This is a genomic window from Staphylococcus sp. GDY8P85P (assembly GCF_017892405.1).
Classification (GTDB): Bacteria; Bacillota; Bacilli; order Staphylococcales; family Staphylococcaceae; genus Staphylococcus; species Staphylococcus borealis.
The window spans coordinates 1-57,671 of the sequence record NZ_JAESLA010000071.1 but is presented as its reverse complement, the minus strand read 5'-3'; the positions used below and the strand labels follow the sequence as shown (position 1 = coordinate 57,671).

General features: G+C 33.1%; 56 protein-coding genes, 1 other RNA gene and 2 other annotated features (1 of these 59 running past the window's edge). Of the genes, 53 read left to right on the top strand and 4 right to left on the bottom strand.

Translation table 11 applies throughout. The annotated features are described in order from the left end of the window. The 14 genes from rpmI to KA828_RS12425 all read left to right on the top strand — a co-directional run. On the top strand, positions 1-50 hold the final stretch of the coding sequence (gene rpmI / locus KA828_RS12490; protein ID WP_002448990.1) for a 50S ribosomal protein L35. Its footprint begins 151 nt before the window's first position; only the last 50 of its 201 coding nucleotides appear in the window; its start codon lies beyond the left edge, outside the window; its stop codon occupies positions 48-50. Between the two features lie 54 nt (positions 51-104). Further along, complete coding sequence (rplT, locus tag KA828_RS12485; RefSeq protein ID WP_210126321.1) at positions 105-461, top strand: 50S ribosomal protein L20; 357 nt, start codon at positions 105-107, stop codon at positions 459-461. Positions 462-611: 150 nt separating this feature from the next. Beyond that, positions 612-1,220, top strand: a complete 609-nt coding sequence (locus tag KA828_RS12480) for an NUDIX domain-containing protein (protein WP_075108316.1) — start codon at positions 612-614, stop codon at positions 1,218-1,220. Positions 1,221-1,232: 12 nt separating this feature from the next. Continuing rightward, on the top strand, positions 1,233-2,156 hold the full coding sequence (locus KA828_RS12475; protein ID WP_075108317.1) for a hypothetical protein: 924 nt from the start codon (positions 1,233-1,235) through the stop codon (positions 2,154-2,156). Positions 2,157-2,315: 159 nt separating this feature from the next. Further along, positions 2,316-3,620, top strand: coding sequence for a trigger factor (tig, locus tag KA828_RS12470; RefSeq protein ID WP_053029595.1), 1,305 nt, complete (start codon positions 2,316-2,318; stop codon positions 3,618-3,620). A gap of 157 nt (positions 3,621-3,777) precedes the next feature. Next, entirely contained in the window at positions 3,778-5,040 is a 1,263-nt protein-coding gene (gene clpX / locus KA828_RS12465) for an ATP-dependent Clp protease ATP-binding subunit ClpX (protein WP_070854903.1), read from the top strand. 205 nt (positions 5,041-5,245) lie between these two features. After that, positions 5,246-5,833, top strand: a complete 588-nt coding sequence (gene yihA, locus KA828_RS12460; protein ID WP_210126320.1) for a ribosome biogenesis GTP-binding protein YihA/YsxC — start codon at positions 5,246-5,248, stop codon at positions 5,831-5,833. Between the two features lie 170 nt (positions 5,834-6,003). Then, entirely contained in the window at positions 6,004-7,350 is a 1,347-nt protein-coding gene (hemA, locus tag KA828_RS12455) for a glutamyl-tRNA reductase (RefSeq protein ID WP_193839245.1), read from the top strand. A gap of 21 nt (positions 7,351-7,371) precedes the next feature. Further along, positions 7,372-8,184, top strand: a complete 813-nt coding sequence (locus tag KA828_RS12450; protein WP_075108319.1) for a cytochrome C assembly family protein — start codon at positions 7,372-7,374, stop codon at positions 8,182-8,184. Positions 8,185-8,215: 31 nt separating this feature from the next. Next, entirely contained in the window at positions 8,216-9,148 is a 933-nt protein-coding gene (gene hemC, locus KA828_RS12445) for a hydroxymethylbilane synthase (protein WP_075108320.1), read from the top strand. Between the two features lie 26 nt (positions 9,149-9,174). Then, positions 9,175-9,855, top strand: coding sequence for a uroporphyrinogen-III synthase (locus tag KA828_RS12440; RefSeq protein WP_075108321.1), 681 nt, complete (start codon positions 9,175-9,177; stop codon positions 9,853-9,855). After that, a complete protein-coding gene (gene hemB, locus KA828_RS12435) occupies positions 9,845-10,819 on the top strand; it encodes a porphobilinogen synthase (RefSeq protein WP_075108322.1) in 975 nt (324 codons plus the stop codon). The genes KA828_RS12440 and hemB overlap by 11 nt, the downstream gene beginning before the upstream one ends. A gap of 24 nt (positions 10,820-10,843) precedes the next feature. Beyond that, the gene (gene hemL / locus KA828_RS12430; protein ID WP_210126319.1) at positions 10,844-12,127 is read left to right on the top strand and encodes a glutamate-1-semialdehyde 2,1-aminomutase; all 1,284 of its coding nucleotides are present in this window, start codon (positions 10,844-10,846) and stop codon (positions 12,125-12,127) included. An 80-nt stretch (positions 12,128-12,207) separates the two neighbouring features. Next, complete coding sequence (locus KA828_RS12425; protein ID WP_210126318.1) at positions 12,208-13,284, top strand: AbrB family transcriptional regulator; 1,077 nt, start codon at positions 12,208-12,210, stop codon at positions 13,282-13,284. Positions 13,285-13,494: 210 nt separating this feature from the next. On the opposite strand, the gene KA828_RS12420 is transcribed toward KA828_RS12425, so the two are convergent. Further along, positions 13,495-14,049 carry a DNA-3-methyladenine glycosylase I gene (locus KA828_RS12420; protein WP_075108325.1) on the bottom strand — a complete coding sequence of 185 codons (555 nt, stop codon included), beginning with the start codon at positions 14,047-14,049 and terminating at the stop codon, positions 13,495-13,497. A gap of 56 nt (positions 14,050-14,105) precedes the next feature. Next, positions 14,106-14,324: a binding site (T-box leader), on the top strand. A gap of 44 nt (positions 14,325-14,368) precedes the next feature. On the opposite strand from KA828_RS12420, the gene KA828_RS12415 reads away from it, so the two are divergent. From KA828_RS12415 to KA828_RS12395, 5 genes are all read left to right on the top strand, one after another. Further along, a complete protein-coding gene (locus KA828_RS12415) occupies positions 14,369-16,999 on the top strand; it encodes a valine--tRNA ligase (RefSeq protein ID WP_210126317.1) in 2,631 nt (876 codons plus the stop codon). 11 nt (positions 17,000-17,010) lie between these two features. Then, positions 17,011-18,273, top strand: coding sequence for a bifunctional folylpolyglutamate synthase/dihydrofolate synthase (locus KA828_RS12410; RefSeq protein WP_053029583.1), 1,263 nt, complete (start codon positions 17,011-17,013; stop codon positions 18,271-18,273). Between the two features lie 193 nt (positions 18,274-18,466). After that, the gene (locus tag KA828_RS13460) at positions 18,467-19,162 is read left to right on the top strand and encodes a prepilin peptidase (protein ID WP_481906433.1); all 696 of its coding nucleotides are present in this window, start codon (positions 18,467-18,469) and stop codon (positions 19,160-19,162) included. Between the two features lie 15 nt (positions 19,163-19,177). Next, positions 19,178-19,855 (top strand): RadC family protein, encoded by a 678-nt coding sequence (gene radC / locus KA828_RS12400; protein ID WP_193839251.1) that lies wholly within the window; start codon positions 19,178-19,180, stop codon positions 19,853-19,855. A 78-nt stretch (positions 19,856-19,933) separates the two neighbouring features. Then, the gene (locus KA828_RS12395) at positions 19,934-20,215 is read left to right on the top strand and encodes a hypothetical protein (RefSeq protein ID WP_210126315.1); all 282 of its coding nucleotides are present in this window, start codon (positions 19,934-19,936) and stop codon (positions 20,213-20,215) included. A 56-nt stretch (positions 20,216-20,271) separates the two neighbouring features. On the opposite strand, the gene KA828_RS12390 is transcribed toward KA828_RS12395, so the two are convergent. Further along, positions 20,272-20,451, bottom strand: coding sequence for a hypothetical protein (locus tag KA828_RS12390; RefSeq protein ID WP_053029580.1), 180 nt, complete (start codon positions 20,449-20,451; stop codon positions 20,272-20,274). 168 nt (positions 20,452-20,619) lie between these two features. Between KA828_RS12390 and KA828_RS12385 the strand changes: the two genes are divergently transcribed. The 24 genes from KA828_RS12385 to KA828_RS12275 all read left to right on the top strand — a co-directional run bounded on the left by KA828_RS12385 (position 20,620) and on the right by KA828_RS12275 (position 44,027). After that, positions 20,620-21,096: a DUF4930 family protein gene (locus tag KA828_RS12385; protein ID WP_075108332.1), complete on the top strand. Its 477-nt coding sequence runs from the start codon at positions 20,620-20,622 to the stop codon at positions 21,094-21,096. An 80-nt stretch (positions 21,097-21,176) separates the two neighbouring features. Further along, positions 21,177-21,302, top strand: a complete 126-nt coding sequence (locus KA828_RS13255) for a hypothetical protein (RefSeq protein WP_107629785.1) — start codon at positions 21,177-21,179, stop codon at positions 21,300-21,302. Positions 21,303-21,499: 197 nt separating this feature from the next. Continuing rightward, positions 21,500-22,336, top strand: a complete 837-nt coding sequence (mreC, locus tag KA828_RS12380) for a rod shape-determining protein MreC (protein WP_210126314.1) — start codon at positions 21,500-21,502, stop codon at positions 22,334-22,336. Continuing rightward, positions 22,336-22,845, top strand: a complete 510-nt coding sequence (gene mreD, locus KA828_RS12375) for a rod shape-determining protein MreD (protein ID WP_210126313.1) — start codon at positions 22,336-22,338, stop codon at positions 22,843-22,845. Before mreC ends, mreD begins: the two co-directional genes overlap by 1 nt. A 46-nt stretch (positions 22,846-22,891) precedes the next feature. Beyond that, positions 22,892-22,967, top strand: a sequence feature (ribosomal protein L21 leader region). 13 nt (positions 22,968-22,980) lie between these two features. After that, complete coding sequence (rplU, locus tag KA828_RS12370; protein ID WP_002448968.1) at positions 22,981-23,289, top strand: 50S ribosomal protein L21; 309 nt, start codon at positions 22,981-22,983, stop codon at positions 23,287-23,289. 3 nt (positions 23,290-23,292) lie between these two features. Continuing rightward, positions 23,293-23,613, top strand: a complete 321-nt coding sequence (locus tag KA828_RS12365; RefSeq protein ID WP_053029576.1) for a ribosomal-processing cysteine protease Prp — start codon at positions 23,293-23,295, stop codon at positions 23,611-23,613. 11 nt (positions 23,614-23,624) lie between these two features. Continuing rightward, the gene (gene rpmA / locus KA828_RS12360; RefSeq protein WP_011275573.1) at positions 23,625-23,909 is read left to right on the top strand and encodes a 50S ribosomal protein L27; all 285 of its coding nucleotides are present in this window, start codon (positions 23,625-23,627) and stop codon (positions 23,907-23,909) included. A gap of 152 nt (positions 23,910-24,061) precedes the next feature. Next, positions 24,062-25,354 (top strand): GTPase ObgE, encoded by a 1,293-nt coding sequence (gene obgE, locus KA828_RS12355; protein ID WP_075108334.1) that lies wholly within the window; start codon positions 24,062-24,064, stop codon positions 25,352-25,354. An 11-nt stretch (positions 25,355-25,365) separates the two neighbouring features. Further along, positions 25,366-25,821, top strand: a complete 456-nt coding sequence (locus tag KA828_RS12350; RefSeq protein WP_070854917.1) for an ACT domain-containing protein — start codon at positions 25,366-25,368, stop codon at positions 25,819-25,821. A gap of 12 nt (positions 25,822-25,833) precedes the next feature. Continuing rightward, positions 25,834-26,439 carry a Holliday junction branch migration protein RuvA gene (ruvA, locus tag KA828_RS12345; protein WP_075108335.1) on the top strand — a complete coding sequence of 202 codons (606 nt, stop codon included), beginning with the start codon at positions 25,834-25,836 and terminating at the stop codon, positions 26,437-26,439. Positions 26,440-26,490: 51 nt separating this feature from the next. Beyond that, complete coding sequence (ruvB, locus tag KA828_RS12340; protein WP_075108336.1) at positions 26,491-27,480, top strand: Holliday junction branch migration DNA helicase RuvB; 990 nt, start codon at positions 26,491-26,493, stop codon at positions 27,478-27,480. A gap of 17 nt (positions 27,481-27,497) precedes the next feature. Further along, positions 27,498-28,523 (top strand): tRNA preQ1(34) S-adenosylmethionine ribosyltransferase-isomerase QueA, encoded by a 1,026-nt coding sequence (gene queA, locus KA828_RS12335; RefSeq protein WP_053029650.1) that lies wholly within the window; start codon positions 27,498-27,500, stop codon positions 28,521-28,523. Between the two features lie 19 nt (positions 28,524-28,542). Continuing rightward, positions 28,543-29,682, top strand: a complete 1,140-nt coding sequence (tgt, locus tag KA828_RS12330; protein WP_070854918.1) for a tRNA guanosine(34) transglycosylase Tgt — start codon at positions 28,543-28,545, stop codon at positions 29,680-29,682. A gap of 16 nt (positions 29,683-29,698) precedes the next feature. Then, a complete protein-coding gene (gene yajC, locus KA828_RS12325) occupies positions 29,699-29,959 on the top strand; it encodes a preprotein translocase subunit YajC (protein ID WP_011275581.1) in 261 nt (86 codons plus the stop codon). A gap of 226 nt (positions 29,960-30,185) precedes the next feature. Beyond that, the gene (secDF, locus tag KA828_RS12320; RefSeq protein WP_193839256.1) at positions 30,186-32,471 is read left to right on the top strand and encodes a protein translocase subunit SecDF; all 2,286 of its coding nucleotides are present in this window, start codon (positions 30,186-30,188) and stop codon (positions 32,469-32,471) included. 139 nt (positions 32,472-32,610) lie between these two features. Next, positions 32,611-34,884, top strand: a complete 2,274-nt coding sequence (gene recJ / locus KA828_RS12315; RefSeq protein WP_210126312.1) for a single-stranded-DNA-specific exonuclease RecJ — start codon at positions 32,611-32,613, stop codon at positions 34,882-34,884. A gap of 21 nt (positions 34,885-34,905) precedes the next feature. Next, positions 34,906-35,424, top strand: a complete 519-nt coding sequence (locus KA828_RS12310) for an adenine phosphoribosyltransferase (RefSeq protein WP_053029568.1) — start codon at positions 34,906-34,908, stop codon at positions 35,422-35,424. 374 nt (positions 35,425-35,798) lie between these two features. After that, the gene (locus KA828_RS12305; protein ID WP_193839258.1) at positions 35,799-37,988 is read left to right on the top strand and encodes a RelA/SpoT family protein; all 2,190 of its coding nucleotides are present in this window, start codon (positions 35,799-35,801) and stop codon (positions 37,986-37,988) included. A 15-nt stretch (positions 37,989-38,003) separates the two neighbouring features. After that, complete coding sequence (dtd, locus tag KA828_RS12300) at positions 38,004-38,456, top strand: D-aminoacyl-tRNA deacylase (RefSeq protein ID WP_210126311.1); 453 nt, start codon at positions 38,004-38,006, stop codon at positions 38,454-38,456. Then, positions 38,453-39,328, top strand: a complete 876-nt coding sequence (locus KA828_RS12295; protein WP_075108342.1) for an N-acetylmuramoyl-L-alanine amidase family protein — start codon at positions 38,453-38,455, stop codon at positions 39,326-39,328. Before dtd ends, KA828_RS12295 begins: the two co-directional genes overlap by 4 nt. A 359-nt stretch (positions 39,329-39,687) precedes the next feature. Then, positions 39,688-40,956 carry a histidine--tRNA ligase gene (hisS, locus tag KA828_RS12290; RefSeq protein WP_210126310.1) on the top strand — a complete coding sequence of 423 codons (1,269 nt, stop codon included), beginning with the start codon at positions 39,688-39,690 and terminating at the stop codon, positions 40,954-40,956. Between the two features lie 23 nt (positions 40,957-40,979). Beyond that, on the top strand, positions 40,980-42,746 hold the full coding sequence (gene aspS / locus KA828_RS12285; protein ID WP_210126309.1) for an aspartate--tRNA ligase: 1,767 nt from the start codon (positions 40,980-40,982) through the stop codon (positions 42,744-42,746). A 221-nt stretch (positions 42,747-42,967) separates the two neighbouring features. Then, positions 42,968-43,158, top strand: a non-coding RNA gene (gene ssrS, locus KA828_RS12280) — 6S RNA. A gap of 92 nt (positions 43,159-43,250) precedes the next feature. Continuing rightward, the gene (locus tag KA828_RS12275; RefSeq protein ID WP_053029562.1) at positions 43,251-44,027 is read left to right on the top strand and encodes a tRNA threonylcarbamoyladenosine dehydratase; all 777 of its coding nucleotides are present in this window, start codon (positions 43,251-43,253) and stop codon (positions 44,025-44,027) included. Positions 44,028-44,099: 72 nt separating this feature from the next. Here KA828_RS12275 and KA828_RS12270 read toward each other — a convergent pair whose 3' ends face one another. Beyond that, positions 44,100-45,368, bottom strand: a complete 1,269-nt coding sequence (locus KA828_RS12270) for a replication-associated recombination protein A (protein WP_210126308.1) — start codon at positions 45,366-45,368, stop codon at positions 44,100-44,102. 85 nt (positions 45,369-45,453) lie between these two features. Between KA828_RS12270 and cymR the strand changes: the two genes are divergently transcribed. After that, positions 45,454-45,876, top strand: a complete 423-nt coding sequence (gene cymR, locus KA828_RS12265) for a cysteine metabolism transcriptional regulator CymR (protein WP_033080142.1) — start codon at positions 45,454-45,456, stop codon at positions 45,874-45,876. A gap of 138 nt (positions 45,877-46,014) precedes the next feature. After that, complete coding sequence (locus KA828_RS13315) at positions 46,015-46,149, top strand: SAS049 family protein (protein WP_254613586.1); 135 nt, start codon at positions 46,015-46,017, stop codon at positions 46,147-46,149. A gap of 300 nt (positions 46,150-46,449) precedes the next feature. Here KA828_RS13315 and KA828_RS12260 read toward each other — a convergent pair whose 3' ends face one another. Further along, positions 46,450-47,463, bottom strand: a complete 1,014-nt coding sequence (locus KA828_RS12260) for an LLM class flavin-dependent oxidoreductase (protein ID WP_210126307.1) — start codon at positions 47,461-47,463, stop codon at positions 46,450-46,452. A 539-nt stretch (positions 47,464-48,002) separates the two neighbouring features. Here KA828_RS12260 and KA828_RS12255 point away from each other — a divergent pair. The 8 genes from KA828_RS12255 (at position 48,003) to KA828_RS12220 (ending at position 57,502) form a co-directional block, all read left to right on the top strand. Then, positions 48,003-49,142, top strand: a complete 1,140-nt coding sequence (locus KA828_RS12255; protein WP_053029559.1) for a cysteine desulfurase family protein — start codon at positions 48,003-48,005, stop codon at positions 49,140-49,142. Positions 49,143-49,144: 2 nt separating this feature from the next. Beyond that, positions 49,145-50,257 carry a tRNA 2-thiouridine(34) synthase MnmA gene (mnmA, locus tag KA828_RS12250; RefSeq protein ID WP_053029558.1) on the top strand — a complete coding sequence of 371 codons (1,113 nt, stop codon included), beginning with the start codon at positions 49,145-49,147 and terminating at the stop codon, positions 50,255-50,257. A 117-nt stretch (positions 50,258-50,374) separates the two neighbouring features. Continuing rightward, positions 50,375-51,046, top strand: a complete 672-nt coding sequence (locus KA828_RS12245; RefSeq protein WP_210126332.1) for a tetratricopeptide repeat protein — start codon at positions 50,375-50,377, stop codon at positions 51,044-51,046. Position 51,047: 1 nt separating this feature from the next. Then, entirely contained in the window at positions 51,048-53,480 is a 2,433-nt protein-coding gene (recD2, locus tag KA828_RS12240) for an SF1B family DNA helicase RecD2 (RefSeq protein ID WP_210126306.1), read from the top strand. A gap of 298 nt (positions 53,481-53,778) precedes the next feature. Beyond that, positions 53,779-56,409: an alanine--tRNA ligase gene (gene alaS / locus KA828_RS12235; protein ID WP_075108352.1), complete on the top strand. Its 2,631-nt coding sequence runs from the start codon at positions 53,779-53,781 to the stop codon at positions 56,407-56,409. Between the two features lie 66 nt (positions 56,410-56,475). Continuing rightward, positions 56,476-56,736, top strand: coding sequence for an IreB family regulatory phosphoprotein (locus tag KA828_RS12230; protein WP_011275600.1), 261 nt, complete (start codon positions 56,476-56,478; stop codon positions 56,734-56,736). Between the two features lie 3 nt (positions 56,737-56,739). After that, positions 56,740-57,168, top strand: coding sequence for a Holliday junction resolvase RuvX (gene ruvX / locus KA828_RS12225; RefSeq protein ID WP_075108353.1), 429 nt, complete (start codon positions 56,740-56,742; stop codon positions 57,166-57,168). 13 nt (positions 57,169-57,181) lie between these two features. Beyond that, the gene (locus tag KA828_RS12220; RefSeq protein ID WP_053029554.1) at positions 57,182-57,502 is read left to right on the top strand and encodes a DUF1292 domain-containing protein; all 321 of its coding nucleotides are present in this window, start codon (positions 57,182-57,184) and stop codon (positions 57,500-57,502) included. Positions 57,503-57,671 lie beyond the last annotated feature (169 nt).

The following is a 57,671-nucleotide window of genomic DNA, read 5'->3' as shown; positions in this document are numbered from 1 at the left end:
CTAAAAGCGATATGAAACGCGTAAAACAATTATTAGCTTATAAAAAATAATTGTCATTAATAAACGAACGATAAATCATTGTTATATCTAAGGAGGAATTTAATATGCCACGAGTTAAAGGTGGAACAGTAACAAGAGCACGTCGTAAAAAAACGATTAAATTAGCTAAAGGTTACTTCGGTGCTAAACACACATTATATAAAGTAGCAAAACAACAAGTAATGAAATCAGGTCAATACGCTTTCCGTGACCGTCGTCAACGTAAAGGTGACTTCCGTAAATTATGGATTACACGTATCAATGCAGCTGCACGTCAACATGACATGAGCTATTCAAGATTAATGAACGGCTTGAAAAAAGCAGACATCAATATTAACCGTAAAATGCTTTCTGAAGTAGCTATTTCAGATGAAAAAGCATTCGCTGAATTAGTATCTAAAGCTAAAGAAGCTTTAAAATAATTGATTTATTAAAGATGACTTTGAAGTCATCTTTTTTTGTTTTCAAATAATTAATAATTGAAATTATAAATCGTTAATGTACCTTTATTTGTTCTTTGGTGATTGAGTTTGATAAAATGCTAATTAAGAAATTATTGTAAGGAGAACACTATGTCTAAATATGATGAGCAAATTATAGTAGTACCAAGAGATATTCTTTTTGAAGAAGAATCAAATGCCTTTAATGGGTTTTTAACTAAAAATGATCCACAAGGCAAAGCAATATTTAATACTTTTTCTAAATATGAAGTTAAACGACGTGGAGATATGGAAGAGGACCCTTCTTATAAACAATTAATTTCATATTGTTTACTAGAAAATGAAAAAAATGAATTGCTAATTTATAAAAGGTTAAGCGGTGGTGGAGAATCACGTTTACACGGTCAATCATCTATTGGTGTGGGTGGACACATGAATGATGTAATAGGCGCGAGTTCGATTAATGAAATTTTAAGAGAAAATGCTCAAAGAGAACTTGAAGAGGAAGTAGGATTATCTGAAGCCAATTCTCAAAATATGGAATATATCGGATTTATAAATGATGATACAAATGATGTTGGCAAAGTACATATTGGTGTAGTTTTTAAAATTAAAGTTAACTCAAATGATATTGAAGTTCGCGAAACAGATACATTAAAAGTTCAATGGTTGGAGAAAGAAAGCATTGATAATTATGATGATTTTGAAACATGGAGTGCATTGATTTTAAAAGAGTTATAGGAGGGAGATGAAATGTCTGATATTATCCCTTTTCCGAAATTGCAACAAAAATTATATAAAGATATTAAAGTAGCACATAATAAGCAACAATATGAAATGCTATACCAATTGTTTGAAAATTATGAGACACAATTTGAATTAGACGAAACACTAGCATTAATTAAATGTAATATGTTGTATCATTTAAATTCTTTTTTAGAGTTAAGAGAAGAAGCTATTGTACTCTTGAAAAGAGGGATTCAACAATATGATGAGTTAATGTTATATTACATCAAAGCGTTAAATGGTCTTGGGCAGTATTATGAATCCGTCAATGTTATTAATCAGATCATAGATGAAGTTCAAAGTCATAAAACTAGAATGGCGTTATTCCCACTAAAAGAATATGCGCAATCACAGTTGAATGAAGATAAACATATAACTAGTCAAATGTTGACTAAATTCAACACCTTGAACCTAAACGAACAAATTCAATTAATACTTAAATTGATTGATAATGGCCATTATGAATTTAAAGAAACCATTGCCTTTTTGCTAGCCAATGAGGTAGAAGCAGATAATTTAAAGAGTTTAATGATCGAATTTTTAAGGTTTGCTGGATATCATTCAGCGATTTCGATAAAAAAGATGGGTCACTCCATTAAAGTTATTCCATCTGAGCTTAATGGTCTAGAACATACTGAACTTAAAACTCAAGTCATTCCTAAAGTCATTGAGCGTTTAGAGAATGGAGCGCTAAACATCATAGATGAAGCCATACATGCAATGAATAACCATGCTATATTATTATATCCACTTAATATATATGAATTATTTGATTATGAAGATTGGATTATGGGATATGATGTTTATTTTAAATCAATGATTGGTATAGAAAGTACGGAAGCTAATTTAGACGTATTAAGTTTTATTCATCAACTTGATGGTCAACTTTGAGCAAATTATTTTATAATATTAAATGAATTCGTTAAAGTTAGATTATTGAAATTTAAAAGTGTTTTAAAGCCCTATAAAAGACTGTTTGTGTCCGTATTGGACGTGTGCTATAATAGGGAAGTTGAAAAAATAAAAATGTAATCATGGAGGTATTTATACATGACAGCAACTTGGGAAAAAAAGGAAGGTAACGAAGGATTATTAAAAGTTACAGTTCCAGCAGAAAAAGTAGACAAAGCATTAGATCAAGCATTTAAAAAAGTAGTTAAACAAATTAACGTGCCTGGTTTCCGTAAAGGTAAAGTGCCTCGTCCTATCTTTGAACAACGTTTCGGTGTAGAAGCATTATATCAAGATGCAGTAGACATTCTATTACCTGAAGCTTATGGTGAAGCGATTGATGAAACTGGTATTAACCCAGTAGCACAACCTGAAATTAATGTTACACAAATTGAAAAAGGTAAAGATTTCGAATTTGAAGCTACTGTAACGGTTGAACCAGAAGTTCAATTAGGTGATTACAAAGGTTTAGAAATTGAAAAACAAGATTCAGAATTAACTGATGAAGATTTACAAGAAGCAATTGACCACAGCTTAGGTCACTTAGCTGATATGGTAGTTAAAGAGGATGGCGCTGTTGAAAATGGTGATACAGTGAATATCGACTTTGATGGCTATGTAGACGGTGAACAATTTGAAGGTGGACAAGCTGACGGTTATGACCTTGAAATCGGTTCAGGTTCATTTATCCCTGGATTTGAAGATCAATTAGTAGGCGTTAAAACAGGTGAAGAAAAAGACGTAGTTGTTACATTCCCTGAAGAATATCATGCTGAAGAATTAGCTGGTAAAGAAGCTACTTTCAAAACAAAAGTAAACGAAATTAAATATAAAGAAGTACCAGAATTAGATGACGAAATCGCTAATGAATTAGATTCTGAAGCTAATAGTGTTGATGAATACAAAGAAAACTTACGTAAACGTTTATCAGAACAAAAAGCTGAAGAAGCTAAAAATGTAGAAAAAGAAGAAGCAATTAACAAAGCGACTGATAATGTAACAATCGATATTCCTCAAGCAATGATTGATACTGAATTAGATCGTATGGTTCAAGAATTTGGTCAAAGAATTCAACAACAAGGATTAGACTTACAAACTTATTTCCAAATTTCAGGTCAAGATGAGTCTCAACTAAGAGAACAAATGAAAGATGATGCTGAACAACGCATTAAAACAAACTTAACACTTTCAGCAATTGCAGATAAAGAAAATATTGAAGCAACTGATGAAGATATCGATAAAGAATTAGAAAAAATGAGTAAACAATTTAATATCTCTGTAGAAGATATTAAAAACACTTTAGGTAATACAGACATCATTAAAAATGATGTACGTATTCAAAAAGTTATTGACTTACTTAGAGACAATGCTAAATACGTTGAATCTACAAAAGAAGACAAATAATAATTCATTGTTAAATTAATAATTAAAATTTAAAGTAGCAGGTGCATCAATATATGTAACCTGCTACTCTATGTTTTAAGCATTTTAGTTGTTAACCATGAATTTGCATTGTAGAATGCTATCTAGTATAGTCGTTTAAGAATAGAGGTGTAAATGAATGTTTAAATTCAATGAAGATGAAGAAAATTTAAAATGTTCTTTCTGTGGTAAGGACCAAGACCAAGTTAAGAAATTAGTCGCAGGAAGTGGCGTATATATCTGTAATGAGTGTATCGAATTATGTTCAGAAATTGTGGAAGAAGAGTTGGCTCAAACGACTTCTGAAGAATTTACTGAACTGCCTACACCGAAAGAAATTATGGATCATTTAAATGAATATGTTATTGGTCAAGAAAAAGCTAAAAAATCTTTAGCAGTAGCTGTATATAATCACTACAAACGTATTCAACAATTAGGACCTAATGAAGACGAAGTCGAGTTACAAAAAAGTAACATTGCGTTAATAGGACCAACTGGTAGCGGTAAAACTTTACTCGCACAAACATTAGCCAAAACGTTAAACGTCCCATTTGCAATTGCAGATGCTACAAGTTTAACAGAAGCTGGCTACGTTGGTGATGACGTAGAGAATATTCTATTACGATTAATTCAAGCAGCCGACTTTGATATTGATAAAGCTGAAAAAGGTATTATCTATGTTGATGAGATTGATAAGATTGCTCGAAAATCTGAGAATACGTCTATTACACGTGATGTATCTGGTGAAGGTGTTCAACAAGCTTTACTTAAAATTCTTGAAGGCACGACTGCTAGCGTGCCACCACAAGGTGGACGTAAACACCCAAACCAAGAATTAATCCAAATTGACACAACGAATATCTTATTCATTTTAGGTGGTGCGTTTGATGGCATCGATGAAGTTATTAAACGTCGCTTAGGTGAAAAAGTAATTGGATTTGCAAGTAATGAAGCGGATAAATATGATGAAGAAGCATTGTTAGAACAAATTCGTCCAGAAGATTTACAATCATATGGTTTAATTCCTGAGTTTATCGGACGTGTGCCAATTGTTGCTAACTTAGAAACATTAGATGTAGAGGCGCTTAAAAATATTTTAACGCAACCTAAGAACGCTTTAGTAAAACAATATACTAAAATGTTAGAACTTGATAATGTCGAGTTAGAATTTACAGAAGAAGCATTAGCTGCTGTAAGTGAAAAAGCAATTGAACGTAAAACAGGTGCACGTGGCTTACGTTCTATTATTGAAGAAGCATTAATTGATATCATGTATGATGTGCCATCATCAGAAGATGTAACTAAAGTCGTAATTACAGATAAAACAATTAATGATGAAGTTGAACCAGAACTATATGACGCTGAAGGCAACTTATTGAATGATAGTAAAACATCTGCTTAATTAAATATATTGCTTAATATGCTTTAATGATTCACAGTCACCAGTGTTAAAGAAATTCAAAACAAATATAAATTGGAGTGGGACCTCGAATTCAATTTGAATTCCGTTCCACTCTTTTTTATTTTGAGTAATTGTTTGTTTAGAAATATCACAATATATATTATAATGAAACAGTTAAAATTAATTCTAAAAGAGAGGATAATCTATGAATATTAATCCTAATAATATTGATTTAATTATTAGTGCAGTTCAAGAAGCACAGTATCCAGAGTCAGGTTTATTTGAAGTAGCGTTAAGCGGACGTTCAAATGTCGGTAAATCCTCATTTATAAATAGTATGATAGGTAGAAAGAATATGGCACGTACGTCACAACAGCCAGGGAAAACACAAACATTAAATTTCTTTAATATTGATGATCAATTAATATTTGTTGATGTACCTGGATATGGATATGCAAAAGTAAGTAAATCTCAACGTGAGAAATTTGGTAAAATGATAGAAGAGTATCTGACTAAAAGAGAAAGTTTAAAGTTAGTTATTCAATTAGTTGACTTACGCCACAATCCTACGGAAGATGATGTTTTAATGTATAATTATTTAAAACATTTTGATATTCCTACTTTAGTCATCTGTACTAAAGAGGACAAGATTGCTAAAGGCAAAGTTCAAAAGCACATCAAAAATATCAAAGAAAAATTAGATTTAGATCCTGATGACACGATCATTAGTTACTCATCAATTCAAAATACTAAACAGCAACAAATATGGGATTTAATTGCTAATTATTTATAATCATTACAATCTAAACAAAGTTGAAACTTTTGTTTAGATTGTTTTATGTTTAAAGTGTCAAAATTTTGACTTTAAATTAGAATCTTTCTAATTTGTTTGAGCAATCAACTTAAAATCGTTAAATTATGTGTTATACTAACAGTATTGTTAGTATTTGGAGGGCGTTATAAATGCATTTTATTGCTTTAAGTATAAATCATCGCACTGCCGATGTAGCACTTAGAGAGCAAGTCGCTTTTAGAGATGATGCCTTACGATTAGCCCATGAAGATTTGTTCGAAACTAAATCTATTTTAGAGAACGTTATTCTATCTACATGTAATCGTACTGAAGTATATGCCATAGTTGATCAAATCCATACGGGTCGTTATTATATACAAAGATTTTTAGCGCGTTCATTTGGATTTGAAGTAGATGATATAAAACAAATGTCAGAAGTTAAAGTGGGGGACGAAGCAGTTGAACATTTACTGCGTGTCACTTCTGGCTTAGATTCTATTGTACTGGGTGAAACACAAATTCTTGGACAAATGAGAGACGCATTCTTTTTAGCTCAAGATCTTCAAACAACTGGTACAATGTTCAATCATTTATTTAAACAGGCTATTACATTCGCTAAAAAAGCGCATAATGAAACTGATATAGCAGATAATGCTGTTAGCGTTTCATATGCTGCGGTTGAATTAGCTAAAAAGGTATTTGGTAAACTAAAAGGTAAACAAGCTATCATCATAGGTGCAGGGGAAATGAGTGAGTTATCACTTTTAAATTTGTTAGGTTCAGGTATTGATGATATTACTGTTGTAAATCGAACTGAAACTAATGCGTATAAATTAGCAAACAAGCACGGCGTGAATTATAATACACTTGAGTCATTACCAACTCTATTGACTGATGCGGATATTGTTATCAGTTCAACAAGTTCACCAGACTTTATTGTTACAAAATCTATGATAGAAGATGTCAATCTTCAAAGAAAAGCTTCATCATTACTGTTAATTGATATTGCAGTTCCTAGAGATATTGAACCAGATGTTAACATTAGTGAGAATATATTCAGTTATGATGTGGATGACCTTAAAGGTTTAGTTGATGCAAATTTACGAGAACGTCAAATGGCTGCAGATTTTATAGCCAGTCAGATTCCTGATGAAGTACAGGCACATAACGATTGGGTGAATATGTTAGGTGTTGTACCTGTTATTAGAGCGTTACGTGAAAAAGCAATGACAATCCAATCAGAAACGATGGATAGTATCGACAGAAAGCTTCCTAATCTTACAGATAGAGAACGTACAATAATTTCGAAACACACTAAAAGTATTATCAATCAAATGTTGAAAGATCCAATAAAACAGGCCAAAGAATTGAGTAATGATAAGAGAAGTAATGAAAAATTAGAGCTATTTCAAAACATATTTGATATTGATGCTGAAGATCCTTACGAACATATTAAAGCGCGTAAAGCACAAAAAGAAAAAGAAATGTCTATCCGTCATATCTTTAGTTTTGAATAAGCATATTTATATGGTGATAATATGCAAGAGACCCTGTTTATTAGATTTCATGAAATAATATTAATTATATATTTAATTAGTATTCTCTGTTATTTTATTGACTTCGTTAAAAAGAGTCATAAAATTAGACAATTGGGAATTTATACATTAGGGATTGTTTGGATATTACAAACAATCTCTTTGTCTGTTTATATCACTTCACATAATAGAATTCCTTTAAGTTCGTTATTTGATGTATTTTTCTTTTTATCGTGGATAATCATATGTATTGCACTGATTTTAAATGTTGTTAAAGTATTAAGTTTTTCTGTGTTCTTTCTTAATGTAATAGGATTTATCTTATTAATGATGAATACGTTTCAACCTGAACATTATTCAACAAACGTGCAACGGGTTGCAGTCATTAATGAATTATTATTAGTGCACATTGGATTAGCAGTATTAAGTTATGCATTTTTTGCTTTAGCTTTTGTTAATTCGTTGCTTTATATTATTCAGTACCGAAATTTGAGAGAGAAGAATTTTGATCAAAAGTATTTTAGGATTGGTAGCGTAGCTACACTTGAAACCGTTGTGTTCTACTCATCTTTAGGTGGATTCATCATCTTGATTTTAAGTGTTATCCTAGGTGCTCAGTGGGGCGTGTATGCCATTGGTCATAGTATCTTTGCTGATCCTAAAGTAGTACTATCGTCAATTATTACCATTTTCTACGCTATTTATTTAATAAGTCGTATCAATCACTGGTTTAAAACAATTTATTTAATCTACTTTAACATTGTGTTATTTTGCTTATGTATGGTTAATTTATTTTTTACAACGCATTTCACTTAAATTTTTTAAATGTCATTAGGAGGCAACAAGTATGCGCAAATTAGTTGTAGGCTCACGTAGAAGTAAACTTGCTTTAACACAGAGCCAACAATTTATCGATAAGTTAAAAGAAGTGGATCCAACTCTAGAAATTGAAATTAAAGAGATTGTCACAAAAGGTGATCGCATTGTAAACAAACAACTATCTAAAGTTGGTGGAAAAGGGCTATTCGTCAAAGAGATTCAGCAAGAACTTTTTGACAAAGATATCGACATGGCGATTCACTCACTTAAAGATGTGCCAAGCATCATACCTGAAGGTTTAACCTTAGGTTGTATTCCAGATAGGGAAGTACCGTTTGATGCTTATATTTCAAAAAATCATGTTCCATTACATGAATTACCAGACGGTAGTATTATTGGAACAAGTTCATTAAGACGTGGTGCTCAAATTTTATCTAAATATCCTAATTTAAAAATAAAATGGATAAGAGGTAATATTGACACGCGCCTTCATAAACTTGAAACAGAAGATTATGATGCCATTATTTTAGCTGCTGCTGGATTGAGACGCATGGGTTGGTCAGATGACATCGTTACAACGTATTTAGATAAAGATGTTTTATTACCAGCTATCGGCCAGGGTGCATTAGGTATTGAATGTCGTAGTGATGATACCGAGTTATTAGAATTATTGCAGAAAGTCCATAATCAATCAGTAGCAGACTGTGTTACTGCTGAAAGAACATTCCTTTCGGCTATGGATGGAAGTTGCCAAGTACCTATTGGTGGTTATGCCACAAACAAAGAAAATGGGGAAATTGAATTTACTGGGCTCATTATGACGCCAGATGGCTCAGAAAGATATGAACATACAGAAGTTGGTAGCAATCCAATTGATTTAGGTGAAAAAGTCAGTCGTGTATTAAAAGAGCAAGGCGCTTATGACATCATAAAAAAATTAAACGAAGAACAATCGCATTAAACCAAATTATAGAGGTGCAATGAATTATGAAACCAGTTGTAGTTATGACGCAATCGAGTGAATTTAATAGTGATTTAGTTGACATAGTGCATAAGCCATTTATTGAAATTCAATCACTTGAATTTGACTCTCAAGTTTTGCATCATAATTATGACTGGATTATTTTTTCCTCTAAAAATGCAGTTCGATTATTTTATCAATATTTGAATCAAGTAGATGTTAACTATGTGGCAGTTATTGGCAAGAAAACAGCAGAGCTATGTGAAACGTTAAATATTAATGTGGACTTTGTTCCTGATGATTACTCTCAAGAAGGATTGTTAGAACAGTTTGAACAAGAAAATCAATCTATTTTAATACCAAGTAGTGCTATGGCGCGACCTAAACTTCAACAAACGTTAGCACAAACTAATAGTGTGACCAAAATCGATTTATATAAACCTATTGCGAATGATAGAAATATTAGTGAAGTGATTCAACAAGTCGAAAGTCATAAAATTGATGCTATAACGTTTTCAAGTTCTTCTGCTGTGAACGCATATATAAAGCATGATGTGCCGAAACAGTTTGATAACTATTTTGCAATAGGAAAGCAAACTGCGAACACATTACATCAACATGGTTTAAATTCATTGGTAGCAGATAAACAAACTTCAGAATCGCTTATAAATAAAATTATTGAAAGTTGGTATAATAATGAAATTTGATAGACATAGACGATTACGTTCATCAGAATCAATGCGTAATTTAGTTAGAGAAAATCATGTTAGAAAAGAAGATTTAATTTACCCAATATTTGTAGTTGAAAAAGATGATGTAAAAAGTGAAATAAAATCACTTCCTGGCGTTTATCAAATCAGTTTAAATTTGTTAGATGATGAAATTAATGAGGCATATGACTTAGGTATAAGAGCGATTATGTTCTTTGGTGTGCCGAATGCAAAAGATGATGTAGGTTCCGGTGCATATGATCATAATGGCATTATTCAAGAAGCGACTAGAAAAGCCAAAGCATTGCATCAAGATTTATTAATCGTTGCAGATACATGTTTATGTGAATATACAGACCACGGACATTGTGGTGTGATCGATGAGCATACGCATGATGTAGATAATGATAAATCCTTACCATTGCTTGTTAGAACGGCTATTTCACAAGTTGAAGCAGGTGCTGATATTATTGCACCAAGTAATATGATGGATGGTTTTGTCGCTGAAATTCGAAAAGGCTTGGATGACGCAGGTTATTATAATGTTCCAATTATGAGTTATGGCATTAAATACGCATCAAGCTTCTTTGGACCATTCAGAGATGCGGCAGACTCTGCACCGTCATTTGGAGATAGAAAAACATATCAAATGGATCCTGCAAATCGTTTAGAAGCATTCCGTGAACTTGAAAGTGACTTAAAAGAAGGCGCAGATATGATGATCGTAAAACCTGCGTTAAGTTACTTAGATATTGTTAGAGATGTTAAAAATAATACAAATATTCCTGTTATCGCTTATAACGTTAGTGGTGAATATGCGATGACGAAAGCTGCAGCTCAAAATGGTTGGATTGATGAAGAACGTGTTGTTATGGAACAAATGGTTTCTATGAAACGCGCTGGCGCAGATATGATTATTACTTACTTTGCTAAAGACATTTGTCGTTATTTAGATAAATAAAATAACTAGTAGGAGGACTTTGATATGGGTTACGAGAAATCGATAGAGGCAATGCAAGTTGCTGAAAATCTAATGCCAGGTGGTGTTAATAGCCCTGTAAGAGCATTTAAATCTGTAGATACACCAGCAATTTTTATGGATCATGCTAAAGGATCAAGAATTTATGATATTGATGGCAATGAATATATTGATTATGTATTAAGTTGGGGGCCATTAATTCTAGGACATAAGAATGAACAAGTCATTAAAAAACTTCATGAAGCTGTAGATAGAGGCACAAGTTTTGGTGCATCTACTTTAGAGGAAAATAAACTTGCTGAATTAGTTATCGAACGTGTGCCATCAATTGAAAAGGTACGTATGGTTTCGTCTGGAACTGAAGCAACATTAGCAGCTTTACGATTGGCTCGTGGTTATACAGGACGTAATAAAATCGTTAAATTTGAAGGATGTTATCACGGCCATAGTGATTCATTATTAATTAAAGCGGGTTCTGGTGTTGCAACACTTGGCTTACCTGATTCACCTGGTGTACCTGAAGGCACTGCTAAAAATACAATCACCGTTCCTTATAATGATCTTGATGCAATTAAAGTTGCATTTGAGAATTACGGGGATGATATAGCTGGTATTATTGTAGAGCCTGTTGCAGGTAATATGGGTGTTGTTCCACCTAAAGATGGATTTTTACAAGGATTACGTGATATTACAAATGATTATGGTGCACTTCTTATTTTTGATGAGGTTATGACAGGTTTCCGAGTAGGATACAATTGTGCACAAGGTTACTTTGGTATTACTCCAGATCTTACTTGCTTAGGTAAAGTTATCGGTGGCGGACTACCAGTAGGTGCTTTTGGTGGTAAAAAAGAAATAATGGATAAAATTGCGCCAGTAGGTAATATTTATCAAGCAGGAACACTTTCAGGTAACCCGTTAGCGATGACAAGTGGTTATGAAACATTAAGTCAATTAACACCTGAGTCATATGACTATTTCCAAGAATTAGGTGATATGTTAGAAGAGGGACTTAAAAAAGTCTTCAGTAAACATAACGTCCCAATCACTATAAATAGAGCTGGTTCTATGATTGGATACTTCCTAAATGAAGGACCTGTTACTAATTTTGAAGAAGCAAATAAAAGTGATTTAGAACGATTTAGTCAAATGTATCGTGAAATGGCAAAAGAAGGGGTATTCTTACCACCATCTCAATTTGAAGGTACTTTTTTATCTACAGCACATAGTAAAGAAGACATTGAAAAAACCATCCAAGCATTTGATACTGCTCTAAGTCGTATTGTATAATGTTATGAAATAGAATGAGGTTAGGACTTTCAACTCGATGATGTCTTAACCTCATTTTTAATGAAAGAAGTGGATGCATAATGAAAAAAATATGGATCAATAACTTTATTCTTTTAGTGACAGCAATTGTAATAAGCTTGATACTGCATGTTGCACACGTTCTTTTACCATTTATGTTTGGTCCTATTATTGCATCAATAATTGTCATTAAAGTATTTAAATTAGAGGTTAAATGGCCTTTTTGGTTCAGTCAGATTGGTCTTATTTTATTAGGTGTTCAAATCGGATCGACATTCACAACTGAAGTGCTTCATGATATCAATGATGATTGGCTGACAATTATTATTGTTACACTATTACTCATCATTTTATCGCTACTGATAGCATTCTTTTTTAAGAAAATAGCGAATGTTAACACTGAAACGGCGATATTAAGTGTTATACCCGGTGCATTAAGTCAAATGTTGATCATGGCTGAGGAAAATAAAAATGCAAATATACTCGTGGTGAGTTTAACGCAAACGTCTCGAGTCATTTTTGTAGTGATATTAATACCAATGATTTCATATTTCTTTAGTAGTCATGGTGATAATGGCGTAACGCCTCTGAAAGCACCACCATTAACAGAAGTACTTAACTTATCGCAAGTAATATTACTCGTGTGTTGTATTGCCATTGTTTATAGTTTTATGGCAAAAATTAATTTTCCTACTAAACAATTATTAGCGCCTATATTAGTTTTGGTTATTTGGAATTTGACGACACAACACATATTTACATTGGATAACTATATCCTTGCTTCTGCACAAGTGATATATATGATAAGAATCGGACTACAGATTGCCAATTTACTCTCAGATTTAAAAGGTCGTATTGCCATAGCTATAATTTATCAAAATGTCTTTTTAATCATTGGATCATTTATCATGGTATACGTTGTGCATCTGTTTACAAATAATAATATTAATGAATTATTTTTAGGTGGGGCGCCGGGAGGTATGAGTCAAATTGTTCTAGTCGCAATGGCAACTGGGGCAGATGTGGCAATGATTTCCAGTTTCCATATATTTAGAATCTTTTTTATTTTATTTGTAGTAGCACCTATCATTGGCTTTTTCTTACGTGGTGGTATATCGAAATTTCTGAAAAAAAGATGAGGTTGGGGCAAAATAGTTAGATAATACTACTTGGTAAATTTACAGTAGCCGATTGAACTAAGTAGATGCTTAAATCAAACGTTTAACAAACCTAGTTATCCTTGCTAGCCGGGTCCTAGCTAAGTGAATGTCATCATAAAAAGCTACAAGCTAAGCAAGCTGGGGTGGGACAACAAATATATTTTATTTCTGTGCCACCCCATATTAATTTTATGAAGGTTTAGATGGGCATCCTTTTAAATGAGCGTCATATAACCCAGCCGCTTCTAAAAATGAAAATACGGTTACTGGACCAAGAAACTTAAAGCCATATTTTTTTAAGTCTTTAGACAATTGCTTAGCACGATCATCTACGGTTAATCTTTCCGAAGCATTTGTGTAGTTTAAATCAATGGGTTTGTGATTTACATAAGACCATAAAAAGTGGCTAAAGCTACCATAGTCTTTTTCTATTTCGAAATAGCCCTTGGCTTGTGACACAATGGCTTCTAACTTTTTACGATTATGAACAATATTTGGAAATTCCATTAATGCATCAATATCACTTGGTGTCATTTGTGCAATTTTGCTTGGTTCGAAGTTGTAAAATGCTTCTTCATATGAGTGCTTCTTTTTTAATATAGTGAGCCATGATAGCCCAGCGTGTTGAGATTCTAGAGCTAAAAGTTTAAACAATGCTTTACTATCATACATAGGTTGTCCCCAGACATTGTCATGATAATCTAAGTAAGTCGGGTCTGTTGTGCTAAATGCACATTCATTCATAAATATACCTCCAAGAGATTGACTTATCACGATTTCCATTATACTATAATTAAGTAATGAAATATATTATTGGGAAGAGTAAGTTTGAATGATAGCACAGAGAGCATATGGTCGGTGTAAATATGTATAACATTCAATCTGAAGGTAGCCCACTTGAACTTTTATTGAACAATTAATAAGTAGATAAAAGCGTGTTTGAGCGTTAATCAAATTAAGTGCAAGTATATGGATATATGCTTGAATTTAGGTGGTACCACGGAACATCCGTCCTATGTTATTTAGGAGGATGTTTTTTTAATTATTAGGAGGTTTTTAATCGATGAACATGGAGCCTAAGTATAATCCACGCGTAGTTGAGGCTGGGCGTTATGAAGAATGGGTAAAGAATGGTTATTTCAAACCCTCAGAAGACAAATCAAAAGAAACATATACAATTGTAATTCCACCACCCAATGTAACAGGTAAATTACATCTTGGACATGCATGGGATACAACGTTACAAGATATCATTACGCGAATGAAACGTATGCAAGGTTATGACACTTTATATTTACCTGGTATGGACCATGCTGGTATTGCTACTCAAGCTAAGGTAGATGCTAAATTAAAAGAACAAGGCATTTCTCGTCATGATATTGGGCGTGAGAAGTTCTTAGAACATGCTTGGTCATGGAAAGAGGAATACGCATCATTTATTCGCCAACAATGGGCTAAATTAGGTTTAGGACTTGATTATAGTCGAGAACGATTTACTTTGGATGACGGATTAAGTAAAGCAGTGAGAAAAGTCTTTGTTGACTTATACAATAAAGGTATCATCTATCGTGGAGAACGTATTATTAACTGGGATCCCGAAGCTCGAACTGCACTATCAGATATTGAAGTCATTCATGAAGACGTTGAAGGTCATTTTTATCATTTTAAATATCCTTATGCTGATGGTGAAGGGTATATTGAAATCGCAACAACAAGACCTGAAACAATGTTAGGAGATACTGCTATAGTAGTAAATCCAAATGATGACCGCTATAAAGATGTAATTGGAAAGACAGTTATATTACCTATTGTTGGTCGTGAATTACCAATATTAGCTGATGAATATGTTGATATTGATTTTGGTAGTGGGGCAATGAAAGTTACACCTGCACACGATCCAAATGACTTTGAAATTGGGCAACGACATGATTTAGAAAATATTATAGTCATGGATGAAAATGGTAAAATGAACGAAAAAGCTGGTAAATATGCTGGTTTAGATCGCTTCGAATGCCGTAAACAGTTAGTTGAAGACTTAAAAGCGCAAGATTTAGTTATTAAAATTGAAGCGCACGTTCACTCAGTTGGGCATTCTGAACGTTCTGGTGCTATTGTTGAGCCGTACTTATCTACGCAATGGTTTGTAAAAATGAAACCACTAGCACAACGTTCACTTGATAATCAAAAAACGGATGATCGCATTGATTTTTATCCACCACGTTTTGAGAATACTTTCAATCGCTGGATGGAAGAAATTAGAGACTGGACGATTTCTAGACAATTATGGTGGGGACACCAAATTCCTGCATGGTATCATAAAGAAACAGGAGATATTTATGTTGGAGAAGAAGCACCTAAAGACATTGATAATTGGGAACAAGATGAAGATGTATTAGATACTTGGTTCTCAAGTGCGTTATGGCCGTTCTCTACTTTAGGTTGGCCAAACATCGATGCCGACGATTACAAACGCTACTATCCTACGAATGCGTTAGTAACGGGTTATGACATTATCTTTTTCTGGGTTGCGAGAATGATATTCCAAGGTCTGGAATTTACAGATAGAAGACCATTCAATGATGTTTTACTTCATGGATTAGTTCGAGCTGAAGATGGTCGAAAAATGAGTAAGTCTTTAGGTAATGGTGTAGACCCTATGGATGTTATTGAAGAATATGGGGCAGACAGTCTCAGATATTTCTTAGCAACAGGATCATCACCTGGTCATGATTTACGTTACTCTACTGAAAAAGTAGAATCCGTTTGGAATTTCATTAATAAAATTTGGAATGGTGCACGTTTCAGTTTAATGAATATTGGAGAAGAATTTAAATTCGAAGATATCGACTTAAGTGGTAATTTATCCCTTGCAGATAAATGGATACTAACTCGCTTAAACGAAACAATAGAAACAGTTACAAACTTAAGCGAGAAATATGAATTTGGTGAAGTTGGTCGAGCATTATATAACTTCATTTGGGATGAATTCTGTGATTGGTACATTGAAATGAGTAAAATCCCAATGAATGGTGATGATGAGGTACAAAAACAAACAACACGTTCTGTTTTAAGTTACACACTTGATCAAACAATGAGAATGTTACATCCATTCATGCCATTTGTCACTGAGAAGATATGGCAAAGTCTTCCGCATGAAGGAGAAACAATTGTAAAAGCATCATGGCCAACTGTTAAAGAAGAATATATCTTTGAAGATAGTAAACAAACGATGCAACAATTAGTTGAAATCATCAAATCTGTAAGACAATCACGTGTTGAAGTGAATACACCACTTTCAAAAGCTATTCCTATTTTCATTCAAGCCAAAGATGAAAATATTAAAGCAACACTTATTGAAAATGCAGATTATATTCATAAATTCTGTAATCCAAGTGAATTAACGATAGATACACATATTGATATACCAGAAAAAGCGATGACTGCAGTAGTAGTTGCTGGTAAAGTTGTATTGCCTTTAGAAGGTTTAATCGATATGGATAAAGAAATTGCACGCTTAGAAAAAGAATTAGATAAATTACAAAAAGAACTAGATCGTGTTGATAAAAAATTATCTAATGAAAATTTTGTTAATAAAGCGCCAGAAAAAATCATCAACGAAGAAAAAGAAAAACAACAACGTTATCAAGAAAAATATGATGGTGTGAAAAACAGAATTGAACAATTAAAAGCATAGGAGAATCGCCAATGAATTACCTAGAGAGTTTGTATTGGATACATGAGAGAACTAAATTTGGTATCAAACCCGGTGTAAAACGTATGGAATGGATGCTAGATCGTTTGAATAATCCTCAATTAAATATCAGAGGCATACATGTTGGTGGTACAAATGGTAAAGGCTCAACTGTCGCTTATATAAGAGCCGCTTTAGTTGAAAATGGTTATGAAGTAGGAACGTTCACTTCTCCATTTATTGAAACGTTCAACGAAAGAATCAGTTTAAATGGACTTCCAATTACAAATGATGAAATTGTTGAATTAGTTGAAATAGTTAAACCAATTAGTGAAGCTTTAGAACAAGAAACAGAATTAGGTGGCGCTACTGAATTTGAAATCATCACAACGATGATGTTCGTTTACTTTGGTCAAATCCATCCAGTTGATTTCGTTGTTGTTGAAGCGGGATTAGGTATAAAAAATGATTCCACTAATGTGTTTAATCCAATTCTCTCAGTACTTACAAGTATAGGATTAGATCATACAGATATATTAGGCAACACATATTTAGATATTGCAAAAGATAAAGGTGCAATTATCAAACCGAATACACCTGTCATTTATGCTGTTAAGAATGAGGAAGCACTTAAATATATTCGTGATCTTGCAGAGAGTACTGAAGCAAAACCTATTGAACTTGATCGTGAAATCGTTGTGGTTTCACAAGATGATGAATTTACTTACCGATATAAAGATTATGAGCTCGAAACAATTATTCTAAATATGCTTGGAGAACATCAAAAAGAAAATGCATCTCTCGCCATTACTGCACTGATAGAACTTTACGAGCAAGATGTTATCACTTTGGATTTTAATAAGATGATTGATGCAATTGAGAGTGTTACATGGACTGGTCGCATTGAACAAGTCAAAGAGAATCCATTAATGATTATCGATGGTGCGCATAATAATGAAAGTATTGAAGCACTAATTGATACTATCAAAAATTATTATGACAATGAAAAAATGGATATTCTTTTCTCAGCCATAAAAGGTAAACCGGTTCACGGTATGCTTAATAAACTTGAAGAAATATCAAATCACTTATATTTCACTGAATTTGATTTCCCTAAAGCACTAACTAAAGAGGAATTGTCCGAACAAGTAAATCTAGAAAATATTGAATTCATCGATGACTATGTGTCGTTCATAAAGAATTACGATGGTGACGGGCTATTAATTACCGGTAGTTTGTATTTTATAAGTGAAGTAAAAAGTAATACTGAGTTTTAAATTTAAAGTAGTTTATTCCCAAGTTGTCTAGGTAACTAAAAAATACCTAGTTGACTTGGGAATTTTAGTTATAACGAAAATTTAAAAAACCGCTTCAATTACTCCCTATTTTTTAGATACTATATATTATTTATAATATAAATTACACAACTTATTTACTTTTAAAGGGGAAACGTTATACTTATTATAGGTGATGCTAGTGCTAATAACATCTTTTGTTTGTAGTGTTCTCTTTAGTTTTTTATATCAACTGACAAATATGACGCAATTGAAATTCAATTATCTAACAATGCGTTCTAAATGTGATTATTGTGACTCGAAATTACAATGGTTTGTTCTAATACCTATACTTAGCTTTTTTATTTTAAGAGGGAACACCGCTTGTTGTCACAATAAGTTAAAACGTCATTATATTATAGGAGAATGCTTATCGTTTATACTGATTCCGATAATTATTTATTTCGACATCCAAGTGCATTTATCCCTTTTCATTACCACGTATTTATTTTTACTGACCATGGCACTATATGATATAGAAACATTATCCATTAATGTATTTATGTTAATTCTCTTCGCGATAGTGTGTACGGCACACTCAATATTTTATTTTTCCACATTTATTATTTTTTTCTTCATATTACATGTATTTTATTTTTTATCCCCTAAACACATAGGCTACGGTGATATACTACTTTTAACCATTTTATCCTGCTTTTTCCCTTATCACTTTTACGTAATATTTTTACTCTTTACACTTTTTATTGCTATTATCGTTTCTTCAGTTTTACTCATTACGAAACAGCAAACGTATATTCCATTTGTACCATTTATGTTTATTGGATTTATATTTGCAAGCTGTTTACATCAGTACACACTAATGTATTTATAGAAAGGTTGATAATTATTGAGAATTAAAAGTATGGCAAAGTCTGAATTACCTAGAGAGCGACTCATACATAATGGAGAGAAAAGCTTATCTAATAGTGAGTTGTTGGCAATTCTTATTAATACAGGAAGGCAAGGGTTTTCAAGTATAGATATTGCCAATGAATTAATCATACGTTTTGATGGTTTAAAAGCGCTCAAACATTTATCAATAAATGACTTTACAAAAATTAAAGGAATAGGATTATATAAAGCAGTCATTCTTAAAGCCGCTTTTGAACTAGGTGAGAGAATGTATGCTAGAGACCTTAGTGAAAAGATTAAAATAACATCTCCAAGTGACGTTGCAGATATTATGATGTCAAAGATGAAAGATTTGACTCAAGAACATTTTGTTGTACTCTTATTAAATTCTAAAAATATTGTTATTAAAGAAGAAACAATTTATAAAGGAACATTGAATTCATCAGTTATTCATCCACGAGAAGTCTTTAAAGCAGCTATTAGAGCATCTAGTAATGCCATTATCGTATTACATAACCATCCTTCTGGCGATGTCACACCTTCTAAAGAAGACATAGCAACTACTATAAGATTAAAAGATTGCGGTGAATTATTAGGGATTCAAGTCCTTGATCATATTATTATTGGAGATCAGAAATATGCAAGTTTAGTGGAAGAAGGTTATTTTGAATAAGTCAATTTAAAGAATGATTTGTTTTAATGATTAATCATCTTGTATAATTGTGTTTGAAAAATTTTATAGAGGTGCTTTATGACATTATTTTTAATCATTGGGATTTTGATACCAGTTATATATGTATTAAGACTTACAATTAAAGAATACACCATTGGACTTAAAGAAATGCTTGTTACAGTTGTTCTTTCAATGATAGGCATTGCGATATTTACCGTGCTAGGCGTGTTGATTAGTGGCCAAGATGTAAATATTGCTACATTAATTTTAGCTTCGTTAATTACAGGGGCTATATGGGGGATATTACTATCTAGCATTTATAAATTATTTAACTATCTAAGACATACATTTCGTAAATAAAAACTAGCCATTGCAATATCAATATGATAAGTGATAATGCATAGCTAGTTTCCAATTTATTGAATATAGGCGGATAATACTTGGAAATTTTCCATAATCCAAAGTATACCTTGATATCCTAAATATAATCCTAATAGTATTAAGGCTGCAGATATTACAAATCTAAGAATTGCAAAACCAACCCTAAATAGCAATATCACAAGTAATGCAATTAAAATGATACTCACAATACTCATTATCAACACTCCTCATGAATATCCATAAACAATAATATAGTTATATTATAAAACATTCTTGATTAATTTGGTATCATACTTTAGTGCATACCATTTTCATGCTTAAGACTGATGATGTTGTGACAACGGTCATTTATAATAATATGGAATACTATTGGAGGGTATTTAATGCGATTTTTACTTAGTATTATTAAAAATATCATTGCAGTCATAGCTATTATTTGTATTATATATTTTGCATTAAAATACGCACCATTTTTAAGAGATCAAGATTGGAATCCAATTAATCATCCTATTAATAATGAGCAAGTCAGTAACGCACCAAATAATTTGAATCGTCCACAAAATATTCCGGCTAATGGTAAGCATTATGAAATCCAAGATAATGATATTTTACAAAATATACCAGCAAGTCAAACTAGAAATGTATTTAAATATTTGGATAAAAAAGAGTTCATGGCAGTTTCTGGTCTAGGTAGAATGGGATATAATGACAATTATTTAGCAGGTCAACGCGATGATGAATTCATTATTTATAAATTTGGTAGTGATCATATTAAAGTGTATCGAACTGAAATAGAAATGGAACAAGATTTAAATGCGCTCGGTCAATATATTGAATTAAGACCTTATGATGCATATTAATTAAGTTTTCATAATTGAACTCGCTTATTTTCTGCGTTATGGTTATGTTATAAACTAAATTTCGAAGGTTGGTGTGATGAATGTCTGAACAATCTAAAGAAAAACAAGCAAATGAACAAGCTAAAGCGCAAAATCTTTTCGCGAAATGGAGAAAAGATGAAAAACTTTATAGTGATGATGATAAAAAAGATAAAGACAAAAAGTAAAATTAATTTCAAAATGAGTTTGATGATTAAGATTAGATAATATAGGCTATGTAACACGTTTCGCATTAGTCTAGTTATCTAATCTCTTTTTTATTTTAAGATGATAATATAGAATAAACTTAGTGCTTTATTTAAGACTCCGAGTAATATAAAATAATATAGGATGATTAAAATTAGAATTTATAGAGGTGTTATGAGTGCAAAAGTTTTTCAAAAATAACAAATTAATTGTTGTTTTTTGTGCGGTTATTATTTTTATTGCACTGATTGGTTTGTCATTAAGATCTCAGACGCAATCACCTCCTGAACAATATGTGGGGGATTCCGTTTCTCTTGGACAAAGAGTCGTGAGTTATCCTGTCAATTTTGTTACTGGAGCGATTAATAATCTTTTTAGCTCAAATAAAACAACTGATAATAATAAAGTGAAACAACTAGAGGCTAAAAATGAAAAGCTAGAAGCGGAAAATAAAGATTTAAAAAAAGAATTAGATATGACTGACATTTCTAAATATGATCCTATTTCTGGTGCAGTAATCGCTAGAAATGCAGATCAGTGGATGAATACAGTTATTATCGATAAAGGTAAAAAAGATGGTGTTCAATCTAATATGGCTGTTATGACCGCTGAAGGTTTAGTTGGAAGGGTAACGAAAGTCAACCAATTTTCAGCTCAAGTAGACTTATTATCAACGAATACAAGAACAGGTAAATTGTCTGTTAATATTCAACATGATTCTAAAAATGTGTTTGGCTTAATCGACCATTACGATAAAAAGAATCAGGAACTTGTGATTGGAAACATTAATAATAAAGATAAGATTTCAAAAGGCGATAAAGTTGTTACAAGCGGATTAGCCGATCAATTGCCAAGTGATTTATACATAGGTGAAGTTACCAAAGTTGAGAATGATGAGTATGGATTAGCAAAAGAAGTGAGAGTTAAGACGGGTGCCAATTTATCAGATATTAGCCACGTTTATATTGCCAAAAAAGATCCTGACAATGGTACGGATGAAAGCAGGGACAATTGATGAGAGTATTGTGGTACTTAATTGTTGGCGTTGTGTTGTTTTACATCGACAGCATCATTGGACTTGTGATACCGATGCATTTTGGTCATTTTGAGTTTAATCTTATCCCACACTTAATGTTATTATATATTTTGTTGTTAACAATTTATCGTGGCTTCGGTATAGGATTAATCTTTGCAGTATTATTTGGAATTGTAACGGATGTTTATACCGGTAGTGTATATGGTTTATATATGTTTGGTTACTTAGCACTCGTGGTTATTTTCGATAAATTCCTTAACGTTTTTTATCGAGATTATACTATGGTTTTTGCACTAAGTATCGCAAGTATCATTGTGCTTGAGATTTATATAGCAATGATATATGGTGTGATTGGGTTCGCAAATATTGATATCATTAATCTTATTTTATTGAGATTAATACCAACAGTCATAATGAATATCTTATTGTTAATGATTCTATTTCCTATATTTATGAAATTAATGAAAAAAACACAAAATCAAGATTGACACATAGATGTAGTAATGGTAAGATGCAGTAGTTGAGTAGTTTTATAGCTACATACAACCGCTCAAATATAGGTTTAAGAACATTTCGATGTCACCTATATATGGCGTGACTTATAATTATAGGAGGTGCAAAGTATGTTTGCTATTATCGAAACAGGCGGTAAACAAATTAAAGTAGAAGAAGGTCAAGAAATCTTCGTTGAAAAATTAGATGTTAATGAAGGTGACTCATTCACATTTGATAAAGTTTTATTTGTAGGTGGCGATTCAGTTAAAGTTGGTGCGCCAACTGTTGAAGGTGCTACAGTTACTGCTACAGTTAATAAACAAGGACGCGGTAAAAAAATCACTGTATTTACGTACAAACGTCGTAAAGACTCTAAACGTAAAAAAGGCCATCGTCAACCATACACTAAATTAACTATTGATAAAATCAACGCTTAATCTATGATTACGGTTGATATTACTATTAATGATAGTGGAAAAGTAACTGACGTTATCATGGATGGTCATGCTAATCATGGTGAATATGGTCATGATATTGTTTGTGCAGGTGCATCAGCGGTTATATTTGGAAGTGTTAATGCGATTCTAGGTTTAACGACTGAGAAACCAGACATTGATTATGAAGATGACGGAGGTCATTTTCATATCAGAAGTGTAGATACAAACAATGAACAAGCGCAACTAATTCTTCAAGCGATGTTAGTTTCTTTACAAACGATTGAAGATGAATATAATGAAAATATCAGATTAAATTACAAGTGAGGTGTATCCCGATGTTAAAATTAAACTTACAGTTCTTCGCATCTAAAAAAGGGGTAAGTTCTACTAAAAACGGTCGTGACTCTGAATCTAAACGTTTAGGTGCTAAACGTGCTGACGGTCAATACGTTACAGGCGGTTCAATTTTATACCGTCAACGTGGTACTAAAATTTATCCTGGTGAAAATGTAGGTCGTGGTGGCGATGATACATTATTCGCTAAAATCGACGGCGTTGTTCGTTTCGAACGTAAAGGTCGTGACAAAAAACAAGTTTCTGTTTATGCAGTAGCTGAATAATTTTGTCTAGTTAACACCAGAAGTGAATGCTTCTGGTGTTTTATTTTGTTTTTATACAATTTAACTAACTTTATTGTGTTAGTTTTTTATACTTTAATGGATAATGATATAATATTGTCATTGAAGAACAAATAGTAAAAGAGGTGAGATATATGTTTGTCGATCAAGTTACAATATCTCTTAAAGCCGGTGATGGTGGTAATGGTATCACAGCTTATCGAAGAGAGAAATATGTCCCATTTGGTGGACCTGCTGGTGGTGACGGTGGTAAAGGCGCATCAGTAGTTTTTGAAGTAGATGAAGGTTTAAGAACGTTATTAGATTTTAGATACCAACGTCACTTTAAAGCAAAAAAAGGTGAAAATGGACAAAGTAGTAACATGCATGGTAGAGGTGCCGAAGATTTAGTATTAAAAGTACCACCTGGCACGATAATAAAAAGTGTTGAAACAGATGAAGTTTTAGCAGACTTAGTTGAAGATGGCCAACGCGCTATAGTTGCTCGAGGTGGACGAGGCGGACGTGGTAATTCTCGATTCGCAACACCTAGAAATCCGGCGCCTGATTTTAGTGAAAATGGTGAACCTGGTGAGGAATTAGATGTTACATTAGAACTTAAATTACTCGCTGATGTTGGATTAGTAGGATTCCCTAGTGTAGGAAAATCAACGTTGTTATCAATCGTTTCCAAAGCTAAACCAAAAATTGGTGCCTATCATTTCACTACGATTAAACCGAATTTAGGTGTTGTTTCAACACCAGACAATAGAAGTTTTGTAATGGCTGATTTACCAGGTTTAATTGAAGGTGCTTCCGACGGTGTTGGATTAGGACATCAATTTTTAAGACATGTTGAACGTACAAAAGTAATTGTGCATATGATAGATATGAGTGGATCAGAAGGCAGAGATCCATTTGAAGATTATCAAATCATTAATAAGGAATTAGTTAATTATAAGCAAAGATTAGAGGATAGACCTCAAATCGTTGTAGCTAACAAAATGGATATGCCTAACGCAGAAGACAATCTAACGCTATTTAAAGAAGAAGTAGATAATGATGTTGTAATCATTCCTGTCTCAACGATTACACGTGATAATATTGATCAATTGTTATATGCGATAGCGGATAAATTAGATGAAGTTAAAGATATTGACTTCAGCGTCGATAATGACGAAGAAGTAGGTGTTAACCGCGTACTTTATAAACATACGCCTTCACAAGATAAATTTACTATTACGCGAGATGATGATGGCGCTTATGTTGTCAGTGGTAATGCTATTGAAAGAATGTTCAAAATGACAGACTTCAATAGTGATCCTGCAGTTAGAAGATTTGCTCGACAAATGCGCTCAATGGGTATTGATGATGCATTGAGAGAGCGTGGTTGTAGTAATGGAGACATCGTTAGAATTTTAGGTGGAGAATTTGAATTTGTAGAATAGGAGTGCTAACAGTGGACAACAAAGATTATAAAAAGTTTTATTTGATACGAGAAGATGTTTTACCTGAATCAGTGGTTAAGACATTAAAAATTAAAGATGCTTTAAAAAATAATCCGGAATTGTCCATTTATGAAGCAGTTAAATTATTCGATCTTTCCCGGAGTGCATTTTACAAATATAGAGAAACCATATTTCCTGTAGATGAGAAAATGCTAGACCATCGTGAATTTACACTCATCCTTTATGTAAATGACATTGTAGGAATGCTAGCACAAGTACTGAATACTATTTCTAAACTACAATTATCTGTACTTACAATTCATCAAAGTGTACCTATGGAAGAGAAAGCTACGATAACGCTATCTTTAAGCGCCCAAAATACTACGATTTCAATTGACGAAATAATTAAAGCTTTAAGAAATATTGATCACGTTTCTAAAGTTGAATTAATCAGTATGAGTATGTAAGGAAGGTTAATAATGTACGCTTATATTAAAGGAAAATTAACACAATTATTTCCAACTCACGTAGTTGTTGAAACATCGAATGGAGTAGGGTACGAAATTCAAACACCTAATTCTTATCGTTTTCAAAAATATTTGGAGCAAGAAGTAGTCATATATACTTCGTTGATTGTTAGAGAAGATGCAGAGTTACTTTATGGCTTCATCAATGAAGAAGAAAAAGATATGTTTTTAAGTTTGATTAAAGTAACAGGCATCGGCCCTAAATCTGCATTAGCAATTTTAGCGACAAGCACTCCAAATGAAGTTAAACTAGCCATTGAGAATGAAAATGACGCTTATTTAACGAAGTTTCCAGGTATAGGGAAGAAAACTGCACGTCAAATTGTGCTTGATTTAAAAGGAAAAGTACAAATTACAACAGAAACAACTGAATCACTACTCAGTATCAATGAAAATAGTTCAAATAATGAGCAACTAGTGAAAGAAGCTTTACTTGCACTTGAAGCTTTAGGATATTCAAAACGTGAAATAGCTAAAGTTGAAAAAGTATTGAACAAATCATCATTTGATTCAGTTGATGAAGCAGTGAAACTCGGCTTAAAAACACTGGTATCTTAATTTTTTAAAAACAGAGACTAAACATTAACTAATGTAACTGGGGGAGAAAATATGGATGACAGAATGGTTGATCAATCTTTGCATAATGAAGAAACGTCTTTCGAGCTGTCACTTAGACCAACAAGATTAAAACAGTATATAGGACAATCTTCAATTAAGAATAATCTCGAAGTATTCATTAAAGCGGCTAAACTTCGTGAAGAACCATTAGATCATGTACTTTTATTCGGACCACCAGGACTTGGTAAAACAACGCTATCTAATATTATTGCAAATGAAATGGATGTTAATATCAGAACTGTTTCAGGACCATCATTAGATAGACCTGGTGACCTAGCTGCGATACTTTCTGGCTTACAACCTGGCGATGTATTATTTATTGACGAAATTCACCGTTTAAGTAGTACTGTAGAAGAAGTGTTATATTCCGCAATGGAAGATTTCTTCATTGATATTATTATTGGTAAAGGTGATGAGGCGAGAAGTATTAGAATAGACTTACCTCCATTTACGTTAGTTGGTGCAACTACACGAGCTGGAAGTTTAACAGGCCCATTGAGAGATAGATTTGGTGTTCATCTAAGATTGGAATATTATAACGAAAATGATTTAAAAGAAATCATTATCCGTACAGCAGAAGTTTTAAATACTAAAATTGACGATGAAAGTGCGACTGAATTAGCGAAACGTTCACGAGGTACACCACGTGTTGCCAATCGTTTATTAAAACGTGTCAGAGACTTTCAACAAGTTAATGAAGATGAACAAATTTATATTGAAACAACGAAACAAGCTTTACAATTACTACAAGTAGATGCAGAAGGTTTAGATTATATTGATCATAAAATGATGAGATGTATTATAAATCAATACAATGGAGGACCTGTAGGACTGGATACAATAGCTGTATCTATAGGTGAAGAACGTGTAACCATTGAAGATGTCTACGAGCCTTTTTTAATTCAAAAAGGCTTTATAGAACGTACACCTAGAGGTAGAAAAGCCACTGCATATGCGTATGAACATTTCAAAAATTTTTAATAAATGAGGGAATAAAAATGAATGTTGAGGAATTTGATTATGACTTGCCTGAATCATTAATTGCTCAGACCCCTTTGAAAGATAGAGACCAAAGTAAATTATTGGTGTTAGGTAGAAAAGATGGTCACATCACACATAAACATTTCAAGGATGTGATTGATTATTTAGAAGCTGGTGATACGCTTGTCTTAAATGATACGCGTGTTATGCCTGCACGATTATTTGGTTTGAAAGAAGAAACTGGCGCAAAAGTTGAAATGCTAATGCTTACCCGAATTGAGGATAACGATTGGGAAGTATTACTTAAACCTGCAAAACGAATTAAAGTGGGTAATAAATTATCTTTCGGAGACGGTAAGATTGTAGCTGAATGCATCAAAGAATTAGATCAAGGTGGACGTATCATGCGTTTACATTATGAAGGAATATTAGAAGAAAGATTGAATGAACTCGGTGAAATGCCACTACCTCCATATATTAAAGAACGTTTAGATGATCCTGATCGTTATCAAACTGTATATGCCAAAGAAAGCGGCTCAGCAGCAGCGCCAACAGCTGGCTTACATTTTACAGATGAATTGTTAGATGATATTAGAGCTAAAGGAATAAATATTGCATTTATAACCTTACATGTTGGATTAGGTACATTTAGACCTGTGAGTGTTGAAGACATCAATGACCATGAAATGCACAGTGAATATTACCAAATGACACAAGAAACAGCGGACTTATTAAATCAAACTAAAAAAGAAGGTCACAGAATCATTTCTGTAGGTACAACATCTACTAGAACCTTAGAGACGATTCGTAGAGATTATAGTGAATTTGTAGCTGTCAGTGGCTGGACTGATATTTTTATCTATCCAGGATTTACCTACAAAGCGATAGATGGTTTGATTACTAATTTCCATTTACCTAAATCAACGCTTGTCATGCTTGTTTCCGCATTTAGTAGTCGAGAAAACATTTTAAACGCATATAAAGAAGCTGTTAACTTGGAATATAGATTCTTCAGTTTCGGTGATGCGATGTTAATTATTTAATGAATGAGAGGTATTAAATATGCCAGCAGTAACTTATGAACATATAAAGACTTGTAAACAATCAGGTGCACGCTTAGGTATCGTTCACACACCACATGGTTCTTTTGAAACGCCGATGTTTATGCCAGTAGGTACAAAAGCAACCGTTAAAACAATGAGTCCTGAAGAATTACGCCAAATTGAAGCTAAAATTATACTTGGAAATACGTATCATTTGTGGTTACAACCTGGAAATGATATTATCAAACAAGCTGGGGGTCTACATAAGTTTATGAATTGGGATGGCCCAATTCTTACTGACTCAGGTGGTTTCCAAGTATTTAGTTTAAGTAATCTTCGTAAGATCAGTGAAGAAGGTGTTGAGTTTAGACATCATACGAATGGATCGAAATTATTTTTAAGTCCTGAGAAATCGATGGAGATTCAAAATGATTTAGGTTCAGATATTATGATGGCGTTCGATGAATGTCCACCTATGCCTTCAGAATATAAATATGTAAAAGATTCAATTGAACGTACGACACGTTGGGCTGAACGTTGCTTAAAAGCGCATAAGCGTCCTGATGATCAAGCGCTCTTTGGTATTATCCAAGGTGGAGAATACAAAGATTTAAGAGAACAAAGTGCGAAAGAATTAGTTGCACTAGATTTCCCTGGATATGCAATCGGTGGCTTATCTGTAGGTGAACCTAAACCAGTAATGTACGAAATGGTTGAACATACTGTGCAATATATGCCAGATGATAAACCACGTTATCTTATGGGTGTAGGGTCTCCAGATGCGTTAATTGAGTGTAGTATACGTGGAATGGATATGTTTGACTGTGTTTTACCAACGCGTATCGCTAGAAATGGTACATGTATGACATCGAACGGAAGATTAGTGATTAAGAATGCTAAATATGCCAACGATTTTAAACCACTAGATGAAAATTGTGATTGCTACACATGTAAGAATTATTCACGTGCTTATATCAGACATCTGATCAAAGCTGAAGAAACTTTCGGTATCCGTCTTACTACTATTCATAATTTACATTTTCTGCTAAAATTGATGGAAGATATTAGACAAGCTATTCGAGAAGATCGTCTTTTAGATTTTAAAGATGAATTCTTTGAACAATATGGGCTTAATGTAGAGAACCCTAAAAATTTCTAAATAAGGAGACAACATAATGAACGTTTCAGCGTTAATTCTACCTATAATTTTAATTATAGTATTTTATTTCTTTTTAATTCGACCTCAACAAAAACGTGCGAAAGAGCATCGTGAAATGATTAGTCGAATTGAATCAGGTCAACGTATTACTACAATTGGTGGTTTAAAAGGAACTGTTAAAGCTGTGGATGAAACTACAGTTGTTATTACAGTTAATGGTCATGGTACTGAAATGACTTTTGAAAAACCAGCGATTAAACAAGTAGACCCTTCTTAATATTAAGGGAGATACGAAACGAATTATCTAAAACTGTCGACAGAGATGATCTTTGTTGACAGTTTTTTTAGTTTTAAAGGGTTAGGTGCAATGATCTTAATTTCACTAATAGATGTGGTATGTTAATATAGATAGGTCATGTAATAACTATGTAATTTTTTATTAACTTGCACATGGTTTATTAAAAGATTATTCTTAGTACATAAGTAAACAATGAGGTGTTCATGTGAAGAAATTTAGTAGGATAATTGCATTCATACTAATCGTAGCCGTTCTATTTGTTGGAATGGGCATGACTTATAAGAATGTAGTTAAAAATGTAAATCTCGGACTAGATTTACAAGGTGGATTCGAAGTGCTTTATCAAGTTAAACCACTTGATGGGGATAAAAAAATCGATGAAAAAGCCTTGCAATCTACTGCTAGAACTTTGGAAAACCGTGTAAACGTGCTAGGTGTTTCTGAACCTCACATTCAAGTTGAGGATCCAGATCGTATCAGAGTTCAATTAGCAGGTGTAAAAGATCCTGATGAGGCACGTAAAATATTATCTTCTCAGGCTAATTTAACGATTCGTGATGCTAATGACAAAGTTAAATTAACAGGTAAAGATATTGTACAAGGCTCAGCTAAGCAAGAATTCAAGCAAGGTACAAATGAGCCAGCAGTTACGTTTAAATTAAAAGACCGTGCAAAATTTAAAAAAGTAACAGAAGAAATTTCAAAAAAACAAGAAAACATGATGGTAGTTTGGCTTGATTTTAAAAAAGGAGATAGCTACCATAAAGAATTAGAAAAACCTGAAGACAAACGTAAATTCGTTTCAGCAGCGTCTGTTGATCAACCTATTAATTCTGATAGCGTTGAAATTTCAGGTGGCTTCCATGGTCAAGAAGGTGTAGAACGTGCTAAACAAATTGCAGAATTGCTTAACGCAGGTTCTTTACCAGTTGACTTAAAAGAAATTTACTCTAATTCAGTAGGTGCACAATTTGGTCAAGACGCACTTGATAAAACTATATTTGCATCTGCAATTGGTGTAGCAATTATATACTTATTTATGGTAGGCTTCTACAGACTTCCAGGTATAGTTGCTATTATCGCATTAACAGTATATATTTACCTTACTTTAGTAGCATTTAACTTTATTTCTGGTGTGCTTACATTACCGGGGTTAGCAGCACTTGTGCTCGGTGTAGGTATGGCGGTAGATGCGAATATTATCATGTATGAGCGGATAAAAGATGAACTGCGAATCGGTAGGACATTAAAACAGGCTTACTCTAAAGCAAATAAAAGCTCATTCTTAACTATCTTTGACTCGAACTTAACAACAGTAATTGCAGCTGGTGTGTTATTCTTCTTCGGTGAAAGCTCAGTTAAAGGTTTCGCAACAATGTTACTTTTAGGTATCTTAATGATATTTGTAACAGCCGTATTCTTATCAAGAGGTTTATTATCATTACTTGTATCTTCTAACTACTTTAAGAAGAAATTCTGGTTATTTGGTGTTAGTAAGAAGGATCGACATGATATTAATGAAGGCGTAGATGTTCATGATCTTAAAACCTCATATGAAAAATGGAATTTTGTGAAATTAGCAAAACCATTAATTGGATTTAGTATTTTAATCTTAATCGTTGGTATTGTTATATTGAGTATCTTTAAATTAAACCTTGGTATTGATTTTTCAGCAGGTACTAGAGTAGACATTGATTCTAATACGAAACTATCACAACCTAAAGTTGAACGTACGATGAAAGATTTAGGATTAACACCAGATCAAGTTCAAATTAATGGTAATGACAACAAACAAGCGACTGTTCAATTCAAAAAAGACTTATCTAAAAATAAAGTCGTAGAGTTAAATAAAAAAGTAAATGACGAGTATGGTCATAAACCAACAGTCAATACGGTATCACCTATGATTGGTCAAGAATTAGCTAAAAACGCAATGAAAGCTCTTATATATGCTGCAATAGGTATTATTATCTATGTATCACTAAGATTCGAATGGAGAATGGGATTATCATCTGTTTTAGCATTGCTCCATGACGTCTTTATGATTGTTGCTTTATTCAGTTTATTCCGATTAGAAGTTGATATCACATTTATCGCAGCTGTACTAACCATTGTAGGTTATTCAATTAATGATACGATTGTTACATTCGACCGTGTAAGGGAGAACCTTCATAAAATTAAGGTTATTACTAAACCTGAACAAATCGATGAAATCGTCAATCGATCTATACGTCAAACAATGACACGTTCTATCAATACGGTATTAACTGTTATAGTTGTCGTAGTAGCGATTTTAATCTTTGGTGCATCAAGTTTATTTAACTTCTCATTAGCACTATTAATCGGATTAGTTTCTGGTGTGTTCTCTTCAGTATTTATCGCTGTGCCATTATGGGGTATTATGAAAAAACGACAACTTAAGAAATCAGATAATGGTAAATTAACGGTATACAAAGAGAAAAAATCAAATGATGAAAAAATATTAGTATAGATTACTAGAGTAGAATGTTGAATTCAATTCGAATTCCGTTCTACTCTTTTTTAACGCTTTTAATAACTTAACGTTGATTACTTTTTATTTAGCTCAATTTTCGGTATAATGGCTTTTGGAAAAAGGGAGGATAAATGACATGATTAAATCAAAATATAATTGGCTATATGAACCTCCAACACAATACATAGATGAAACATTAGCAAATAAACATCAATTAACACCTATTATAAAAAAAGTACTTGAAAGTAAATCCATTACTGAAGATGCGTCTATTAAAGCGATTTTAAATCAAACAGCCGTCAACCATGATCCATGGCTATTAAGTGATATGGAAAAAGCAGTCAATCGAATTAATGAAGCTATAGATAAAAATGAACGCATTTTGGTTTATGGTGATTATGATGCTGATGGTGTCACTTCTACAACTATATTGGTTAATACGTTAAAGACATTAGGTGCTGAGGTAGGTTGGTATATTCCAAATCGCTTCACAGAAGGTTATGGACCTAATGAACTTGCTTTTAGAAATGCACATGACGAAGGTGTATCCCTAATCATAACTGTTGATAATGGTATACAAGGTCATAAAGAGATTGAAATGATACAAGAACTAGGCGTTGACGTTATTGTTACTGACCATCATGAAATTGGTCGAACGTTACCTTCAGCATATGCAATTGTGCACCCAATGCACCCGGAATATGACTATCCATTTCATTATTTGTGTGGTGCTGGTGTGGCGTATAAATTATCTCAAGTATTATTGGATAATCCACCTAATTATTTTGTAGGCTTAGCTGCAATAGGAACGATTGCAGATTTAGTTTCATTGACTGACGAAAATCGTTCGATTGTAAAACAAGGATTAGCTTTGTTAAACGAAAGTTGTCCGATACAAATTAAATCTTTACTTAACCAAGCGGGTTATAATGACACGATTAACGAAGAAACGATAGGTTTCATTATAGGACCCAGAATAAATGCAGTAGGCCGATTAGAAGATGCTTCGTTAGCAGCAGAATTATTAATGACCGAAGATGAGGAAGAAGCGGAATTTCTAGCGGAACAAGTTGAACATTTTAATATTGAACGTAAAGAGATAGTTGCTCAGATTACTGAACAAGCATTAGCTATAGCCGAGGATAAAGTGAACAAGGGCAAACAATTTTTGTTATTAGCTAAGGAAGATTGGCATGAAGGTGTCCTTGGTATCGTAGCATCTAGAATAGTTGAAACCTATGGACTACCAACTTTAATGCTTAATATTGATTTAGAACAAAACCATGCTAAAGGGTCAGCACGAAGTATAGAGCAAGTATCTATGTTTGAAATTTTAAGTGCACATCAAGATTTAATTTCTAAATTCGGTGGTCACCATATGGCGGCTGGAATGACAATGGAAATTGATTATATTGAGTCGTTAGAGCAAGGGTTAAATGAATGGATGCACCAATTATCAGAACATACGTCATTAGAGCCAAACAAACGTGTCGCAGTTAAATTAGAAGAGAATGATATTACGATTAACAATATTCGTGATATTCAAAGACTCAGCCCATTTGGTACGGACTTTGAGAAACCGTTATTAGAATTAGATGACAATGAAGTTGTAGATGTTAAAGCCATTGGCAAAGATAAAAACCACTTAAAATTAATAACTGGGCAATTGAAACTGCAAAGTTTATTTTGGCAAAATGGTGATTTAGCTACGCAAATAGAACTTGGTCAACCAATTAATCTTCTTGGCAATTTGCAAATCAACGAATGGAACGGTAACCAATCACCACAATTTATTATTCAAGATATTGCAACAAATAATGAACAAATATTAGACTATCGAAGTAAACGTAAACAATTGAATTTGGACCCTAATGATACTAATATTGCATTCTTGATTCATCCTAAAAAAGAAAAATTACATGATAATTACTATTATTATGGTGATAAAATAAATGGGGACCATGAAGTCGTTGTCTTAAGAGATTTACCACTTGATTTAGAGAGTTTAAAAATGAGTCTAAAAGAATTAAATTATTCTCAACTTTATTTAGTGTTACAACATCAACAATCAATCTATTTTGATGGTATGCCGACGCCGACGCAATTCAAAAACTGTTATAAAGCACTGATAACTAAAAAAGAAACAAATTTAGAACAAGAAGGCATGTTATTATGTCAGTTTCTAGATGTAAAGCCTAACATTTTAAAATTTATGCTAAAAGTATTTTTTGAGTTAGGTTTTGTAACAGAGGAAAATGGTATAATTAAAATTAAAGATAATCCTAATAAACAAAATATTGAAACAAGTCGTGTTTATCAACTAAGACAATCAAGAATGGAAGTTGAGAAACTTCTTCTTTATGATGATTTTACGCAACTAAAAACTTGGATTAAATCACAAAAGGGTTAGATTATAGGAGGAAATAGATAAATGGATTTAAAGCAATATGTTTCGGAAGTGCAAGATTGGCCAAAACCGGGAGTAAGTTTCAAAGATATAACTACAATCATGGACAATGGAGAAGCTTATGGTTATGCTACCGATCAGATTGTAAAATATGCTAAAGACAGAGATGTAGATGTTGTTGTAGGTCCTGAAGCTAGAGGATTTATCATTGGATGTCCAGTAGCGTATTCAATGGGTATTGGTTTTGCGCCAGTTAGAAAAGAAGGTAAGTTACCTCGTGAGGTCATTCGCTACGAATATGACTTAGAGTACGGAACAAATGTTTTAACGATGCATAATGATGCAATTAAACCAGGTCAACGTGTGCTTATCACAGATGATTTGTTAGCAACTGGAGGTACGATTGAAGCTGCAATTAAATTAGTTGAAAAGCTTGGCGGTATCGTTGTTGGAATTGCATTTATTATTGAACTTAAATATTTAAATGGTATTGAAAAAATTAAAGATTATGACGTTATGAGCTTAATTTCATACGATGAATAATTGACTAGAGTACGACATAAACGTTGCGCACGTTGATTAATTCTTGCGTGATAAGTGGGAGTGAGATAATGAATTCGAAAGGAATTCTATCTTATTCCCACTTTTTGTTACTAAAATAAACGACTTGTTTTTGTTTTAGTGTAACACCATTTATTTATTTAAAAACTTGTAGTATCATAGAACTATTATTTATATAATTGTTAAAGCTTTTATAGTTCTTTTAACATTTGATAAAATTAAAGTAATACTCGCATTTCTATATCGAAATAGATGATATACTCGGATTAAAGAAGGACAATGTATGTTTTCTTAATTTTCAAAAATTCGAATATTGGTTGAGTATTTGAAATACAAATGAGTTGGGGTGTCATATATTGAATAACGAGTATCCATATAGCGCTGACGAGGTGCTAAATAAAGCTAAATCATATTTATCAACTGATGATTATCAATACGTCTTAAAAAGTTACCATATCGCTTATGAAGCTCATCAAGGCCAGTTTCGTAAAAATGGTCTTCCGTATATCATGCATCCTATTCAAGTAGCGGGCATACTTACAGAAATGCGTTTAGATGGTCCGACGATTGTTGCAGGATTTCTTCATGATGTTATAGAAGATACACCATATACATTTGATGATGTGAAAGATATGTTTAATGAGGAAATCGCACGAATTGTGGATGGCGTAACTAAACTAAAAAAAGTAAAATATCGTTCTAAAGAAGAACAACAAGCAGAAAATCATCGTAAATTATTTATTGCAATAGCAAAAGATGTTCGAGTCATACTTGTTAAATTAGCAGATAGATTACACAATATGAGAACATTAAAAGCGATGGCCCGAGAAAAACAAGTGCGTATTTCTAAAGAAACATTAGAAATCTATGCACCATTAGCTCATCGCTTAGGTATTAACACAATTAAATGGGAATTAGAAGATACTGCGTTACGATACATAGATAGTGTTCAGTATTTCCGTATTGTTAATTTAATGAAAAAGAAACGTAGCGAAAGAGAAGCATATATCGCAAACGCTATAGATCAAATTCAAACTGAAATGGTAAAAATGGATATCACTGGTGACATTAGTGGTAGACCGAAACATATTTATAGTATTTATCGTAAAATGATGAAACAGAAAAAACAGTTTGATCAAATATTCGATTTATTAGCTATTCGCGTAATAGTTAATTCTATTAATGATTGTTATGCAATATTAGGATTAGTTCATACGTTATGGAAACCAATGCCTGGACGATTTAAAGATTATATTGCAATGCCTAAACAAAATATGTATCAATCGCTTCATACAACAGTAGTTGGACCAAATGGAGATCCTTTGGAAATTCAAATTAGAACGTATGAAATGCATGAAATTGCAGAACATGGTGTTGCTGCGCATTGGGCATATAAAGAGGGTAAAACCGTCAATGAAAAGAACCAAGATTTCCAAAACAAATTGAATTGGTTAAAAGAATTAGCTGAAGCCGACCATACTTCATCTGATGCACAAGAATTTATGGAATCATTGAAGTATGATTTGCAAAGCGATAAAGTATATGCGTTTACACCTGCAAGTGATGTTATCGAATTACCTTATGGTGCTGTTCCAATTGATTTCGCCTATGCCATTCATAGTGAAGTCGGGAATAAAATGATTGGTGCTAAAGTAAACGGTAAAATTGTCCCAATTGATTATGTCCTACAAACTGGAGATATTATTGAAATTCGCACCAGCAAGCATTCGTATGGGCCAAGTAGAGATTGGCTCAAAATAGTTAAATCATCAAGTGCTAAAAGTAAAATAAAAGGATTCTTTAAAAAGCAAGACCGTTCCTCTAACATTGAAAAAGGTAAATTTATGGTTGAAGCTGAAATTAAGGAACAAGGCTTTAGAGTAGATGATATTTTAACGGATAAAAATATTGAAGTCGTCAATGAAAAATATAATTTTGCCAATGATGATGATTTATTTGCCGCTGTTGGTTTTGGTGGTGTAACAGCACTTCAAGTTGTGAATAAATTAACGGAAAGACAACGAATTCAAGACAAGCAAAAAGCACTTAACGAAGCACAAGAAGTGATTAAGTCATTACCAATTAAAGAAGATATCATTACAGATAGTGGTGTTTATGTTGAAGGTATTGAGAACGTTTTAATCAAGCTTTCAAAATGTTGTAATCCAATCCCGGGAGATGATATTGTAGGATATATCACTAAGGGACATGGCATTAAAGTACATCGTACAGATTGTCCAAATGTTAAAAATGAAACAGAGCGATTAATCGCAGTTGAATGGGTAAAATCTAAAGATTCAACACAACGATACCAAGTTGACCTAGAGGTAAGTGCTTATGATCGTAATGGTTTATTAAATGAAGTAATACAAGCTGTTAATTCTACAGTTGGAAGTATTATCAAAATTAATGGACGTTCTGATACAGATAAAAATGCGATTATTACAATTAGTGTTATGGTACGTAACGTTAATGATGTCTTCCGTGTTGTGGAGAAACTTAAACAACTAAGTGATGTATACACTGTAAGTAGAGTATGGAATTAATGAGGTGCTATTAATATGAGAGTAGTTGTACAAAGAGTAAAAAGAGCAGCAGTTACAAATGACAGCATTCATAATGAAATAGACAAAGGTTATTGCTTGTTAGTTGGTATAGGTAAAGAAACAACTGAAGCCGACATAGAAGCAGTTGCTAAAAAAATCATAAATGCACGTTTGTTTGAAGATGATAATGGCAAACTTAATTTAAATATTCAACAGGTGGATGGTCAAATTTTATCTATTTCACAATTTACATTATATGCTGACGTTCGTAAGGGTAATCGGCCTGGATTTTCAAATTCAAAGAACCCTGAAGAAGCCAATGCGTTATATGAAAAATTTAACACTGCCTTAAGATCGTACAATGTTGAAGTGCAAACTGGTGAATTTGGCACGGACATGGAAGTTGAAATTATAAATGATGGTCCAGTTACAATTATTTATGAAAGTCAGGATGGCAAAATATTATGAATAAAATAGATGCATGGTTATCTAAACATGATCTTAAAAATCTAACAACATTGGTTGTTGTATGTGCATTTATATTATTTTTAATATTATTATATATGCTTATGAATCATAGTGATCAAGGAAGCAATAGAATTACAGTTTCTGAAGATGCTGAATTACGTACTGGTCCCAATGCCGCCTATCCTGTGATTTATCATGTCGATAAAGGCGACACATTCACTAGAGTAGGTAAATCTGGTAAATGGATAGAAGTTGAAAGTAGAGATGGCACTGAAAAGGGATGGATAGCTGGATGGCATACAAGCTTAAATATTGAAGCGGATGCTAACAAGAATGAAAACCCTTTGAAAAATAAGGTCATTGTCTTAGATCCTGGACATGGAGGCAATGACCAAGGTGCATCCAGTAATACTACAAAAAAGAGTTTAGAGAAGAATTATACTTTGAAAACTGCAAAAGAATTGAAGCGTGCACTTGAAAAAGCAGGTGCAACAGTAAAGTTAACGAGATCAGATGATACTTATGTTAGTCTAGATGATAGAAAAATGAATGGTGATGCTTTTATCAGTATACATAATGATTCTCTTGATAGTCCTAATGCAAATGGTGCAACGGTTTATTGGTTTAAAGATAATCAGGAAACATTAGCAGAGACGTTGAATGCTAATATTCAAAAGAAAGCATTATTATCTAATAGGGGCACACGACAAGAGAACTTCCAAGTACTTAGACAAACGAATAAGCCAGCTGTATTATTAGAGCTTGGTTATATTAGTAATCCAACTGATGAAGTAATGATCAGAGATCAAATCCATAGACAAGTTGTTGAAGAAGCTGTTGTTGATGGATTAAAACAATATTTTGCATCTTAAAGCTTGCAAACTATACATAAACTCGTTATCATAGTTATTGAACTTTATAAATAATACCGATATGATTCTTGAAAGTATAAATGAAAGAGACAACAATTCATATAATTGTGTAGAGATATAATCCTTGGCTGGAAGATTATACTGAGTAATTTATAACTTTGAACACAAGAACAGGTGCTTTAATAGATTAAGCCGATTGACGTACGTTACGCGTTTTGAGTGGTAACTTAGTTTAAGAAATAGACTTCGTTACAATTAGGGTGGCAACACGGCGATTCGTCCCTTGTATAGTAGTTATACTATATAAGGGGCTTTTTTTATTAAAGAGAGTTTAAAAAAGAAAATGAAGGAGTGATTGTGTGATTAGAATTCCTAGAGGTACACAAGACATCTTACCTGAAGAGTCTAGTAAGTGGCGCTATATAGAAAACCAATTAGACGAATTAATGAAATTATACAATTATAAAGAAATACGCACACCTATTTTTGAAAGTACAGATTTATTCGCTCGTGGCGTCGGCGATTCTACTGATGTCGTACAAAAAGAAATGTACACGTTCAAAGATAAAGGTGATAGAAGTATAACATTAAGACCAGAAGGAACAGCAGCAGTTGTGCGTTCTTATATTGAAAATAAAATGCAAGGGTTACCAAATCAACCTGTCAAACTATACTATAATGGTCCAATGTTTAGATACGAACGTAAGCAAAAAGGGCGTTATCGTCAATTTAATCAATTTGGTGTTGAAGCAATTGGTGCTGAAAATCCAAGTATGGATGCAGAAGTTTTAGCAATGGTGATGCATATATATGAATCATTTGGCTTAAAACATCTAAAATTAGTTATCAATAGTATTGGTGATGCTGATTCACGTAAAGAATATAATGAAGCACTTATTCGTCATTTCGAACCAGTTATTGATACGTTTTGTGATGATTGTAAATCAAGACTGCATACTAATCCGATGAGAATATTGGATTGTAAAATAGATAGAGATAAAGAAGCGGTTAAAAATGCGCCGAGAATTACTGACTATTTAAATGAAGAGTCAAAAGCTTATTATGATGAGGTCAAAAGTCATTTGGATCGTTTAGGTATTTCATATGTGGAAGATCCAAATCTTGTACGTGGACTTGATTATTATACACACACTGCTTTTGAATTAATGATGGACAATCCTAATTATGACGGTGCTATAACTACTTTATGTGGTGGTGGTCGTTATAATGGTTTACTTGAACTATTAGATGGACCAAGTCAAACAGGTATTGGTTTCGCATTAAGTATCGAAAGATTGTTGTTAGCACTTGAAGAAGAAGGTATTGAACTTAACGTTGAGGATGAGTTTGATTTATTTATTGTTACAATGGGCGAAGAAGCTGAAAGATATAGTGTTAAGCTTTTAAATCAATTGAGAAAAGCTGGCGTAAGAGCCGATAAAGACTATTTGCAACGTAAAATAAAAGGCCAAATGAAACAAGCCGATCGTTTAAATGCTAAATATACAGTTGTCATTGGTGATCAAGAACTCGAGAATGAAACGATTGACGTTAAAGACATGACGACTGGTGAATCTGAAACAATTAAGTTAACAAACTTAGTGAATTATTTTCAAAACAAAAAATAAATGATTATAAAAGGAGAATATAAATGAGTAAAAGAACAACATATTGTGGTTTGGTTACAGAAGAACTTTTAGATCAAAAAGTTACTTTAAAAGGTTGGATTCATAATCGCCGTGATTTAGGCGGTTTAATCTTTGTAGACTTACGTGACCGTGAAGGTATTGTGCAAATTGTATTTAATCCTGATTTCTCAGAGGAAGCATTGAGTATTGCTGAGACAGTTAGATCTGAATATGTCGTTGAAGTTGAAGGTACAGTAACTAAAAGAGATGAAGATACTGTAAATCCTAAAATTAAAACGGGACAGGTAGAAGTTCAAGTTTCAAAAATTACAATTATTAATAAATCAGAAACACCACCATTTTCAATCAATGAAGAAAATCAAAATGTCGATGAAAATATTCGTTTAAAATATCGCTATTTAGATCTTAGACGTCCAGAGTTAGCACAAACATTTAAAATGAGACATCAAACAACACGTTCTATTCGCGAATATTTAGATAATAATGGCTTTTTCGATATCGAAACGCCTGTTTTAACGAAATCTACGCCAGAAGGTGCGAGAGATTATTTAGTACCTTCTCGTGTACATGAAGGTGAATTTTATGCTTTACCACAATCACCACAATTGTTTAAACAATTATTAATGATTAGTGGCTTTGATAAATACTATCAAATCGTTAAATGTTTCCGAGATGAAGATTTACGTGCTGATCGTCAGCCAGAATTCACTCAAGTCGATATTGAAATGAGTTTCGTTGATCAAGAAGACATCATCGAGATGGGTGAAGAGATGTTACGTAAAGTTGTAAAAGATGTTAAAGGTATTGATGTTCAAGGTCCTTTCCCTAGAATGACTTACGAAGAAGCAATGAGACGTTATGGCTCAGATAAGCCAGATACACGTTTTGACATGGAACTTAAAGATGTATCACAATTAGGTCGAGAAATGGACTTTAAAGTATTTAAAGATACTGTTGAAAATAATGGTGAAGTAAAAGCAATAGTAGCAAAAGGTGCTGCTGATAACTATACTCGTAAAGATATGGATGCATTAACAGAGTTTGTTAATATTTATGGTGCAAAAGGGCTTGCATGGGTGAAAGTTGTTGAGGAAGGATTAAGTGGTCCTATTGCGCGTTTCTTTGAAGATGCGAATGTATCAACATTAAAAGAACTTACACAAGCTGAACCAGGAGACTTAGTAATGTTTGTTGCTGATAAGCCAAATGTAGTAGCTCAAAGTTTAGGTGCTTTACGTATTAAAATTGCTAAAGAGCTAAATCTAATTGATGAAACAAAACTTAATTTCCTATGGGTAACAGATTGGCCATTGCTAGAATACGATGAAGATGCTAAACGTTATGTTGCAGCTCATCATCCATTTACATCTCCTAAACAAGAGGATATTAGCAAATTGGATTCAGAGCCTGAAAATGCACAAGCGAATGCATATGATATTGTCTTAAATGGTTATGAATTAGGTGGCGGTTCAATCAGAATTGCTGATGGTGAATTACAAGAAAAAATGTTCGAAGTACTAGGATTTACCAAAGAACAAGCAAGAGAACAATTTGGTTTCCTATTAGATGCATTTAAATATGGTGCACCGCCACATGGTGGTATTGCTTTAGGTTTAGACCGTTTAGTCATGTTATTAACGAATCGTACAAACTTACGTGACACAATTGCATTCCCTAAAACTGCGTCTGCAACATGCTTACTAACAGACGCACCAGGTGAAGTTTCTGACAAGCAATTAGAAGAATTATCACTACGTATTTGTCATTAAACTTAATAGTGTTTATTACAGTCATCAAAATCGTTATCGATTTTGGTGGCTTTTTAAAATTTTAAATTATTTTAGATATACGTTTATTGATTTATAACAACTATAATTATATTATGTAAACTTATAATATTTAAATTTTTAGGTTCACAAAAAATACAATTCTAAACAAGTAATAAGGATTTCTTTATCTTGGTCTCTGTGGTAATATATTCATATAAGGTAGTCATCTGTATTGTTCGTATGTTTGCTTTTTATTTGGGCCTAACACTTTTTGATCAGGGAGCCCAATAGGTTTTCTTGCAGCGCACACGCCTCAATTGGAGGACTTGCAAAACAAGAAACAGGGCACCCACCTGTATATAGCAGGCCGAATGATCAAGCTTTTTATAACTACGGCAATTACGGACTCTACCGGTACGCAAGGCTTTTTAAGTCTTGCGTATTTTTATTTGTCTTTTTCTGTTAATATTAAATTATCGTATTGTTTTTATAAAGGAGTTTAAAATGAAACATCAATTTTCAAGAAATGAATTAGCATATGGACAAGAAGGTTTAGATTTATTAAAAGAGAAAACAGTAGTTGTCCTTGGTGTAGGTGGTGTAGGCTCATTTGCTGCAGAAGCATTAGCACGAACTAATATTGGTCATATCATTTTAATCGACAAAGATGATGTAGATATTACTAATGTCAATCGTCAAATACATGCACTTACAACAACCATTGGACAAAGTAAAGTCACATTGATGGAAGAACGAATTAAATTAATTAATCCTGAGTGTAAAGTGACACCACTTCATATGTTTTATACTGAAGAGACATATGAAGAACTGTTCAATAACTATGATATTGATTACTTTATCGATGCGAGTGATACAATTATTTATAAAGTGCATTTAATGAAAGAATGCTTAGAGAGAAATATTAAAGTAATTTCAAGTATGGGTGCAGCTAATAAAACGGATCCTACACGTTTCCGAATTGCTGATATTTCGAAAACATTTATGGATCCTATGGCTAAAATTATTCGAAATAAATTAAAACGTCAAGGGATAAAAAAAGGCGTGCCGGTTGTATTTTCTGATGAAAGTCCAATTGTAATTCGTGAAGATGTTAAGGCCACAGTTGGAGATGCTAACGCTATTAATCGAAAAGGACAAATGCCACCGTCATCTAACGCATTTGTACCTAGCACGGTTGGATTAATTTGTGCTAGTTATGTTGTAAATGATATTTTAAAAAACATTCCTGTTCGACGTATTAAGGATAAAGGTAACTTATAAATATAAAGACTATGAATCAAACGAAATGCCAGTAATACATTGCATTGGCTTCGTGTAATTCATAGTCTTTTGTTATTTTTGATTTCTTAAATTATCATATATAGTTTTAAATTGTTGTTCACTTTTTGAGGTTGTTTTAGGTTGATAATAGACTTTATCTTTTAGTTTATCAGGTAAATACTGTTGTACGACATGACCATTCTCATAGTTGTGAGGATACTTATAACCAGTGGCGCGACCTAACGCTTTAGCACCGGTATAATGGCCATCTCGTAAATGATTCGGTATTTGACCTATATTTCCTTGGCGGATGTCGCTTAGTGCATTATCAATTGATGTAATAGCTGAATTTGATTTAGGCGATAACGATAGCTCAATAACTGCTTGACTAAGCGGAATTCTCGCTTCTGGAAATCCTAATCGCTCTGCTGATTGAATAGCTGCAAGGGTTCGTTGTCCTGCATTAGGGGAAGCTAAGCCTACATCTTCGTAACTAATGACTAATAAGCGTCTAACAATTGTTGGTAAATCGCCAGCTTCAATTAATCTTGCCAAATAATGAAGCGCGGCATTAACATCACTACCTCTAATCGATTTTTGAAATGCACTCATAACATCATAATGCATATCTCCATCTTTATCACTGACAAAAGCACCTTTTTGAAGACAATCTTTAGCATCCTCAAGTGTGATATGTCTATTTTCATCAACTATTGGTGAACTTAAGACAGCCAGCTCGAGCGCATTCAATGCACTTCTAACATCACCTTGGCTTTGAGTAGCAAAATAGTCTAATGCATCTTCATCAACTACAGGTTTATAGTCAGCTAATCCACGTTCTGAATCACTAAGTGCTCTCTCAATAGCAAGTCGCACATCATTGTGATCTAAAGCGTATAACTCAAATATTTGAGCTCTAGAACGAATAGCGGGATTAATAGCATGGTAAGGGTTAGAGGTTGTCGCTCCAATTAAAACGATTTTGCCATTCTCTAAATGAGGTAATAAAAAATCTTGCTTAGCTTTATCTAATCGGTGAATTTCATCTAATAAAAGAATGACTTGTCCAGACATCTTAGCTTCTTCAACAACCATTTGCATATCTTTTTTTGAATTAGTAACCGCATTTAATTGTCTAAATTTATATTCAGTACTACCAGAAATTGCATTCGCGATACTTGTTTTACCAATTCCTGGTGGTCCGTAAAATATCATTGAAGATAATCTCTTAGTTTCAACCATACGTCTAATGATGCCTCTAGGTCCCACTAGATGTTGTTGAGAGATTATCTCATCGATATTAGTAGGTCTCATTCTTGAGGCTAAAGGTTCAGTAGTCACGATTTTCACACCTTTCTATTACTATCTTAACTGAAAAAATGCTAGAATGGTATTATATATTATTCGAATTAAGTGAGGTTATGTTATGAAGATATCAACGAAAGGGAGATATGGCTTAACTTTAATGATTTCCCTTGCTAAAAGAGAAGGGCAAGGATGCGTATCTTTAAAGTCAATTGCTGAAGAGAATAGTTTGAGTGATTTATATCTCGAACAATTAGTTGGCCCTTTAAGAAATGCTGGTTTAATTCGAAGTGTTCGTGGTGCTAAAGGTGGTTATCAACTAAGAGTACCAGCTGACGAAATTAAAGCAGGCGATATTATTCGCTTATTAGAAGGTCCTATAACAATAGTAGAAAGTATTGAATCAGAGCCACCTGCACAAAAACAGTTATGGTTACGTATGAGAGATGCAGTTAGAGAAGTATTAGATAATACCACTTTAAAATATTTAGCAGATTATGTTGAAACTGATGATAAACTTGATGGTTACATGTTTTATATTTAATTTTAAATAAATGTTTATAATAAGTTGTAAGTGGTAAACAGTTAATACAACAGTATAGATACATTGATTTTTTGTATCTCAGAATGCACGCAATGCTTGATCGATAATTATTTTTAAATTTGAAAGGAGAATTTCATTATGGGATTCATGGATAAAGCGAAAGATGCAGCAGAAAAATTTAAAAATAGCGATAACGAACAAGTTAATAAAGCTAAAGATAAAATCAATGAATATACTGAAAAAGGCAACGATGATAAAAAAGAAGATAAATAATTAAATTTTACAAGTATAGGATAACATTCCTAAAAATATAGCCAGTAAAAGCACATCACAATGTCGCTTTTACTGGCTTATTTATATATGCTATTACGTTTTTGGCATACTTTTTGATAAGGATTTACATAACGATGTGTTTTAATTATTTTTCAATGCCACTCTTTAATCAATTATTAGGGGATACCTAAAAACATATAAAGAGGGGCAATGAATCCAAATTGATTATTGTCCTACTCTCAAATTACATTCTATATGCTCATAATGATTTAAATTACCTTACGTTACTTTGTATACCAACTATTGGTTTAATTTTTCGATTACATTGTGTAAACGTTTAAACGATTCAAATTGTTTATCTTGATCATAAATATAACTAATGCCCATTAATTCATCAATATCTCCATATTCCTCAATAAATGATTCTAATTTTTCTTTTACGGTTTCTTCAGAACCAATTAACGAATCGTTGAATCTTTGTTGAGCCATTTCATATTCTCTAGGTGTTAAAAGCGCTTGTAAATCATTTGTCGGTGGTTGTACTGGCTGCATTCTACCACGCGCAATGCCAATAAATACTTGTGCTAAAGTACTTGCTAAGTATTCGGCTTCTTCATCGGTTTCGGCTACAATCGCATTTAAACATACAATCATATATGGTTGATCTAACACATCTGAAGGTTCGAACAACTCTTTGTAAATTTGCATAGCCTCTTTCATTTGTTGAGGTGCAAAATGACCTGCAAAAACATAAGGTAATCCTTTACGTGCAGCTAAATGCGCTGAATCTGTAGAAGAACCCAAAATATATAATGGTACATTTTTACCTACTGCAGGATACGCTCTTACATAAGCTTGTTTGTTACCAGGTCCGAAATAAGTTTGTAATTGTTCAACTTCTTCAGGGAATTCGTAAACACCATTATGTTGATCACGTCGTAACGCACTTGCAGTCATCATATCTGTACCTGGTGCTCTTCCTAAACCTAAATCAACTCTATTTGGAAAGAGTGTCTCCATTGTTCCAAATTGTTCAGCAACAATCAATGGCGCATGGTTTGGCAACATGATACCTCCAGATCCAACTTTGATACGGTGTGTGTGTTCAAGTGCATGTTGAATTAATAGAGAAGTAGCAGAACTTACTAAATTAGGTGCATTATGATGCTCTGCAATCCAATAACGCTCATAATTAAGTGAATCTAGTTCTTGAGCTAAACTAACCATGTCCTCAATGGCCTCTTTATCACTTTGACCTTCTTTAATTGGAACTAAATTTAATGCAGATACCTTAATATTACCCACAAATTTCATCTCCTCAAATATATTTAGTATGCTTAAGTTTAACAAGCGCAATGATAGAGTGATATTGAAATGCTCAAAGTTGCAAAAAATTGTAAAATTAAGTTAACTTTCGTTAATCACAATACATAGGCTGGGACAAAAATAATATAATGAAGCTATTTTGCAAATTCGCAGTAGCTGACTGAACTGAGAAGGCGCNNAACAAAGCTTTTCTCAGTTCTGGTCAGGGGCCCCAACAAAGGGAATTTCATTAAGAAATTCTACAAGCAAAGCAAGCTGGGAGCGGACGACGAATTAAAAAAGAATTCCGTCCCACTCCCATCTCACTTTATATATTTATAACGTGAATAGATAAAAATGTTGCGTCTATTCGTATTATTAATTCCATTTTTACAAATTTATTATTGAATAGGTTAAATTTGTTTCTAATTGAATGTTAAAATGAAAATTAATAGAACGTTATATGTTTATAAACAACTATATAGAAAAAATTGTTTACAGGTGCTATTATAGGAACATTGATAATATTGTGAGGAGTGTACTTAATAATGGAAGTATATGCAGATTATGCTGCAACTACACCGGTCAAACCAGAGGTTGTAGAAGAAATGATGGCAATTTACAAGTCACATTTCGGAAATCCATCATCTATTCATTCAATTGGAAGAGACGCACGTCGTTATTTAGATGAATCAAGAAGAACAGTTGCTAACTTACTAAATGCAAAGCCAAGTGAAGTTATATTTACAAGTGGCGCTACTGAATCAAATAATACTGCTATCAAAGGGTTAGTCTATGCCAATCAGCATCTTGGAAATCACATTATCACTACTAAAATCGAGCATCATTCAGTTCTACACGTCTTTGAACAATTAGAAAAAGAAGGCTTTGATGTGACTTATCTAGATGTCGATGATACAGGTACAGTGGATTTAGATCAACTTAAAGAAGCATTAACGAGTGATACAATCTTAGTTTCGATAATGTTTGTTAATAATGAAGTTGGAACTGTAGAACCAATGTATGATATTGAAGATATCGTTAGCGAATCGAATGCTTTGTTGCATGTTGACGCTGTTCAAGCAATTGGACATTTAGATGTCAGCTTTGAAGATTTTAAAATGGATACTTTGAGTTTAACGGCGCATAAATTTGGTGGTCCAAAAGGCGTGGGTGTACTATTAGTTAGAGACCAAACACCAATTGTGTATTCACAGTTAGGTGGGGAACAAGAAACTAAAAGACGTGCCGGTACAGAAAATGTGGCACAAATTGTAGGCTTAACTAAAGCGTTAGCACTAGCAAATGATAATAGAGATCAAAATAATTTACATTTAATGCAGTTAAAGGAATTATTTCTAGTTAGTTTGCAAGAACGAGCAATACCGTTTGAGGTCAATGGTTCAATGGTAGACACAACTGGTCATATACTCAATTTGTATTTCCCATTTATAGATGTGGAAACGATGTTAACACTTCTGGATTTAGCAAATATTTATGTATCGTCGGGTTCAGCTTGTACAGCTGGCTCAACTACACCTTCACATGTTCTAGCAGCAATGTATGAAGATGAAGAGCGTGCGAAACACTCTGTAAGATTTAGTTTTAACGAATTAACAACTGAACAAGAAATTAAATATATCGTTGCTGAAATTCATAAAATATATCATAAATTTAAGGAGGAATAAATGTGTCAAACAAAGATATACGTGTAGTTGTTGGTATGTCTGGTGGAGTTGATAGTTCAGTCACTGCCCATGTTTTAAAAGAACAAGGGTATGATGTTATTGGAATATTTATGAAAAACTGGGACGACACTGATGAGAATGGTGTTTGTACAGCAACTGAAGATTATAATGATGTCATCGCAGTATGTAATCAAATTGGCATCCCATATTATGCGGTTAATTTTGAACAGGAATATTGGGATAAAGTCTTCACTTATTTCCTAGATGAATATAAAAAAGGACGCACACCTAATCCGGATGTTATGTGTAATAAAGAAATTAAATTTAAAGCATTTTTAGAGCATGCACTTAAATTAGGTGCTGATTATGTGGCAACCGGACATTATGCAAGAATACGTCGTCATGACGATGGTCATGTGGAAATGTTAAGAGGTATTGATAATAATAAAGATCAAACCTATTTCTTAAATCAATTGTCACAACAACAATTATCAAAAGTGATGTTCCCAATTGGTGATATTGAGAAAAAAGAAGTTCGAAAAATTGCTGAAGAACAAGATTTAGCAACGGCTAAGAAGAAAGACTCAACTGGCATATGTTTTATTGGAGAACGTAATTTTAAAACATTCCTATCACAATATTTACCGGCTCAATCTGGAGAAATGCGTACATTGGATGGAGAAAAGAAAGGTATGCATAGTGGATTAATGTATTACACTATTGGTCAAAGACATGGTCTTGGAATTGGCGGAGACGGTGATCCATGGTTTGTAGTTGGCAAGAATTTAAAAGATAATATTTTATATGTTGAACAAGGTTTCCATCATGATGCACTCTATAGTGATTATCTTATTGCATCTGATTTCTCATTCGTTAATCCAGTTGATTTAGAAAATGGATTTGAATGTACTGCTAAATTTAGATATCGCCAAAAAGATACCAAAGTGTTTGTTAAACGTGAAAGTCAGGATGCCTTACGTGTAACATTTGATGAACCAGTACGTGCGATAACGCCAGGACAAGCGGTTGTATTTTACGATGAGGAAGTTTGTTTAGGTGGCGCAACAATCGATGATGTATTTAAAACAACAGGTCAATTGAGTTATGTTGTTTAATTAAAAAAACAAAGGGTGGAGTGTAATGAAATCATCTAAGATTTCACATACTACTCCATCTTTATTTTTACGTTTAAATCAATACAAACGATGATTAAAGAATTGGGTGAAAATATGATAACGAAACAAGAAACCATTTATAAATGGATTCAAGACGGTCAACTTGAAGATGCATTAAAAGCACTATTCGAAAACATAGAAGAAGAACCGAATACAATTGAAAATTATATTAATGCAGGAATCGTACTCGCTGACGTTAATGAAGTGGAAAAGGCTGAAAGATTTTTCCAAAGAGCGCTTACAATTGATGATAAAAATGGACCTGTATATTATAATTTAGCTAATCTATACTATGATCAAGGTAAATACCGCGATGCCATTAAGCTATATCAATTGGCATCTAAATACGATATGGATAAAATAGATACGAATTACATGATTGGGATGTCATTTAATCAATTAGATGCACCTAAAGAATCGTTACCTTTCTTTATGACTGCAGCAGAATTAGAACCTAATCGTGATGCTGAAGTTCAATTTCAATATGGGTTAGCATTATGTCATTTAGAAATGTTTGAACAAGCTATTCAACAATTAAAGTTAGTGCTATCAATAGACTCACAACATGTAGATGCACTATATAATCTTGGTTTAGCTATATATATGCATACAGAAGATGTTGAATTAGCTATATCATATTTTGATAAGGCTATATCTATTGATCCAGAACACCTATTAAGCCAACATGCTAAGAAGACCTTTGAAGCAATAAAGAACGAGGAGGAGTAATATGTCAGACCCTACACTATTTGATTATTCAATGATTAAAGGTACTGTAGATGCTATTTTATTTCAGAATAATGATAATTTTTATACAGTGATTAAAGTGGATACAATTGAAACAAATGAATCATTTGGTAATTTACCAACTGTTGTAGGGTTCTTTCCAAATATTGTTGAAGGAGACGTATACACTTTTAAAGGTCAAGTTGTAGAGCATCCACGTTACGGTAAGCAACTGAAGGCTGATACGTTTGAGAAAGAAGTACCACAAACTAAAGATGCAATCATTACATATCTATCGAGTGATTTGTTTAAAGGTATAGGAAAAAAGACTGCTCAAAATATAGTGAACACGCTTGGTGAAAATGCGATCAATGATATTATGTCTGATGCATCTGTTTTAGAAAAAGTTTCCAATTTACCTAAAAAGAAACAAAAGCAGATTGCTGATCAAATCAATGCCAATCAAGAGTCCGAAAAAATTATGATTCGACTACATGATTTAGGCTTTGGACCTAAATTATCAATGACGATTTATCAATTTTATCAATCTGACACCCTTCAAGTACTTGAGAATAATCCATATCAACTCGTATATGATGTTAAAGGAATTGGTTTTCAAAAGGCTGATATTTTAGCGCGAAATAATGGGATTGCCTTTAATGATCAAGAAAGATTAAAAGCTGGATTGTTATATACACTTGAAGAAGAATGCATTAAGCAAGGTCACACGTATTTATCAAACGACTATATCATCGACGTAACGCAACAAATTCTAAGTAACAAACAGCAAGGTGAGGCCATAGAGCAACAACAATTAGAAGATGTTCTACAAAATTTATCAGAAGAAAGCAAATTAATTCTTGATAATCATCGTGTTGCTATTCCTAGTTTATATTATTCTGAATTGAAAAGTGTTCAAAATTTATATCGCATTCAAACCTATAAGAACAAGTTAAAAGAAATAGAACAATCTGATTTACAATTGCATATAGGGGAAATAGAAGATAGCAATAATGTCAATTATGCACCATCTCAAAAAGAAGCTTTGCAAACTGCTATTAATTCTAAAATTATGCTGTTGACAGGAGGCCCTGGTACAGGAAAGACAACGGTAATCAAAGGAATTGTTGAATTATATGCTGAAATACATGGCCTATCGTTAAATTATTCTGATTATCAAGATGATGATTATCCAGTCGTTTTAGCTGCACCAACTGGTCGTGCATCTAAGCGTTTACAAGAGTCAACAGGACTTGAAGCGATGACAATACATCGCTTAATTGGGTGGAATCAGGATACTCAACCTGAAGATATATTAGATAATGAAATAAAAGCTAAACTTATCATTATTGACGAAATGTCGATGGTGGATACTTGGTTATTTCATCAGTTTCTAAGTGCAGTGCCATTAGATGCACAGGTGGTATTTGTTGGTGACGAAGATCAATTGCCATCAGTTGGACCAGGGCAAGTATTTAAAGATCTAATCGATTCTAAAGCAATTCCACGTGTAAATTTAACTGAAGTTTACCGTCAACAAGATGGCTCTAGTATCATTGATTTAGCACACCGAATGAAGCATGGGGAACCTATCGATATTTCACAACGTTATCATGATAGAAGTTTTATTAATTGTGGCGTAGAACAAATACCTTCAGTTGTTGAGAAAGTAGTATCAAGTGCTGTAAATAAAGGGTATGACATGAGTGATATTCAGGTGTTAGCACCGATGTATAAAGGTAGTGCAGGTATAAAACGATTAAATCAAGTGTTGCAGGATATATTAAACCCTAAGGAAGATGATACGCGCGAAATAGAGTTCGGTGATATCAAATTTCGTAAAGGGGATAAAGTATTACAATTAGTCAATCGACCTAACGATAATATATTTAATGGTGATATTGGTGTTATAGTTGGAATCTTTTGGGCAAAAGAAAATGCACTTAACAAAGATGTGCTTGTAGTAGACTTTGAGGGGAATGAAATCACCTTCACAAGACAGGATTTACTTGAATTAACACATGCTTATTGTACATCTATCCATAAATCACAGGGTTCTGAATTTCCGATAGTCATCATGCCAATTGTAAAGCAGTATTTTAGAATGTTGCAAAGACCTATTTTGTATACAGGACTCACTAGGGCAAAACAATCACTTGTTTTACTCGGTGATCCTAAGGCATTCGATATAGGTTTAAACACCCAAGGTCAAATACGTCAGACGCAACTTTGCCAATTAATTTTAAGCTATTTTGAAATTGATAATAATCATGCTAACCGCCATCAAAATAATGATAATTCATCAATAGATACAGATGAAAAGTTGAATTTAGAAGTAGAGGAAAAAGAAATTATTTTAAGCGAATCTACAATATATCAAATTAATCCAATGATTAATATGGGTGATGTATCCCCATACGATTTTGCTGAGCGTTGACATTTAGCTTGAAAATACTTAAAATAATCTTAAGTTCGCATGAAGATGAGTAGACAATACATACTTATATAGAGATGTACTGGTTGGTGTAAAGTGCAATGTATATTGTTGAACGCTACTTCATGTTATTTTCATATTGAATTTGAGTGATAATTGTATTCTGCCTAACGATATTTTATCGGTTAAGGATAGACCATTTATAACTAGGGTGGTACCGCGAGAACGTTCGTCCCTTTTTTGAGGATGAACGTTTTTTGTTTTATTTTCTTAATAAATTGGTGAAATAGGAGTGTAAATAATGAAAAATTTAAAGGCTAGTGAAATTCGTCAAAAATATATTGATTTCTTTGTTGAAAAAGGACATATGGTTGAACCTTCAGCACCATTAGTACCGATTGATGATGATTCATTATTATGGATTAATTCTGGTGTAGCAACGTTAAAAAAATATTTTGATGGCAGAGAAACACCTAGAAAGCCTAGAATTGTTAATTCTCAAAAAGCAATCAGAACCAACGATATCGAAAATGTTGGATTTACTGCAAGACATCATACATTTTTTGAAATGCTAGGTAACTTTTCAATCGGCGATTATTTCAAAAAAGAAGCTATTCATTTTGCATGGGAGTTTTTAACAAGTGAAAAATGGATGGGAATGGAACCAGAAAAATTATATGTCACTATTCATCCAGAAGATACAGAAGCTTATCGTATTTGGAATGAAGAAATTGGCTTAGAAGAAAGTCGCATTATCAGAATTGAGGGTAACTTCTGGGATATTGGTGAAGGTCCTTCTGGTCCAAATACTGAAATTTTCTATGACCGTGGAGACGAATATGGACAAGATGATCCAGCCGAAGAAATGTATCCAGGTGGAGAAAATGAAAGATATTTAGAAGTATGGAATTTAGTCTTTAGTGAATTTAATCATAATAAAGACAATACGTATACACCACTTCCAAATAAAAATATTGATACTGGTATGGGTCTTGAACGTATGGCATCAGTGTCTCAAAATGTACGTACTAATTACGAAACAGACTTATTCATGCCAATTATTAATGAAGTTGAAAATGTCGCTGGCAAAACGTATTTAGAAAATAGTGAGCATGATATAGCATTTAAAGTCATCGCAGACCATATTCGTACGATTGCATTTGCAATAGCTGATGGTGCATTACCTGCAAACGAAGGAAGAGGCTATGTATTACGTCGACTTCTACGTAGAGCGGTTCGATTCAGTCAAACATTAGACATTAATGAACCGTTTATGTATAAATTGGTTGATATTGTTGCAGACATTATGGAACCTTATTACCCTAACGTTAAAGAAAAAGCAGATTTTATTAAACGTGTAATTAAATCTGAAGAAGAACGTTTCCACGAAACACTTCAAGAAGGTTTAGCAATTTTAAATAATTTACTAGCTAAAGCCAAAGATTCAACAAATGAAATTAACGGATCAGATGCTTTTAAATTATATGATACGTATGGTTTCCCAATTGAATTAACTGAAGAATTAGCTAGTCAAGAAGGCATTTCTGTAGATATGGCTACATTTGAAGTAGAAATGGAACAACAACGTACACGAGCTCGAGAAGCACGTCAAAGTTCACAATCAATGCAAATTCAAAGTGAAGTGCTCAAAAATATTACTACAAATAGTAAATTCGTTGGCTATGAAACGACAGATTATCAAACAACATTAACAGATTTAATTTATAATGGTGAATCAGTTGAAAGTGCTGAGCCTGGAGAAACAGTTTACTTCATTTTGGAAGAAACACCATTTTATGCAGTTAGTGGTGGACAAGTAGCGGATAAAGGAACCGTAGGCAATGAAAACTTTGAAATAGAAGTAACCGAAGTAACTAAAGCACCTAATGGTCAAAATTTACATCAAGGTGTAGTCCAATTCGGCCAAGTTACTATTAATAGTAATGTAGATGCAAGTGTAAATAGAGATGAAAGAAAAGATATTCAAAAAAATCACAGTGCCACTCACTTACTTCACGCTGCTTTAAAAGAGGTACTAGGAGAACATGTTAATCAAGCTGGTTCTTTAGTCGAAAGTGAACGTTTACGCTTTGACTTCTCACATTTTGGTCCTATGAGTCAAGAAGAAATAGATCGTGTTGAGAGACGTGTTAACGAAGAAATTTGGAGAGGTATTTCAGTTAATATTCAAGAAATGCCAATTGATGAAGCTAAACAAATGGGTGCTATGGCTTTATTCGGTGAAAAATACGGTGATATTGTACGCGTTGTAAATATGGCGCCATTTTCAATAGAACTATGTGGTGGTATTCACGTAAGTAACACTGCTGAAATTGGTCTTTTCAAAATTGTTAGCGAGTCAGGAACAGGTGCGGGTGTTAGACGTATTGAAGCATTGACTGGTAAGTCAGCATTCCTTTATTTAGAGGATATTCAAACGAAATTTAATGCTGTTAAAGATCAAGTTAAAGTAAAATCTGACAATCAAGTTTTTGATAAAATTGTGCAGTTACAAGAAGAAGAAAAACAACTTCATAAACAATTAGAGCAACGCAACAAAGAAATTACAGCACTTAAGATGGGTAATATTGAGGAACAAATTGAAGATATAAATGGATTTAAAGTATTAGCTACAGAAGTCGAGGTATCAAATGCTAAAGAAATCAGACAAACAATGGATGATTTTAAATCTAAACAACAAGATGCTATCATTATCTTAGCAAGTAATTTAGGAGATAAAGTGTCATTAATCGCAACTGTACCTAAAGAACAAACTGACAGCATCAAAGCTGGGGATATTATTAAAAACATGGCACCTATCGTTGGTGGTAAAGGTGGCGGTCGCCCTGATATGGCTCAAGGTGGCGGTACGCAACCTGAAAATATCTCAGAAGCATTACGCTTTATTAAAGATTACATTAAAAAACTATAACTTTGTAATCAACTAGTGTAAAATTGGTGTATGTAAGATAAACCGTTATAGAGGAGTGTCGCACCTATGGATAATATTGATAAAACTATGAAGTTTGACTATGAAGAAATTCCTAAAGATAATGTCGAAACTGTGTTAAATAATGTACACCGAACATTAGAAGAACGTGGTTACAATGCTGTCAATCAAATCGTTGGGTATTTACTCTCTGGAGATCCAGCCTATATACCTCGTCAAAATGATGCCCGAAATCAAATTCGACACATTGATCGTGACGTTATTATGGAAGAACTCGTTTCAAATTACTTAAAAGAGAACAAGAAATAGTCCATGTTAACGCATAAAATTTTAGGTTTAGATGTAGGTAGTAAAACAGTTGGCATTGCTATTAGCGATTTAATGGGTTGGACTGCCCAAGGATTGGACACTCTAAGAATTAACGAGGAACAAGAAGATTTCGGTATAGATCAATTGGTAGCTATCATTAAAGAACATCATGTTGGTTCTGTAGTGATTGGTTTACCAAAGAATATGAATAATTCTATTGGCTTTCGTGGAGAAGCTTCGTTAAAATATAAGGAGTTACTTCAAGAAAGCTTACCTGATATAGAGATTATAATGTGGGATGAACGATTAAGTACTATGGCAGCAGAGCGTTCATTACTTGAAGCAGATGTTTCAAGACAAAAAAGAAAAAAAGTAATTGATAAAATGGCAGCAGTATTTATATTGCAAGGCTATTTAGACTCAATCCAATAAAGGAGATATAAAGATGACTGAACATAATCATGACCATAACCATGACGTAGAATTAGATATTAGCAATGAAGAAGAATTATTAACTTTATTTGATGAAAATGGTAATGAAGTTTTATATCGCAAAATGTTAGAATTTTACCATCCAGAATTCAAAAAGGAATATGTTATCTTAGCAGAAGAGGGCGCACAATCAGACGACGATGATATGATTGAACTTATTCCAATGATAAATGAACCTGATGAATCAGGCGATGGTGGTAAATTAGTACCTATCGAAACAGATGAAGAATGGGACATGATTGAAGAAGTAGTAAATACAAATATGGAAGAGTAAATGATGCATTCATTCATCACATTTATAGATGAATGGAAGTTAAATAGTCAATTCGTAATTATGAATTGAACGATTTTAGTTCATATGTTTAGCTGAGTTAACTCAATAATGTTGTAGTGGGAGTGGATAAAGAATTCAAAGCGAATTCTTTTGGCTCTATAATAAATTG

Coding starts and splice junctions, on each gene's coding strand:
- rplT (WP_210126321.1), top strand. CDS start 105: ATGCCACGAGTTAAAGGTGGAACAGTAACAAGAGCACGTCGTAAAAAA.
- KA828_RS12480 (WP_075108316.1), top strand. CDS start 612: ATGTCTAAATATGATGAGCAAATTATAGTAGTACCAAGAGATATTCTT.
- KA828_RS12475 (WP_075108317.1), top strand. CDS start 1,233: ATGTCTGATATTATCCCTTTTCCGAAATTGCAACAAAAATTATATAAA.
- tig (WP_053029595.1), top strand. CDS start 2,316: ATGACAGCAACTTGGGAAAAAAAGGAAGGTAACGAAGGATTATTAAAA.
- clpX (WP_070854903.1), top strand. CDS start 3,778: ATGTTTAAATTCAATGAAGATGAAGAAAATTTAAAATGTTCTTTCTGT.
- yihA (WP_210126320.1), top strand. CDS start 5,246: ATGAATATTAATCCTAATAATATTGATTTAATTATTAGTGCAGTTCAA.
- hemA (WP_193839245.1), top strand. CDS start 6,004: ATGCATTTTATTGCTTTAAGTATAAATCATCGCACTGCCGATGTAGCA.
- KA828_RS12450 (WP_075108319.1), top strand. CDS start 7,372: ATGCAAGAGACCCTGTTTATTAGATTTCATGAAATAATATTAATTATA.
- hemC (WP_075108320.1), top strand. CDS start 8,216: ATGCGCAAATTAGTTGTAGGCTCACGTAGAAGTAAACTTGCTTTAACA.
- KA828_RS12440 (WP_075108321.1), top strand. CDS start 9,175: ATGAAACCAGTTGTAGTTATGACGCAATCGAGTGAATTTAATAGTGAT.
- hemB (WP_075108322.1), top strand. CDS start 9,845: ATGAAATTTGATAGACATAGACGATTACGTTCATCAGAATCAATGCGT.
- hemL (WP_210126319.1), top strand. CDS start 10,844: ATGGGTTACGAGAAATCGATAGAGGCAATGCAAGTTGCTGAAAATCTA.
- KA828_RS12425 (WP_210126318.1), top strand. CDS start 12,208: ATGAAAAAAATATGGATCAATAACTTTATTCTTTTAGTGACAGCAATT.
- KA828_RS12420 (WP_075108325.1), bottom strand. CDS start 14,049: ATGAATGAATGTGCATTTAGCACAACAGACCCGACTTACTTAGATTAT.
- KA828_RS12415 (WP_210126317.1), top strand. CDS start 14,369: ATGAACATGGAGCCTAAGTATAATCCACGCGTAGTTGAGGCTGGGCGT.
- KA828_RS12410 (WP_053029583.1), top strand. CDS start 17,011: ATGAATTACCTAGAGAGTTTGTATTGGATACATGAGAGAACTAAATTT.
- KA828_RS13460 (WP_481906433.1), top strand. CDS start 18,467: ATGCTAGTGCTAATAACATCTTTTGTTTGTAGTGTTCTCTTTAGTTTT.
- KA828_RS12395 (WP_210126315.1), top strand. CDS start 19,934: ATGACATTATTTTTAATCATTGGGATTTTGATACCAGTTATATATGTA.
- KA828_RS12390 (WP_053029580.1), bottom strand. CDS start 20,451: ATGAGTATTGTGAGTATCATTTTAATTGCATTACTTGTGATATTGCTA.
- KA828_RS12385 (WP_075108332.1), top strand. CDS start 20,620: ATGCGATTTTTACTTAGTATTATTAAAAATATCATTGCAGTCATAGCT.
- KA828_RS13255 (WP_107629785.1), top strand. CDS start 21,177: ATGTCTGAACAATCTAAAGAAAAACAAGCAAATGAACAAGCTAAAGCG.
- mreD (WP_210126313.1), top strand. CDS start 22,336: ATGAGAGTATTGTGGTACTTAATTGTTGGCGTTGTGTTGTTTTACATC.
- rplU (WP_002448968.1), top strand. CDS start 22,981: ATGTTTGCTATTATCGAAACAGGCGGTAAACAAATTAAAGTAGAAGAA.
- KA828_RS12365 (WP_053029576.1), top strand. CDS start 23,293: ATGATTACGGTTGATATTACTATTAATGATAGTGGAAAAGTAACTGAC.
- rpmA (WP_011275573.1), top strand. CDS start 23,625: ATGTTAAAATTAAACTTACAGTTCTTCGCATCTAAAAAAGGGGTAAGT.
- obgE (WP_075108334.1), top strand. CDS start 24,062: ATGTTTGTCGATCAAGTTACAATATCTCTTAAAGCCGGTGATGGTGGT.
- ruvA (WP_075108335.1), top strand. CDS start 25,834: ATGTACGCTTATATTAAAGGAAAATTAACACAATTATTTCCAACTCAC.
- ruvB (WP_075108336.1), top strand. CDS start 26,491: ATGGATGACAGAATGGTTGATCAATCTTTGCATAATGAAGAAACGTCT.
- queA (WP_053029650.1), top strand. CDS start 27,498: ATGAATGTTGAGGAATTTGATTATGACTTGCCTGAATCATTAATTGCT.
- tgt (WP_070854918.1), top strand. CDS start 28,543: ATGCCAGCAGTAACTTATGAACATATAAAGACTTGTAAACAATCAGGT.
- yajC (WP_011275581.1), top strand. CDS start 29,699: ATGAACGTTTCAGCGTTAATTCTACCTATAATTTTAATTATAGTATTT.
- recJ (WP_210126312.1), top strand. CDS start 32,611: ATGATTAAATCAAAATATAATTGGCTATATGAACCTCCAACACAATAC.
- KA828_RS12310 (WP_053029568.1), top strand. CDS start 34,906: ATGGATTTAAAGCAATATGTTTCGGAAGTGCAAGATTGGCCAAAACCG.
- dtd (WP_210126311.1), top strand. CDS start 38,004: ATGAGAGTAGTTGTACAAAGAGTAAAAAGAGCAGCAGTTACAAATGAC.
- KA828_RS12295 (WP_075108342.1), top strand. CDS start 38,453: ATGAATAAAATAGATGCATGGTTATCTAAACATGATCTTAAAAATCTA.
- aspS (WP_210126309.1), top strand. CDS start 40,980: ATGAGTAAAAGAACAACATATTGTGGTTTGGTTACAGAAGAACTTTTA.
- KA828_RS12275 (WP_053029562.1), top strand. CDS start 43,251: ATGAAACATCAATTTTCAAGAAATGAATTAGCATATGGACAAGAAGGT.
- cymR (WP_033080142.1), top strand. CDS start 45,454: ATGAAGATATCAACGAAAGGGAGATATGGCTTAACTTTAATGATTTCC.
- KA828_RS13315 (WP_254613586.1), top strand. CDS start 46,015: ATGGGATTCATGGATAAAGCGAAAGATGCAGCAGAAAAATTTAAAAAT.
- KA828_RS12260 (WP_210126307.1), bottom strand. CDS start 47,463: ATGAAATTTGTGGGTAATATTAAGGTATCTGCATTAAATTTAGTTCCA.
- KA828_RS12255 (WP_053029559.1), top strand. CDS start 48,003: ATGGAAGTATATGCAGATTATGCTGCAACTACACCGGTCAAACCAGAG.
- recD2 (WP_210126306.1), top strand. CDS start 51,048: ATGTCAGACCCTACACTATTTGATTATTCAATGATTAAAGGTACTGTA.
- alaS (WP_075108352.1), top strand. CDS start 53,779: ATGAAAAATTTAAAGGCTAGTGAAATTCGTCAAAAATATATTGATTTC.
- KA828_RS12230 (WP_011275600.1), top strand. CDS start 56,476: ATGGATAATATTGATAAAACTATGAAGTTTGACTATGAAGAAATTCCT.
- ruvX (WP_075108353.1), top strand. CDS start 56,740: ATGTTAACGCATAAAATTTTAGGTTTAGATGTAGGTAGTAAAACAGTT.
- KA828_RS12220 (WP_053029554.1), top strand. CDS start 57,182: ATGACTGAACATAATCATGACCATAACCATGACGTAGAATTAGATATT.